Origin of the sequence: Allobosea robiniae (assembly GCF_900102525.1) — a bacterium.
GTDB lineage: Bacteria > Pseudomonadota > Alphaproteobacteria > Rhizobiales > Beijerinckiaceae > Allobosea > Allobosea robiniae.
The window spans coordinates 1-56,212 of the sequence record NZ_FNBZ01000010.1 but is presented as its reverse complement, the minus strand read 5'-3'; the positions used below and the strand labels follow the sequence as shown (position 1 = coordinate 56,212).

General features: G+C 67.4%; 54 protein-coding genes and 1 riboswitch (1 of these 55 cut by a window edge). Of the genes, 29 read left to right on the top strand and 25 right to left on the bottom strand.

Features of this window, described 5'->3' with window-relative positions; translation table 11 throughout:
- Positions 1-6: the 3' end of a flotillin family protein gene (locus BLQ70_RS23565; protein ID WP_091862190.1), read on the top strand. 1,689 nt of this gene lie to the left of the window's left edge; 6 of the gene's 1,695 nt are visible here — the last part of the coding sequence; its start codon lies off the left edge, out of view; the stop codon is at positions 4-6.
- Positions 7-81: 75 nt separating this feature from the next.
- Here the strand turns inward: BLQ70_RS23565 and BLQ70_RS23560 are convergent, their stop codons facing one another.
- From BLQ70_RS23560 to BLQ70_RS23530, 7 genes are all read right to left on the bottom strand, one after another.
- A complete protein-coding gene (locus BLQ70_RS23560; RefSeq protein ID WP_091862187.1) occupies positions 82-897 on the bottom strand; it encodes an ABC transporter permease in 816 nt (271 codons plus the stop codon).
- Position 898: 1 nt separating this feature from the next.
- Complete coding sequence (locus BLQ70_RS23555; RefSeq protein ID WP_244512136.1) at positions 899-1,813, bottom strand: ABC transporter permease; 915 nt, start codon at positions 1,811-1,813, stop codon at positions 899-901.
- The gene (locus BLQ70_RS23550; protein ID WP_244512135.1) at positions 1,810-2,913 is read right to left on the bottom strand and encodes an ABC transporter ATP-binding protein; all 1,104 of its coding nucleotides are present in this window, start codon (positions 2,911-2,913) and stop codon (positions 1,810-1,812) included. The genes BLQ70_RS23555 and BLQ70_RS23550 overlap by 4 nt, the downstream gene beginning before the upstream one ends.
- A gap of 32 nt (positions 2,914-2,945) precedes the next feature.
- Positions 2,946-4,007, bottom strand: a complete 1,062-nt coding sequence (locus BLQ70_RS23545; protein ID WP_170843514.1) for an ABC transporter substrate-binding protein — start codon at positions 4,005-4,007, stop codon at positions 2,946-2,948.
- 155 nt (positions 4,008-4,162) lie between these two features.
- Complete coding sequence (locus BLQ70_RS23540) at positions 4,163-5,461, bottom strand: NAD(P)/FAD-dependent oxidoreductase (RefSeq protein WP_091862181.1); 1,299 nt, start codon at positions 5,459-5,461, stop codon at positions 4,163-4,165.
- 20 nt (positions 5,462-5,481) lie between these two features.
- Positions 5,482-6,975, bottom strand: a complete 1,494-nt coding sequence (locus BLQ70_RS23535; RefSeq protein ID WP_210184344.1) for an aldehyde dehydrogenase family protein — start codon at positions 6,973-6,975, stop codon at positions 5,482-5,484.
- Complete coding sequence (locus tag BLQ70_RS23530; RefSeq protein ID WP_091862178.1) at positions 6,972-8,078, bottom strand: mandelate racemase/muconate lactonizing enzyme family protein; 1,107 nt, start codon at positions 8,076-8,078, stop codon at positions 6,972-6,974. Before BLQ70_RS23530 ends, BLQ70_RS23535 begins: the two co-directional genes overlap by 4 nt.
- Positions 8,079-8,211: 133 nt before the next feature.
- Here BLQ70_RS23530 and pdxR point away from each other — a divergent pair, with 133 nt between their 5' ends.
- From pdxR to BLQ70_RS23505, 5 genes are all read left to right on the top strand, one after another.
- Positions 8,212-9,753 carry a MocR-like pyridoxine biosynthesis transcription factor PdxR gene (gene pdxR / locus BLQ70_RS23525; protein ID WP_091862175.1) on the top strand — a complete coding sequence of 514 codons (1,542 nt, stop codon included), beginning with the start codon at positions 8,212-8,214 and terminating at the stop codon, positions 9,751-9,753.
- Positions 9,754-9,785: 32 nt separating this feature from the next.
- The gene (locus BLQ70_RS23520; protein WP_091862260.1) at positions 9,786-11,396 is read left to right on the top strand and encodes a GMC family oxidoreductase; all 1,611 of its coding nucleotides are present in this window, start codon (positions 9,786-9,788) and stop codon (positions 11,394-11,396) included.
- Between the two features lie 100 nt (positions 11,397-11,496).
- Positions 11,497-12,864 (top strand): glutamine synthetase family protein, encoded by a 1,368-nt coding sequence (locus BLQ70_RS23515; RefSeq protein ID WP_091862257.1) that lies wholly within the window; start codon positions 11,497-11,499, stop codon positions 12,862-12,864.
- Between the two features lie 48 nt (positions 12,865-12,912).
- The gene (locus tag BLQ70_RS23510; protein WP_091862172.1) at positions 12,913-14,295 is read left to right on the top strand and encodes an aldehyde dehydrogenase family protein; all 1,383 of its coding nucleotides are present in this window, start codon (positions 12,913-12,915) and stop codon (positions 14,293-14,295) included.
- Complete coding sequence (locus BLQ70_RS23505) at positions 14,295-15,440, top strand: iron-containing alcohol dehydrogenase (RefSeq protein ID WP_091862169.1); 1,146 nt, start codon at positions 14,295-14,297, stop codon at positions 15,438-15,440. Before BLQ70_RS23510 ends, BLQ70_RS23505 begins: the two co-directional genes overlap by 1 nt.
- A gap of 15 nt (positions 15,441-15,455) precedes the next feature.
- Here BLQ70_RS23505 and BLQ70_RS23500 read toward each other — a convergent pair whose 3' ends face one another.
- From BLQ70_RS23500 to BLQ70_RS23460, 9 genes are all read right to left on the bottom strand, one after another.
- Positions 15,456-16,097 (bottom strand): CDP-alcohol phosphatidyltransferase family protein, encoded by a 642-nt coding sequence (locus tag BLQ70_RS23500; RefSeq protein WP_091862165.1) that lies wholly within the window; start codon positions 16,095-16,097, stop codon positions 15,456-15,458.
- 3 nt (positions 16,098-16,100) lie between these two features.
- Positions 16,101-16,490 carry a hypothetical protein gene (locus tag BLQ70_RS23495; protein WP_091862162.1) on the bottom strand — a complete coding sequence of 130 codons (390 nt, stop codon included), beginning with the start codon at positions 16,488-16,490 and terminating at the stop codon, positions 16,101-16,103.
- A complete protein-coding gene (locus tag BLQ70_RS23490) occupies positions 16,487-17,437 on the bottom strand; it encodes a phosphatidate cytidylyltransferase (protein ID WP_091862159.1) in 951 nt (316 codons plus the stop codon). Before BLQ70_RS23490 ends, BLQ70_RS23495 begins: the two co-directional genes overlap by 4 nt.
- Positions 17,434-18,072: a lysophospholipid acyltransferase family protein gene (locus tag BLQ70_RS23485; RefSeq protein ID WP_091862156.1), complete on the bottom strand. Its 639-nt coding sequence runs from the start codon at positions 18,070-18,072 to the stop codon at positions 17,434-17,436. Before BLQ70_RS23485 ends, BLQ70_RS23490 begins: the two co-directional genes overlap by 4 nt.
- Before the next feature lie 73 nt (positions 18,073-18,145).
- Positions 18,146-18,934, bottom strand: coding sequence for an ABC transporter ATP-binding protein (locus BLQ70_RS23480; protein WP_091862153.1), 789 nt, complete (start codon positions 18,932-18,934; stop codon positions 18,146-18,148).
- A complete protein-coding gene (locus tag BLQ70_RS23475) occupies positions 18,934-19,947 on the bottom strand; it encodes a FecCD family ABC transporter permease (protein WP_091862150.1) in 1,014 nt (337 codons plus the stop codon). The genes BLQ70_RS23480 and BLQ70_RS23475 overlap by 1 nt, the downstream gene beginning before the upstream one ends.
- Positions 19,944-20,804 carry an ABC transporter substrate-binding protein gene (locus BLQ70_RS23470; RefSeq protein ID WP_091862145.1) on the bottom strand — a complete coding sequence of 287 codons (861 nt, stop codon included), beginning with the start codon at positions 20,802-20,804 and terminating at the stop codon, positions 19,944-19,946. Before BLQ70_RS23470 ends, BLQ70_RS23475 begins: the two co-directional genes overlap by 4 nt.
- Positions 20,801-22,747: a TonB-dependent receptor plug domain-containing protein gene (locus BLQ70_RS23465; protein ID WP_170843513.1), complete on the bottom strand. Its 1,947-nt coding sequence runs from the start codon at positions 22,745-22,747 to the stop codon at positions 20,801-20,803. Before BLQ70_RS23465 ends, BLQ70_RS23470 begins: the two co-directional genes overlap by 4 nt.
- A 122-nt stretch (positions 22,748-22,869) precedes the next feature.
- Positions 22,870-23,068: riboswitch (cobalamin riboswitch) on the bottom strand.
- Positions 23,064-23,801, bottom strand: coding sequence for a 5-formyltetrahydrofolate cyclo-ligase (locus BLQ70_RS23460; RefSeq protein WP_091862139.1), 738 nt, complete (start codon positions 23,799-23,801; stop codon positions 23,064-23,066). (Overlaps the previous riboswitch by 5 nt.)
- A 263-nt stretch (positions 23,802-24,064) precedes the next feature.
- On the opposite strand from BLQ70_RS23460, the gene BLQ70_RS23455 reads away from it, so the two are divergent.
- The gene (locus BLQ70_RS23455) at positions 24,065-24,781 is read left to right on the top strand and encodes a GntR family transcriptional regulator (protein ID WP_091862136.1); all 717 of its coding nucleotides are present in this window, start codon (positions 24,065-24,067) and stop codon (positions 24,779-24,781) included.
- On the opposite strand, the gene BLQ70_RS23450 is transcribed toward BLQ70_RS23455, so the two are convergent.
- The 5 genes from BLQ70_RS23450 to BLQ70_RS23430 form a co-directional block, all read right to left on the bottom strand.
- Positions 24,778-26,307, bottom strand: a complete 1,530-nt coding sequence (locus tag BLQ70_RS23450) for a tripartite tricarboxylate transporter permease (protein WP_091862133.1) — start codon at positions 26,305-26,307, stop codon at positions 24,778-24,780. The genes BLQ70_RS23455 and BLQ70_RS23450 overlap by 4 nt on opposite strands.
- Positions 26,308-26,310: 3 nt before the next feature.
- The gene (locus BLQ70_RS23445; RefSeq protein ID WP_244512134.1) at positions 26,311-26,802 is read right to left on the bottom strand and encodes a tripartite tricarboxylate transporter TctB family protein; all 492 of its coding nucleotides are present in this window, start codon (positions 26,800-26,802) and stop codon (positions 26,311-26,313) included.
- A 240-nt stretch (positions 26,803-27,042) separates the two neighbouring features.
- Positions 27,043-27,993, bottom strand: a complete 951-nt coding sequence (locus BLQ70_RS23440; RefSeq protein WP_061966426.1) for a Bug family tripartite tricarboxylate transporter substrate binding protein — start codon at positions 27,991-27,993, stop codon at positions 27,043-27,045.
- A gap of 104 nt (positions 27,994-28,097) precedes the next feature.
- Positions 28,098-29,030 (bottom strand): methylisocitrate lyase, encoded by a 933-nt coding sequence (prpB, locus tag BLQ70_RS23435; RefSeq protein WP_091862127.1) that lies wholly within the window; start codon positions 29,028-29,030, stop codon positions 28,098-28,100.
- 6 nt (positions 29,031-29,036) lie between these two features.
- Entirely contained in the window at positions 29,037-30,488 is a 1,452-nt protein-coding gene (locus tag BLQ70_RS23430) for a bifunctional 2-methylcitrate dehydratase/aconitate hydratase (protein WP_091862124.1), read from the bottom strand.
- 210 nt (positions 30,489-30,698) lie between these two features.
- Here BLQ70_RS23430 and BLQ70_RS23425 point away from each other — a divergent pair, with 210 nt between their 5' ends.
- Genes BLQ70_RS23425 through BLQ70_RS23415 form a run of 3 tightly spaced genes read left to right on the top strand, consistent with a single transcriptional unit; the run spans position 30,699 to position 33,657 of the window.
- Positions 30,699-31,670 (top strand): Bug family tripartite tricarboxylate transporter substrate binding protein, encoded by a 972-nt coding sequence (locus tag BLQ70_RS23425; RefSeq protein ID WP_091862120.1) that lies wholly within the window; start codon positions 30,699-30,701, stop codon positions 31,668-31,670.
- 42 nt (positions 31,671-31,712) lie between these two features.
- Positions 31,713-32,138, top strand: coding sequence for a tripartite tricarboxylate transporter TctB family protein (locus BLQ70_RS23420; RefSeq protein ID WP_091862117.1), 426 nt, complete (start codon positions 31,713-31,715; stop codon positions 32,136-32,138).
- 1 nt (position 32,139) lies between these two features.
- Entirely contained in the window at positions 32,140-33,657 is a 1,518-nt protein-coding gene (locus BLQ70_RS23415; RefSeq protein WP_091862114.1) for a tripartite tricarboxylate transporter permease, read from the top strand.
- A 20-nt stretch (positions 33,658-33,677) separates the two neighbouring features.
- Here BLQ70_RS23415 and BLQ70_RS23410 read toward each other — a convergent pair whose 3' ends face one another.
- Positions 33,678-34,382: an SDR family oxidoreductase gene (locus BLQ70_RS23410; RefSeq protein ID WP_091862111.1), complete on the bottom strand. Its 705-nt coding sequence runs from the start codon at positions 34,380-34,382 to the stop codon at positions 33,678-33,680.
- 182 nt (positions 34,383-34,564) lie between these two features.
- Here BLQ70_RS23410 and BLQ70_RS23405 point away from each other — a divergent pair, with 182 nt between their 5' ends.
- A complete protein-coding gene (locus BLQ70_RS23405) occupies positions 34,565-35,728 on the top strand; it encodes a M20 aminoacylase family protein (RefSeq protein ID WP_091862108.1) in 1,164 nt (387 codons plus the stop codon).
- A gap of 143 nt (positions 35,729-35,871) precedes the next feature.
- On the opposite strand, the gene BLQ70_RS23400 is transcribed toward BLQ70_RS23405, so the two are convergent.
- Together BLQ70_RS23400 and BLQ70_RS23395 are read right to left on the bottom strand one after the other, a co-directional pair.
- On the bottom strand, positions 35,872-36,510 hold the full coding sequence (locus BLQ70_RS23400; protein WP_091862106.1) for a Vgb family protein: 639 nt from the start codon (positions 36,508-36,510) through the stop codon (positions 35,872-35,874).
- A gap of 34 nt (positions 36,511-36,544) precedes the next feature.
- The gene (locus BLQ70_RS23395; protein WP_091862104.1) at positions 36,545-37,765 is read right to left on the bottom strand and encodes a helix-turn-helix domain-containing protein; all 1,221 of its coding nucleotides are present in this window, start codon (positions 37,763-37,765) and stop codon (positions 36,545-36,547) included.
- A gap of 116 nt (positions 37,766-37,881) precedes the next feature.
- Here BLQ70_RS23395 and BLQ70_RS23390 point away from each other — a divergent pair, with 116 nt between their 5' ends.
- The 18 genes from BLQ70_RS23390 to BLQ70_RS23305 all read left to right on the top strand — a co-directional run bounded on the left by BLQ70_RS23390 (position 37,882) and on the right by BLQ70_RS23305 (position 55,802).
- Positions 37,882-38,661 (top strand): DUF899 domain-containing protein, encoded by a 780-nt coding sequence (locus BLQ70_RS23390; RefSeq protein WP_091862102.1) that lies wholly within the window; start codon positions 37,882-37,884, stop codon positions 38,659-38,661.
- Positions 38,658-39,485, top strand: coding sequence for a DUF2182 domain-containing protein (locus tag BLQ70_RS23385; protein ID WP_139163626.1), 828 nt, complete (start codon positions 38,658-38,660; stop codon positions 39,483-39,485). Before BLQ70_RS23390 ends, BLQ70_RS23385 begins: the two co-directional genes overlap by 4 nt.
- A gap of 132 nt (positions 39,486-39,617) precedes the next feature.
- Positions 39,618-40,097 carry a hypothetical protein gene (locus BLQ70_RS23380; RefSeq protein ID WP_061966414.1) on the top strand — a complete coding sequence of 160 codons (480 nt, stop codon included), beginning with the start codon at positions 39,618-39,620 and terminating at the stop codon, positions 40,095-40,097.
- Positions 40,094-40,675, top strand: a complete 582-nt coding sequence (locus tag BLQ70_RS23375) for a peroxidase-related enzyme (protein WP_091862095.1) — start codon at positions 40,094-40,096, stop codon at positions 40,673-40,675. The genes BLQ70_RS23380 and BLQ70_RS23375 overlap by 4 nt, the downstream gene beginning before the upstream one ends.
- A 1-nt stretch (position 40,676) precedes the next feature.
- Complete coding sequence (locus BLQ70_RS23370; RefSeq protein ID WP_091862091.1) at positions 40,677-41,633, top strand: LysR family transcriptional regulator; 957 nt, start codon at positions 40,677-40,679, stop codon at positions 41,631-41,633.
- A complete protein-coding gene (locus BLQ70_RS23365) occupies positions 41,630-43,084 on the top strand; it encodes a flavin-containing monooxygenase (RefSeq protein WP_091862088.1) in 1,455 nt (484 codons plus the stop codon). Before BLQ70_RS23370 ends, BLQ70_RS23365 begins: the two co-directional genes overlap by 4 nt.
- The gene (locus BLQ70_RS23360; protein ID WP_091862254.1) at positions 43,084-44,058 is read left to right on the top strand and encodes an ABC transporter permease; all 975 of its coding nucleotides are present in this window, start codon (positions 43,084-43,086) and stop codon (positions 44,056-44,058) included. The genes BLQ70_RS23365 and BLQ70_RS23360 overlap by 1 nt, the downstream gene beginning before the upstream one ends.
- On the top strand, positions 44,055-44,957 hold the full coding sequence (locus BLQ70_RS23355) for an ABC transporter permease (RefSeq protein WP_082617301.1): 903 nt from the start codon (positions 44,055-44,057) through the stop codon (positions 44,955-44,957). The genes BLQ70_RS23360 and BLQ70_RS23355 overlap by 4 nt, the downstream gene beginning before the upstream one ends.
- Positions 44,954-45,943: an ABC transporter ATP-binding protein gene (locus BLQ70_RS23350; protein ID WP_091862085.1), complete on the top strand. Its 990-nt coding sequence runs from the start codon at positions 44,954-44,956 to the stop codon at positions 45,941-45,943. Before BLQ70_RS23355 ends, BLQ70_RS23350 begins: the two co-directional genes overlap by 4 nt.
- On the top strand, positions 45,940-46,962 hold the full coding sequence (locus tag BLQ70_RS23345) for an ABC transporter ATP-binding protein (protein ID WP_091862082.1): 1,023 nt from the start codon (positions 45,940-45,942) through the stop codon (positions 46,960-46,962). The genes BLQ70_RS23350 and BLQ70_RS23345 overlap by 4 nt, the downstream gene beginning before the upstream one ends.
- The gene (locus tag BLQ70_RS23340; RefSeq protein ID WP_091862079.1) at positions 46,959-48,530 is read left to right on the top strand and encodes an ABC transporter substrate-binding protein; all 1,572 of its coding nucleotides are present in this window, start codon (positions 46,959-46,961) and stop codon (positions 48,528-48,530) included. Before BLQ70_RS23345 ends, BLQ70_RS23340 begins: the two co-directional genes overlap by 4 nt.
- Before the next feature lie 22 nt (positions 48,531-48,552).
- Positions 48,553-49,839 (top strand): acyl-CoA thioester hydrolase/BAAT C-terminal domain-containing protein, encoded by a 1,287-nt coding sequence (locus tag BLQ70_RS23335; RefSeq protein WP_091862076.1) that lies wholly within the window; start codon positions 48,553-48,555, stop codon positions 49,837-49,839.
- A gap of 155 nt (positions 49,840-49,994) precedes the next feature.
- Complete coding sequence (locus BLQ70_RS23330) at positions 49,995-51,032, top strand: ABC transporter ATP-binding protein (RefSeq protein WP_091862073.1); 1,038 nt, start codon at positions 49,995-49,997, stop codon at positions 51,030-51,032.
- Between the two features lie 53 nt (positions 51,033-51,085).
- Positions 51,086-52,375: an ABC transporter substrate-binding protein gene (locus BLQ70_RS23325; protein WP_091862068.1), complete on the top strand. Its 1,290-nt coding sequence runs from the start codon at positions 51,086-51,088 to the stop codon at positions 52,373-52,375.
- 10 nt (positions 52,376-52,385) lie between these two features.
- Positions 52,386-53,264, top strand: a complete 879-nt coding sequence (locus BLQ70_RS23320) for a carbohydrate ABC transporter permease (RefSeq protein WP_091862065.1) — start codon at positions 52,386-52,388, stop codon at positions 53,262-53,264.
- Positions 53,261-54,124 carry a carbohydrate ABC transporter permease gene (locus BLQ70_RS23315; protein ID WP_091862062.1) on the top strand — a complete coding sequence of 288 codons (864 nt, stop codon included), beginning with the start codon at positions 53,261-53,263 and terminating at the stop codon, positions 54,122-54,124. Before BLQ70_RS23320 ends, BLQ70_RS23315 begins: the two co-directional genes overlap by 4 nt.
- Before the next feature lie 14 nt (positions 54,125-54,138).
- Positions 54,139-54,981, top strand: a complete 843-nt coding sequence (locus BLQ70_RS23310; protein ID WP_091862059.1) for an endonuclease/exonuclease/phosphatase family protein — start codon at positions 54,139-54,141, stop codon at positions 54,979-54,981.
- Positions 54,978-55,802, top strand: a complete 825-nt coding sequence (locus BLQ70_RS23305; protein ID WP_091862056.1) for an inositol monophosphatase family protein — start codon at positions 54,978-54,980, stop codon at positions 55,800-55,802. Before BLQ70_RS23310 ends, BLQ70_RS23305 begins: the two co-directional genes overlap by 4 nt.
- A gap of 17 nt (positions 55,803-55,819) precedes the next feature.
- Here the strand turns inward: BLQ70_RS23305 and BLQ70_RS23300 are convergent.
- A partial coding sequence (locus tag BLQ70_RS23300) for a DNA translocase FtsK (protein ID WP_280140840.1) occupies positions 55,820-56,212 on the bottom strand: 393 nt, incomplete at its 5' end.

Here is a 56,212-nt window from a genome sequence, read left to right as displayed (position 1 = left end):
ACGTAGAGCCAGGCTTCCATCAGGATATTCACGACGCCGGCCGCTCCCACGGCCGGCGTCTTGTTGATGGCCTGCGACCCCTCAGGTCTCGCTTTTGCCGAAGAGCTGCGACACCGCCAGCAGCAGCGACGTCATCACGATCATGATCGTCGAGATCGCGGCGATGGTGGGGTCGATCTGGTCGCGCAGCGCCAGGAACATCATCCGCGTCAGCGTGGCGTTATCGCCGCCGGAGACGAAAAGCGCGATCACGACCTCGTCGAAGGAGGTCAGGAAGGACAGCACCGCCGAGGTGACGAGGGCAAAGCCGATCTGCGGCGCCGTCACCTGCAGGAAGGCTTGGGTTCGCGTGGCGCCGAGGCTGCGCGCCACGCGCTCCTGATCGAGATCGAAGCTCTTCAGGGCCGAGCCGACGATCATCATCACGATCGGCACGGCCAGCATCGTATGCGCCAGAACGATGCCGAGGAAGGAATTGACCATCTTGAGCTGCACATAAGCGTAGAACAGCGCGATGCCGACGAGGATTACCGGCACAATCGTCGGCGTCAGCAGGGCGAGGATCGCGAGCCCCACGAAGCGCAGGCGCGCGGTGTGCAGGCCGTAGGCTGCGAGGGTGCCCATCGGTGTCGCCAGCAATGCCGTGCAGAAGCCTGCCTTGAACGAGGTCGCGGTCGCCGCCATCCAGCTCGACGAGGCAAAATAGGCCTCGTACCAGCGCAGCGACCATTCCCGCGGCGGGAACTCCAGATATTGCGACTGGGAGAAGGACATCGGGATGACGATCAGCGTCGGTATGGCCAGGAAGGCCAGCACCAGCGCGCCGACCGCATAGAGCCAGAGCCGCGCGCCATGGCTGATCTGCGTGTCGCTGGCGGGACGATCGAGCCAGCTCATCTCAGTGCCCCGCCCCGAACAGGCCGGCGCCGCGCGACAACCGCGCCGCCAGCACGAGCACGACCAGCGTGATTACCAGCAGCACGACGCCGAGCGCGCTCGCCGCGCCCCAGTTGAAGAACAGTTCGATATCGTTGGCGATGCGGTTCGAGACCATCGTCACCTTGCCGCCGCCGAGCATGGCCGGCGTCACATAGAAGCCGAGGCAGAGCACGAAGACGAGCGAAGCGCCGGCCGCGAGCCCGGGCAGCGAGAGCGGGAAGAACACAGTCCAGAAGCCGTGGACCGGCGTGGAGCCGAGGCTGGCGGCGGCGCGCAGCAGGTTCCGGTCGATCGCGCGCATCGTGCCGTAGAGCGGCAGCACCATGAAGGGCAGCATGATATGGACCATGCCGATCAGCGTGCCGCCCATGTTGTGAACGAGCTGCAAGGGCTCGCTCCAGAGGCCGAGCTTCATGCCCCATGTGTTGATCAGGCCGCTACGCTGGAGCAGCACGAGCCAGGCATAGGTGCGCACCAGAAGCGAGGTCCAGAACGGCAAGAGCACCGCGATCATGCAGAGATTGGCGGCCCGCCTTGGCAGTTGCGACAGGAAATAGGCCAGGGGATAGCCGAGCAGGATGCAGATCAGCGTGGTGACGAAGCTGATCTCGAAGGTGGTGCGGAAGGTCCGGCCATAAGAGGGCTCGGCCAGCATGCGCCGATAGTGTTCGAGGCTCAGCGCGCCGTTGTCGTCGAGGAAGGACAGGCCGAAGAGCCAGCCGACCGGAACCAGCATGGTGATCGTGACGAGCAGGAGCGCCGGTGCCGCGAGGCTGGCCAACCCCATGCGCTCGCGCCACTGGTCGCGCCGCAGGCCGGCGGCGTGGTCATCGCCGGCCGGGCCGGCGGAATCGAAGGCGCTCGCGGCCGTCACGGCGCGCCCCGCGCCTCGTCGGGCAGCAGCACGGTATCGGAGACGGCAATGCCGATGCGGACGGGCGTACCCGGTACGGGCGGCGGGCCTTCGCCGCCACGCGTCGTCAGGCGCAGCGCAACCGGGCTCCCGCCGTTCAGGACCGTCTGCAACAGCAGCGTGTCGCCTTGGTAGACCGCGCCCGTCACGCGGCCTTCGAAGCAATTCATTCCCTCCCCTTCGCCCGGTCCGAGCAGATGCAGGCGCTCCGGCCGCAGCACCATCGTGCAGCGGCCCTGCCGCGTCGGAAGGTTGTCGGCGCGGATGGTCGCACCGGCGGCGCGAGCGATGCCATTCGCGATCGCTACGTCGAGGAAGGAGGATTCGCCGATAAACTCGGCGACGAAACGGCTGCCGGGATCGTCATAGATCGCGCGCGGCGTGTCGATGCGGGCGATGCGGCCGCGATCGAGGATGGCGACGCGGTCCGACATGGTCAGCGCCTCGCGCTGGTCATGCGTGACATAGACGGTGGTGGTGCCCAAGCGCTCATGGAGCTGGCGCAATTCGATCTGCATGCGCTCGCGCAATTGCTTGTCCAGCGCCGAAAGCGGCTCGTCCATCAGGATGATGCGCGGCTCGAAGACGATGGCGCGGGCGAGCGCGACGCGCTGGCGCTGGCCGCCGGAAAGCTGGTCGATCCGGCGGGTACCGAAGCCGCCGAGCTGGAACATCTCCAGCGCCGACTCGACGCGCCGGGCGGTCTCGGCCGCCGGCACACGCCGCAACCGCAAGGGAAAGCCGACATTGCGGGCGACATCCATATGCGGAAACAGCGCGTAGTTCTGGAAGACCATGCCGATCTCGCGCTTGTGCGGCGCGAGGCGGACGACCTCGCGCTCGCCGAAGCGGATCGACCCCTTGTCGGGCCTAAGAAAACCGGCGATCGCCATCAAGAGCGTCGTCTTGCCCGAGCCGGACGGGCCGAGCAGCGTCAGGAACTCGCCGGGCCGGACATCAAGATCGATCTCGTCCAGCACCGGCACCGCGCCATAGGCCTTGCTCAGCCGCCGGACCGCGATGGGCAAGGCCGTCGCGGAGCCCGAGGCAGAAGCGGCCACATCGCGCGGCCGCTCGTGATCGCCGGCCAGTCTCATTCGGTCAGCATGTTCTGGTAGGCGGAGGAAGCCTGGGCTTCGAACTTGATGTACCAGTCCAGATCGATCGTCAGTTGCTTGCCGGCATTGTCGGGATGGGACGGCAGGGTCTTGGCATAGGCCGCATCGATCGCCCCGCCCTCATAGGCCTTCTTGTTGGTCGGGCCGTAGGTGATGTACTTCGTGAACTCGGCTTGGTATTGCGGCTTGCTGATCTCGGCGAGAAACTTCATCGCCAGATCCTTGTTCGGCGCGCCCTTGGCGATCGCGAAACAGTCATAGTCGAGCAGGCCCTGGTTGAAGGTATAGGCGACCTTGGCGCCGTCCTTGGCGGCGACATCGAAGCGGCCGTTCCAGCCGGTGATCATGTCGACCTCGCCGTCCTTCATCAGCTGGGCATGCTGCGCGCCCGAACTCCACCAGACCGCGATATGCGGCTTCAATTCGCGGATTTTCTTGATCGCGCGCTCGATACCGCCGGGCTGGGACAGGACCTCGTAGACCTTGTCGGCGGGAACGCCGTCGGCCATCAGGGCCGGCTCCAGCGCGCCGGCCACGCTCTTGCGATAGGAGCGCTTGCCGGGGAACTTCTTCACGTCCCAGAAATCGGCCCAGCTCTGCGGCCCGTTCTGGCCGTAGGTCTTGGTGTTCCAGGCGAGCACGGTCGAGAAAACGTCGCCGCCGACGCAATAATCCTGCTTGGTGCCGGGCAGGAAGTTCGAGGTGTCGATGACCTTGTAGTCGAGCTTCTCGAGGATGCCCTCTGCGCCGGCGCGGGCGGCGCTTCCGGAGCCGCTGGCGACCACGTCCCAGGTCACGGCACCGGCCTTCACCTTGAGGCGCAGGTCTGCGATGCTGGTATAGGTCTCCTCCTTGATCTTGATGCCCAGCGCCTTGGCGGCAGGCTGGAAGAGCGCCTTGCTCTGCCCCTCCTGGTAGGAGCCACCGAAGGAGACGACGGTCAGTTCCTGCGCCCAGGCGGGCGCAGCGCTCGACAGGCCCAGGCCCATGACGAGGGCAAGGGCCGTTTTCGTCGGCGTGATCGGCTGGCGCGGCATGTGTCTGTTCTCCCGTTTGAACGATGCGTTCCCCAAAGATGAGCGCGCGGTTGGCCTGCAAGCGGCGTCCGCACGTCTCGCCTCATGCAGGGTCCGGCGAAATTGGTCTGGCCATAAGGTCCACTCTGAGAATTCGGGGCGACCAATCCGATAAGTTAGCGCGCGAGACGATCACGCCAGCTGTAGTAGAGGACCGAAGGCGCGAGGAACCAGGGATTGCCGCTGTAGAAGGGCCGCGTCTGGAAGGGCAATCCGTCGAAGGCGGTCTTGCCTTCCGCAAGGCCGAGCACCTGCTGGCCCAGCCGCATGCCGAGATAGCTCGCCATGCCGACGCCGGAGCCGCAATAGCCCATGGCGTAATGCGTGCCGTCATGGCGGCCGATATGCATCAGCTCGTCGAAGCTGTAGGCCACGAAGCCGCACCAGGAATGGCTGATCTTGCGATTGGCGAGCTCCGGGAAAATCCGGCTCATCGCGCCATGCAGCAGCGGCCCGCTGCGGCGCGGATCGGTCTCGCTCAGCGAGACGCGGCCGCCGAACAGGATGCGCCGCCGATCCGGCGAAGCCCGGTAATAATAGACGACCTTGCGGGTGTCGCTGACGATGCGGTTCTTCGGGATCAGCCTGTCGACCAGTTCCGGCTCCAGCGCCTCGGTCGCGATGACATAGCTGCCGATCGGGATGACGCGACGACGCAGCCAGCCGGTCAGCGGGCCGGTATAGCCGTTGGTGGCGATGACGACGTCGCGGGTGCGGATCGTTCCGCGCGGCGTCTGGACGAGAAAGTCCTGCCCGATGCGCTCGATCCCCGTCGCCGGGCAATGCGGGACGAGTTCGGCGCCTGCGGCGACGACGCGCTGCAACAGGCCCTGATGGTAGCGGGCGGGATTGATCGAGGCATGGCTCTCGTAGACGACGCCGCCATGGTAGAGATCGGAGCCGATCTCGCAGCGCTGCTCGGAGCGCGGCACGACATGGCAGGCGACTTCCAGCCCTTTCGGCTGGGTGCCGACGCTGCGGGCCAGCTCCTCGTATCTGCCGGGCGCATGCGCGGCATGGAAGCGGCCGACGACGCCGAAATCGCAATCGATCCCCTCGTCACGGACGAAATCGCCGATATAGCGCAGCGAATTCCGGCCCTCCTGCATGATCGCGAAGGCGCGCTCCCGGCCATGGCGGCGGGCGAGTTCGTCGAAGCCCGGCTTCACGCTGGTCGAGATCTGGCCGCCATTGCGGGTGCTGCAGCCGAAGCCCGCCGCTTCGGCATCGAGGACGACGGTATGGCGCCCGCCCCGTGCCGTCTGGAGCGCAGCCTGCAAGCCGGTATAGCCGGAGCCGACGATGACGACTTCCGCTTGCTGCGGCGGCTCGGCGCGCGGCAGCTCGGGCCGAGGCACCTCGTCCCACCAATAGGGCGCGGCCTTGAAATCACTGGCGAACAGATCGCTCGACATTATCGCGTCATCCCCCCGGATCAGATTCGCGCCACCACACTCTTGAGCTTGCAATAGGAGCGCAAGCCCGCCATGCCCTTGGCGCGGCCGAAGCCGGATTTGCGGTTGCCGCCGAAGGGCATCGCGATGCCACCGGCGAAGAACTCGTTGATATAGACCTGCCCAGCATCGACGGCCCGTGCATAGCGCCAGGCCCTGGCGTGATCGCGCGTGTAGATGCCGGCGACCAGCGCATAGGAGGTGGCATTCGCAGCTGCGATCGCCGCCTCGAAATCGGGAATGACCTGCACCGTCAGCACCGGGCCGAAGATTTCCTCCTGCACCAGCGGATCGTCCGGACCATCAGCCAGCACGATGGTCGGCTGGTAGAACCAGCCGCCGCCGCATTCCTCGGGCGGTACGATCGCGCCACCAGTGAGAATGCGATTACCGGCGGCGCGGGCGCGGTCGACATGGCCGGCGACGCGCGCGAGCTGCGCCGGGGAATTGATCGGCCCGATCCCGGCATCGCCAAGGCCATGGCCCGGCCGCAAAGCCTGCGCGCTGGCGACGAGGCGTTCGAGCAAGGGGGCGGCAATCGCCTCCTCGACGATCAGGCGCGAGCCGGCCGAGCAGATCTGCCCGGCATTCTCGAAGATCGCTTCCATGATGCCGGCCACGGCCGCGTCGAGATCGCAATCGGCGAGCACGACGAGGGGAGATTTGCCGCCGAGCTCGAGCACGAGCCGGGTGACATGCTCGGCCGCGGCCCGCATCACGCGCTGTCCGGTCGCGACCGAGCCGGTGAAAGTGATGTGGTCGATGCCGGGATGGGCGACGAGGGCAGCGCCTGCATCAGTGCCGGTGCCGGCAACGACGTTGAGCACGCCTGCGGGCAGGCCGGCCTCGTCAAGCAATTCCGCCAGCATCAGCGTCGTGAAGGGCGTCTGCTCGGCCGGCTTCACTACGAGCGTGCAGCCGGCTGCAAGCGCGGGAGCTATGCCGCGCGCCGCCGTCGAGAGCGGATAGTTCCAGGGCACGACCTGGGCGGCGACGCCGACCGGCTCCTCGATCGTCAGCCCGACATGGTCAGGGCCGAGCGGCATGCTGTCGCCATGCAGCTTGTCGGCCGCGCCGGCATAATAGGCGAAGGCCTTCACGACGCCGCCGACATCGCCCTCGGCTTCCGCAAGGCGCTTGCCGGAATCGAGGGTCTCGACCACGGCGAAACGGGCCGCGCGCTCGGCGATCAGGCGGCTCGCCCGCATCAGGATCTCGCCGCGCGCAGCCGGGCTCAGACGCGACCATGGACCGGACAGGGCCGCGCGGGCGGCTGCGACCGCGCGATCGATATCCGCGCCGTCACCGGCCGCGACCGTGGCGAAGGCCTTGCCCCGGCCGGGATCGAAGCTCTCCATCCGTCGCCCTGAGACGGACTCGACGAAGCGCCCATCGATGAAATGCCCGCCCGGCAGACCGGCGAGCGTGCCCGACCTGATGGCCTCGGCGACGAGCTCGGCACGGTCCACGATCACGCGCCGATCTCCGTGACCTGATAGGCGGCCTTGGCGAGCCAGGACGGCTCGATCTCGACGCCCCAGCCTGGCCCGTCGGGGATCGCGACCATCCCGTCGCGCGCCTGCGGCGGATTGCGCAGCAGGCCCTGTTCCCAGGGGTAATAATCCGGCCCCTCGATCGAGAACTCGACATAGGGGCCGGCATTGGCGAGCGCACCCATGATGTGCAGGGTGAACACCGTCACCAGCGACTGGTTCGCGGAATGCGGCGTCACCGGCAGGCCGGCGGCTTCGGCCCAGCGGGCCACTTTCAGCATCCGCCCGACGCCGCCGATATAGCAGACGTCCGGCTGCACGACGTCGACCACCCGGCCATCGATCATCGCGCGCCAGACCGCGAGGTCGCAATCCTGCTCGCCGCCGGTCACATCGAGATCGAGCGCCTCGCGGACCTCGCGCGTCCAGGCATGCTCCCAATAGGGACAGGGCTCCTCGAAATGGACGATGCCGTGATCCTGCAGCATCTTGCCGACCGCAATGGCCTTTGCCGGCGAATAGGCGCTGTTGCCGTCGACGAGCAGCGTCGCCTCAGTGCCGAGCGCGCGCCTGATCTGCGGCACGATCGCGTCCGTCCGGCCCGGCCATTCGTCGATGTCGCGGCCGCATTCGCGCCCGACCCGGAACTTGAAAGCGCGGTAGCCATGGGCATCGCGCAGGCGCAGGAAGCGCTCGGCCTCGGCTTCGGGCGTGATCTCGCCGCGCTTCATGCTGGAGGCATAGACCGGGAAGGGTCGCGGCGCGCCGCCGAGCAGTTCGCAGACGCTTTTCCGCTCGATCCGCCCGCGCAGGTCCCACAACGCCGTGTCGAGTCCGGTCATGGCACGGCAGAGATAGGAGCCTGGGAACTTGTGTTCGCGCTCGCCGATGGTCGCGATCAATTCGTCGATGTCGAAGGCGTTCTCGCCGACCGCCCAGCGCGCGACCTGCCGATGGAAGACCGTCGCGGTGATGTCGGCATGATAGGGCGAGAACTGGCCCCAGCCCTGGCTGCCATCCTCGCATGTGGCGCGGACGAAGCCGACGTCCTGCGTCGAGAAGCTTTCGAGCCGGGTGATCTTCATTGCTGCCGCTATCCGTTTCGGGAGCGCCACCCGACAGAACCGCGGGCAGCTTCGGCGCAAGAAGGGGCTTGAATTGGCCTGATCCCAAGGTCCATTCTCGCCAAATCGACAGTCCACTATCCCTCAAGGCATCATGGTCAAACGCGAGGAAGGCGCCCTGCTCCAGTCGATCGTGCTGGATCGCGAGGGCGAGCATGGGCTCAGCGTCCAGATTTGTGCGGGCCTGCGCGAGCTGATCCTCGGGGGCACGCTCAAGGTCGGCGAGCGCCTGCCGGCGACGCGTACGCTGGCGCAGGAATTCAAGGTCGCCCGCACCACCATCGTCGAGAGCTTCGAGCGGCTTGCGGCGGAAGGGCTGATCGAGACGCGCGTCGGCTCCGGCACCTATGTCAGCCAGGCACTGGCGAACGAGCGCCCTGCCCCGGCCGCTACGGCGACCGCCGCGCCGACGGCGCGGGTCAAGCTGGCGCAGGCGATGAACACGGCGTCAAAGCTGTTCGGCACGCGCCTGCCGCACCAGCCTCGCGCCTTCACCACCGCGATGCCGGCCTTCGACGCCTTCCCGATGGCGCAATGGGCCAGGCTTTCGGGCAAGCACTGGCGCAAGCCGCGCCATCAGGTGCTCGGCTATCCCGATCCGCATGGCGAGCGCGGCTTGCGCCAGGCCATCGCCGCGCATCTCAGGCTCAATCGCGGCATCGCCTGCGAATGGCAGCAGGTCTTCGTGGTGGCCGGCGCGCAGCAGGCTTTCCAGCTCATCGCGGCGACGCTGCTCGACCCCGGCGACACGGTCTGGTTCGAGGACCCCGGCGCGATCGGCGCGCGCAACAGCATGATCCAGTCGGGCGTCGAGATCGTGCCCGTCCCGGTCGATGAAGCCGGGCTCGTGGTCGAGGAAGGCCTGCGCCGCGCGCCCGAATTCCGGCTCGCCTTCGTGACGCCGGCGCATCAGCAGCCGCTCGGCGCCAAGATGAGCCTGGAGCGGCGGCTCGCCCTGCTGGAAGCCGCCGAGGCCAGCGGCGCCTGGATCATCGAGGACGACTGGGACGGCGAGTTCTGCTTCCAGGGCGCGCCGATGGCGACACTGACCAGCATCGATCGCAGCGGTCGGGTCATCTATGTCGGGACCTTCTCGAAGACGCTGTTCCCGTCGCTGCGGCTCGGCTTCCTCGTCGCGCCGCCGCATCTGGTCGAGCAGATCGGCATCTGCCTGGAGGCCTTCTCGCCCGGCGTTCCGACGGCGTTGCAGGGGATCGTCGCCGATTTCATCGTCGAGGGACATTTCGCGACGCATGTGCGTCGCATGCGCAAGCTCTACCAGGAGCGCTATCAGGCTTTGGAAGATGCGGCGCGGGAGCATCTGGCGTCTGATCTGGAGGTGGTTCCGACCCAGACCGGCATGCACACCATCGCCTATCTCCGCGGCGGGCTCGACGCCGTCGCGCTGACGCAAGCAGCGGCCCGGCGCGGCGTGACGGTCGCGCCGATCAGCCGCTTCTGCCTCGAACCTGTGGCTCGGGACGGGCTCGTACTCGGCTTCAGCGGCTTCACGCCGGCCGAGATCAAGACCGGCGTGCTCGATCTGCGCCGCGCCATCGACGACCTCATGGCGGGCGGCGAATGGACTGGCGCTTCGGCGGGAATGGCCCTTAGCGGGAAGCCCAATTCTGCTTAGGAATCGTGTCGGGCTGGCTGGGTGAGAGCATCTTGACGGAATGGGACGTGATCATCGTCGGCGCGGGTTCGGCCGGCTGCGTGCTGGCCGGGCGGCTTGCCGAAGCCGGCCAAGGCTCGATCCTGGTGATCGAGGCCGGGCCGCGCGATCTCAGTCCCTGGGTCCATCTGCCGATCGGCTACGGCAAGACCTTCTACCATCGCCGCATAAACTGGATGTACCGGACCACGCCGCAAGCCGAGCTGGGCGGGCGGGAGATCTATCAGCCGCGCGGCAAGGTCGTCGGCGGCTCCAGCGCGATCAACGCGATGGTCTATGCCCGTGGCCAGGCCGAGGATTTCGACGAGTGGAAGCGGCTCGGCAATCCCGGCTGGGGCTGGGCCGAAGTGCTCGCCGCCTATAAGCGCATGGAGGACCACGCACTGGGCGCGTCCCTCTGGCATGGCGCTGGGGGGCCTCTCCATGTCGAGAACGTCGCCGCTGAAGTCCATCCGCTGACGCCGCTTTTCGTCCGGGCGGCCGGCGAAGCGGGCCTGCGCTTCAACCCCGACCTGAACGGCGCGACCAGCGAGGGCGCCGGCTTCTACCAGATCACCACGCGCGGCGGGCGACGCGAGTCAGCGGCCCGGGCCTTCCTGCATCCGGCCCGGCGGCGCGAACGCGTGAAGCTCGAAACCGGCATGCAGGTGACGCGCATCCTGTTCGACGGGCGGCGCGCCGTCGGCGTCGAGGCGCAACGCGGCGGCGAGACCCTGCGCTTCGGAGCCCGCAGGGAGGTCGTCCTCTCCGGCGGCGCGTTCAACTCGCCGCAATTGCTCCAGCTCTCGGGCATCGGCCCGGCAGAGCTCTTGAAGCAGCACGGCATCACGCCGTTGCTCGACCAGCCGGCGGTCGGCCGCAACCTGCAGGACCATCTCTGCTACGACCATGTCTATCGCTCGAAGCGGCCGAGCCTGAACGATGCGCTGCTCTCCTGGCCGGCCCGCATCGGCATGGCCGCAAACTATCTGCTGCGGCGGCGCGGGCCGCTCTCGCTCAGCGTCAACCAGGGCGGCGGCTTCTACCGCACAAAGCCGGAGCTGACGCGTCCGGATATGCAGCTCTATTTCTCGCCGCTGAGCTATGAGCGCGCTGAGCCCGGCGTGCGCGCCCTGATGAAGCCCGATCCGTTTCCGGGCTTCAGCCTGAGCGTCTCGCCCTGCCGGCCCTTGAGCCGCGGCCATGTCGCGATCCGCTCGCCCGATCCGCTTGTCGCGCCGGAGATCGCGCCGAACTACCTCTCAGAGCCCGAGGACCTCCGCATCCTGCTGGAGGGCGCGCGCTTCCTGCACCGCTTGGCCGCAACGCCGACGCTCTCCGCCGTGATCGATGCCGCAATCCGGCCGGGGCCGGAAGCCGTCAACGATGCGGCCAATGTCGCCGCCATCCGGGCAAATGCCTATTCCGTCTTCCACCCCTGCGGGACCTGCCGGATGGGGCCTGACGCCAGCGACGCCGTCGTCGACGCCACATTGCGGGTGCACGGGATCGAGCGCTTGCGCGTCGTCGATGCCTCGATCTTCCCGACGATACCCTCCGGCAACATCAACGCCCCGGCCATGATGGTCGGAGAGCGCGCCTCGGAATTGATGGCCGCCGGGTGAAGCCAAATCTCTTTGAATATTCAGGCGGCAGGATGCGAGCCGGCTATTCCGCCGGCCGCATTCCCGTGTGAAGATCGCGCATCGGAGATGGATGACCGGCATGACTGAAGCCTACACGTTCGACGCTCTGAAAGAGGATGTCGCGGCCGGCCGGATCGATACCGTGCTCGCCTGCCTCGTCGACATGCAGGGTCGCCTGATGGGCAAGCGCTTCCATGCCGCCTTCTTCCTCGAAAGCGGGCATCACGAGACACATAGCTGCAACTACCTGTTGGCCACCGACATGGAGATGGAAACCGTAGCCGGCTATGCGGCGACGAGCTGGGCCGCCGGCTATGGCGACTATACGATGAAGCCGGACCTCTCGACCTTGTGCCGCGTGCCCTGGCTCGAAGGCACGGCGCTCGTCCTCTGCGACGTGCTCGACCATCACGGCCATGACATCCCGCATTCGCCCCGCGCGGTGCTCAAGAAGCAGGTCAGGCGGCTCGAGGCGATGGGCCTCAAGGCCTATATGGCGACCGAACTGGAATTCTTCCTGTTCGACCAGAGCTACGAGAACGCCTGCGCCAGCGGCTATCGCGACCTCAAGACCGCGAGCAGCTACAACGAGGATTACCACATCTTCCAGACGACCAAGGAAGAGGCGGTGATGCGAGCGATCCGCAACGGCTTGCAGGGCGCCGGCATCCCGGTCGAGAACTCCAAGGGCGAGGCTTCGGCCGGGCAGGAGGAGATCAATGTCCGCTATGCCGATGCGCTGACGATGGCGGACCGGCACGCGATCATCAAGAACGCCTGCAAGGAGATTGCCTGGGCGCAGGGCAAGTCGATCACCTTCCTCGCCAAGTGGAGCAACGCGCATGCGGGCTCCTCCTCGCATATCCACCAGTCGCTCTGGAGCGCCGACGGCAAGACCCCGCATTTCCTCGATGCGCAGGCGCAGCACGGCATGTCGCCGCTGATGCGGAACTATGTGGCGGGGCTGCTGGCCCATGCCTCCGACATCACCGGCTTCCTCGCGCCCTATATCAACTCCTACAAGCGCTTCGTCGCCGGCACCTTCGCGCCAACCAAGGCGATCTGGAGTGCCGATAATCGCACCGCCGGCTACCGGCTCTGTGGCGCCGGCACCAAGGGCATTCGCATCGAATGCCGGGTCGGCGGCTCGGACCTCAACCCCTATCTCGCTATGGCGGCGCTGCTCGCGGCCGGTCTCGACGGCATCGAGAAGAAGATGGAGCTGGAAGAGGCCTTCGTCGGCGATGCCTATGGCGGCCGGGATATCCGCGAGATTCCGAAGACCCTGCGTGACGCGACCGTGGCGCTGAAGGGTTCGGCGATGCTGCGCAAGGCCTTCGGCGACGAGGTGATCGACCACTATGTCCGCGCCGCCGAATGGGAGCAGGAGGAATACGATCGCCGGATCACCGATTGGGAAGTGAAACGCGGCTTCGAACGCGCCTGATCCGGCTCTACCCTCCAGGAATCGACTTCAGCCAGACGGATAGTGACGATGACGATGATCCGATGCGTGTCGCCGGTGGACGGCTCGGTCTATGCCGAGCGGCCGGCCTTGAGCCTCGACGAGGCCAAGGCCGTGGTCGCCCGCGCCCGCAAGGCGCAGAAGACCTGGGCGAAGCGCCCGCTCGACGAGCGCATCGCGCTGGTGCTCAAGGGTGTCGCGCGGCTCAACGAGATGGGCGAGGCAGTCGTGACCGAGCTCGCCTGGCAGATGGGCCGGCCGGTGAAATACGGCGGCGAGTTCAAGGGCTTCAACGAGCGCTCGAATTACATGGCCTCGATCGCGGGCGAGGCGTTGGCGCCTGTTCTCATCGAGGACAGCGCCGCCTTCAAGCGCTTCATCGCGCGCGAGCCGCATGGCGTCGTCTTCGTGATCGCGCCGTGGAACTACCCCTATATGACCGCGATCAACTCGGTCGCGCCGGCGTTGATCGCCGGCAATGCGGTCATCCTCAAACATGCCAGCCAGACGCTGCTCACCGGCGAGCGATTGGCGCGAGCCTTCCACGAGGCCGGCGTGCCGGAAGAGGTCTTCGCCAATGTCTTCCTCGACCATGAGACCTCGTCGCGCCTGATCGCCGACAAGCAGTTCGACTTCATCAATTTCACCGGCTCGGTGGCGGGCGGGCAGGCGATCGAGCGCGCCGCCGCCGGCACCTTCACCGGGATCGGGCTGGAGCTCGGCGGCAAGGATCCCGGCTATGTCATGGAGGACGCCGATCTCGACAAGGCGGTCGATACGCTGATGGACGGCGCGACCTTCAATTCCGGGCAGTGCTGCTGCGGCATCGAGCGCATCTATGTGCATGAGAGCCTCTACGATTCCTTCGTCGAGAAATCGGTCGCCTGGGTCTCGAACTACCGGCTCGGCAACCCGCTCGATCCCGAGACCTCGCTCGGGCCGATGGCCCATAGGCGCTTCGCGCAGGTCGTCCGCGAGCAGATTGCCGAGGCAACCGCGAAGGGCGCAAGAGCTCTGGTCGATCCGAAGCTGTTCCCGCAGGACGATGGCGGCGCCTATCTCGCCCCGCAGGTCCTGGTCGATGTCGACCACTCCATGACGATCATGCGCGAGGAGACCTTCGGCCCGGCCGTCGGCATCATGAAGGTGCACGATGATGCGCAAGCCCTCGCGCTGATGAACGATTCCAAATACGGCCTCACCGTCTCGCTCTGGACCGGCGATGCCGAGCGCGCCGCGCGGCTGGGCGAGGGTCTCGAAACCGGCACGGTCTTCATGAACCGCGCCGATTATCTCGACCCGGCCCTGTGCTGGACGGGCGTCAAGGAGACCGGGCGGGGCGGCTCGCTCTCGGTCATCGGCTTCCACAACCTCACCCGTCCGAAATCCTACCATCTGAAGAGAGCTGGCTGATGCCGATCACCGCGAACTGGAGCTATCCGACCGCCGTCAAGCTGGGCGCCGGGCGGATCAGGGAACTGGCCGACCACTGCAAGGCGCTCGGCATGAAGCGGCCGCTGCTGGTGACCGACCGTGGGCTCGCGAGCATGGCGATCACCGCCAACGCGCTCGACATTCTCGAAGCCGGTGGCCTAGGCCGGGCGATCTTCGCCGATGTCGATCCCAATCCGAACGACCGCAATCTCGACGACGGCGTGCGCGCCTTCAAGGCGGGCGGGCATGACGGCGTCGTCGCCTTCGGCGGCGGCTCCGGCCTCGACCTCGGCAAATGCGTGGCCTTCATGGCCGGGCAGACGCGGCCGGTCTGGGATTTCGAGGATGTCGGCGACTGGTGGACGCGCGCCTCGATCGAGGGCATCGCGCCGATCGTCGCCGTGCCGACCACGGCCGGAACCGGCTCCGAAGTCGGGCGCGCCTCGGTCATCACCAATTCGCAGACCCATACCAAGAAGATCATCTTCCACCCGAAATTCCTGCCGGGCGTGACGATCTGCGACCCCGAGCTGACGGTCGGCATGCCCAGGGCGATTACCGCCGGCACCGGCATGGATGCCTTCGCGCATTGTCTGGAGGCTTATTCCTCGCCCTTCTTCCACCCGATGAGCCAGGGCATCGCGCTCGAAGGCATGCGGTTGGTGAAGACCTATCTGCCGCGCGCCTATGCCGACGGCAGCGATATCGAGGCGCGGACGCAGATGATGGCCGCCGCCGCGATGGGCGCGGTGGCCTTCCAGAAAGGGCTGGGCGCGATCCACTCGCTCTCCCATCCAGTCGGCGCGGTCTATCATACCCATCACGGCACCACGAATGCGGTGGTGATGCCGCCGGTGCTGCGCTTCAACCGCCCGGCGATCGAGGAGCGGATCGCGGCGGCTGCCGCCTATCTCGGCATTCCCGGCGGCTTCGACGGCTTCTACGATTTCGTGCTGAAGCTGCGCGCCGATCTCGGCATCCCCGACAAACTCGGCGCGCTCGGCGTCGGCACCGACCGGATCGACGAACTGGCCGAAGCCGCCGTGGCTGATCCGTCGACCGGCGGCAATCCGGTGGAGCTCACGGTCGACGCGGCGCGCAAGCTGCTGATCGAGTCGATCTGAGATCGGCGGGATACGTCAGCCGGCGCGCAGTTTGCGGACGATGTTCGCGGCGCGCCGGATCGCGGTGATCGCGGCGCCGATCGCGATCAGCCAGAGCGCGCCGACAAGAACCTGATTGTGGCCGCTCCAGAGCGGTTCCAGCAGCGAAAGCGCGGCCGCCGCCGTGATCACCGCCATGCGATGTTGCTTGGCCATTGGCCCTGAGAAATCGGCGGGCAATCCGCAATTGCGGCCGAGCTCGCGGGTATAGGCGGTCAGCACGGCGAAGGCCGCCGCTGCCCAGCCCAAGGCCGGCAACCCAACGCCATAGCCGACGCCGACGAGGATCAGGATATCGGCGACGCGGTCAGGGAATTCGTTCCAGAACGGCCCGTCCGGCGCCTGCTTGCCGCCCTCGATCGCGACCATCCCGTCGAACAGGTTGCAGAGCAGCCGGAACTGGCAGAACAGGGCGGCAACCAGCAGCAAGGCAATGCGGGAACCGCCCGTGGCCATGCCCGCCTGCCAGAAAGCCAAGCCGGCGACCGCCGCCATGACCATGCTCGCCATCGAGATCTGGTTCGGCGTCACCGAAGCCGTGCTCAAGCGACGGGCGATCGTGCGGGCCCAGCCGGAATCGCGGCTGGCGAGCGGGCGGCGGTTCTCGTCCTGCGCCATGGTTCAGGCCTTCCGGATGCGCCAGAGCGAATAATTGTAGAGCGCCGCATAGCTCGTCGCGACGGTCAGCGGCACGGCGATCGTCTTCGCGATCTCGGGCGTGCCACTGACCGTGTGCAGGATCGTCAGCAGGCTGGCGGAGACGAGGCCGGCGATCACGGGTGGCGCCAGCAGGGCGGCGAGGCCCGAGAAGCGGCTGGCGAGATATTCGATCGCGCGTTTCAGGACGAGCGTGATCGTCGCCGAGATCGCGCCCTGCAGCAGCCCGGCCTGGAGCGGCGCGGGCATCTGATGGGCGCGGTTGGCGAAGGCGGCCCAGCTGCCCATGGCGAGGAAGGCGAAGCCGACATGGACGATGCTGCTCCGCATCAGGCGCGCGAGCGGTCCGCTCATACAGCCGACCAGCCGTAGCGGACGAGATGGAAGAAGATCGGCGCGGAAAACACGACCGAGTCGAGCCGGTCGATGAAGCCGCCATGGCCGGCGATCAGATGGCCCCAGTCCTTGACGCCGCGGTCGCGCTTGATCGCCGACATGACGAGTCCGCCGAAGAAGCCCAGCAGGACGATGACCAGCGAGAGGAAGGCGGCCTGCAGGGCTGTGAACGGCGTCATCCAGGACAGGCCGGCGCCGACCGCGGTCGCGCTGAGCGCCCCACCGACGAAGCCTTCGACCGTCTTCGAGGGCGAGAGCTTCGGCGCGATCTTGGTGCGGCCGATGAGCTTGCCCCAGACATATTGCAGGACGTCGCTGATCTGCACGACGATGACGAGGAAGGCGATCAGAAGGACATTGCGCCCCTCATATCCAGCGATATCGAGGCTGAGCAGCGCCGGCACATGCGAGGTGGCGAAGACGCAGATCATCAGCGCCCATTGCACCTCGGCGATCCGCACGAGGAAATGGTCGGTGTCGCCGCGCGCCGCGGCGATGATCGGCATCAGCAGGAAGGCGTAGACGGGGATGAAGATCGAGTAGAGCCCGTACCACTCGATCCAGATCAGGTAGTACTGCACCGGCAGCACGACAAAGAAGGCCGCTGCCAGCGCCCAATGGTCGGCCCGCCGCGTATCGGTCAATGTGATGAATTCGCGCAAGGCCGCGAAGGAACAGAAGCCGAAGAGCAGCGTCACGCCGGTCTTGCCGCCGATGAGGGCGAGACCCATCAGCACGACCATGATCCACCAGGCCCGGATGCGGTCGTTCAGATTCTCGACCACGGCGTTCGAGCCATCGGGCGAGAGCTTGCGCTGCAGCACGAAGCCGATGGTCGAGGCGACGACGAGGACGCCGAGGATGCCGGCGAGGACGGCCACCAGATCGGGATGTGGCATGGTCATGACGCGTTCGCCTTCGGGGACAGGGCGAGCAAAGCGGCTTCGGCCCGCGCCAGGAAATCCTGCTTGGTCTCGCCCTCAGTGAGGCGCAGCGGCGCGCCGAAGGTGACGGTGCAGATCAGCGGGATCGGCACGAATTCGCCCTTGGGCATGACGCGGTTGAGATTGTCGATCCAGGCCGGCACGAGCGCCACGCCCGGCCGCGCCCGCGCCAGATGGAACAGGCCGCTCTTGAACGGCAGCAGGCGGGCATCGGTGGTGTTGCGCGTGCCTTCCGGGAAGACGATCAGCGAGGAGCCGGCGTCGAGCGCCTCGGTCATCTGCGCGACCGGGTCGCTCGTGCGGCTGCCGCGATCGCGATCGATCAGCACGGCATTGAAGACGTCGCACCCGATGAAGCGTCGCAACCTGCCTTTCAGCCAGTAGTCGCTCCCGGCGACCGGCCGGGTCGTGAAGCGCATGCGCCGCGGCAGCACGGTCCAGATCAGGACGAAATCGCCATGGCTGGCATGGTTGGCGAAGTAGATCCGCTGCTCGTCGGTGGGTTCGACGCCCGCCCAACGGCCGCGCACGGCCGTGATGAAGCGGGCGAAGAAGAGAATGAGCGCGCCAGCCAGTCCTGCCCCTGCCCCACGCATTCCCCGGTCCCGCCCCCGTTAGCCGTGCAGTGGAGGTAGCGCCTGTTTGGAGTCCTGTCGATATCGGCACCCTTCAGGGCGCATTTTCATTGTTGAGCGTCCGCCAGGGCAGCAGGAAGGACTCGCCGGCCTGGGAGCTGCGCAAGGCGTGAATGCCGAAGACCTGTGCGAGCCGATCATCGTCGAGGACGTCCGCCGGCGCTCCGTCGGCGACCCGGCGACCGTGATCGAGCAGCAGGAGCCGGTCGCAGAAGCGGCCCGCGAGCGTCAGATCGTGCAGCACGACGACCACTCCGGTGCCCTCACGGCTGATCCTGCGCAGCAGTTGCAAGGTGTCGAGCTGGTGCTGAGGGTCGAGCCCTGCCAGAGGCTCGTCCGCGAGGAGATAAGACGCCTCCACCGCGAGCGCCCGCGCCAGCAGGACGCGGCGGCGCTCGCCGCCCGAGAGCGTGCCGACCGCGCGAGCAGCGAAACCGGTGACGTCACAGAGCGCCAGCGCCCGCGTGACCGCCTGCCGGTCAACCTCGCCAGCTTCGGCGAAGGGGCGGCGATGCGGCAAACGGCCGAGCCCGACCAAGGCCTCGACGGAGAGCGCCCCCTGCGCCTCACCGCCTTGGGCCAGAAAAGCGATGCGCCGCGCCAGTGCCGCTCGTCCCAGCGCGCGCGCCGAGGCGCCGTCATAATCGACGCCGCCACAGTCTGGCGTGAGCAGCGCCGCCAGGACCCGCAGCAAGGTCGTCTTGCCGGCGCCGTTGGGACCGATCAGGCCAAGCACCTCTCCCGGCCGGATCTGGGCATCGACATCGTGCAGGATCGGCTTGCCGCCGAGTGAAACCGTGATGCGGGAAGCCGTGATCGCCATCACAAGGCCTCCCGGCGCAGGCGCTGGACCAGCGCGAAGAGGAAGGGCGCGCCGATCAGCGCGGTGACCACGCCGAGCTTCAATTCCGGCCGGACCGGCATGAGCCGGACGCCGATATCGGCAGCGAGCACGAGGATGGCGCCACCGAAACCGCTGGCGATGAGCAATCTGCCCGGCCGGTGCCCGACCAGCGGGCGCAATAGATGCGGCACGACGAGGCCGACGAAGCCGATCGCGCCCGTCACGGCGACCGCGCTGCCGACCGCGAGTGCCGCCCCGCCGATCAAGCGCGCGCGCAGCCAGGCAAGGTCGAAGCCGAGGCTCGCGGCTGTATCCTCGCCGAGGCTGAGCGCATCGAGGGCGGGCGCCGTCGAGACGATCAGGGCCCAGCCGAGCAACATCAGGGGCAGGACGAGGGCGACATGGTTCATGCTCCGGTCGACCAGCGAGCCCATCAACCAGAACACGATCTCCAGCGCTGCATAAGGGTTCGGTGCGAGATTGAGCGCGAGCGCCGTCGCCGCGCCAGCGAAGCTGTTGAGCGCCACGCCGGCCAGGATCAGCGTGGTCGTGCTGGCGCCACGGCCGAGCAGGATGAAGAGGATCACGGTTGCCAGCAGCGCGCCCGCGATCCCTCCGAGCGGCAGAGCGAGCGCAAGGCTGGCGGAGAGCCCGCTATAGAAGACGAGGACGGCACCGAAGGCCGCCGCACTGGAGATGCCGATCACGCCCGGCTCGGCCAGCGGATTGCGCAACAACCCCTGCATCGCCGCGCCGGCCATGCCGAGGCTGAAACCGACGAGGGCGCCAAGCAGGGCGCGCGGCAGGCGCAGTTCATAGAGCACGAGCGCCGGCAGGCTCTTTTGCCCCGCGAGGAGGTCCGTCACCGCCAGGCCGAGCGCCAATGGCGCGTAGCCGACGGCCATGGAGATCGCGGTCATCGCCAGAGTAGCGAAGGCAAGCAATCCCAGCAGCGGGGCCGGCCTGATGCCGGGCGAAGCGTCCGGCGTCATGGCTTCTCCTCCACGGCACGCACCAGCAATTCGATCGCGTCGAGCACGCTCGGGCCGGCGCAAGTCCAGAGCCGCGACGGCAGGGCGACGAGCTTCAGCCGGTCGCCAAGCCGGTCGATCACCGGATGGTGCAGGATCTCGTGCGCCAGAGACGGCGGGCCGTCCGGCGTCTCGTTCAGGATCAGGATTTCGGCACCGCCGAGCGCCACGGTTTCGAGCGCGATCTGGCCATAGCTCTCGACGCCCAGCTCGGCTGCGATATTGACGAGGCCCGCGCGGGTCAGGATCTCGTCGACGAGCGAGCCGCGACCGACCGTGAAGCCGCTGGGACGGAGCACGATCGCCCGCAATGGCCTGTCGACGCGACGGGCGGCCAGAGCTTCGAGGCGCCGCTCGATCTCGGCGAGCAAGGCCTGCCCGCGGGCGGGCTCGCCGAGAACATCGGCCATCTCGGTGATCTGCGCCTTCATCTCCGCGAGATTGCGGGGAACGCCGAATTCCCGCGCGGCGATGCCGACCCGCCCGAGCAGCGAAACCGTGGCGCGCGTCGTATAGGCGCCGGCGACGACGAGATCGGGGTGAAAGCCCAAGACTTCCTCGGCAAGCCCGTGATTGGCCGGTATCAGGCGGGCGGCATCCGCCATGTTGGCGTTGCGCGGGTCCTGCGACAGCCATGTCACCGAAGCGATGCGATCGGGATCGGCCAGGCGCAGGACGAGCTCGTCCGTGCACATATTGAGCGAAACGATGCGGGCCGGGCGCTCGACCGCAGATGCGGCCGATACCACCGCGCCCCAGAGCGCGATGGACAGGAGGCACACGCCGCATAGACGACGCAGGACGAGAGGCCGGTTCATCCGCCGATGGCCACCTTGATACCGCCGAAGACGCCGAGGCCCGGCACGAGGAAGCCGACCGGATTCTCCCAACGCTTGTCGAAGAGGTTATCGACCCGCCCGAACACCGTCACCTTGTCGGTCGCCTTGTACTCAGCGGCGAGGTTGACCAGCGTCGCCCCCTTCGCGCGCATGCGCGGGACCGAGAAGTCGCGGTTGCCGTCGACCCAGGAGCCGATATGGATCAGCGTCGCCGAGAGGCTGAGCCTGTCGGTCGGCGTCCAGGTCGCGGTCGCGCTCGCCTTGTGGCGCGGCCGGCGCAACAGTTCCTGCCGGGCGATCTCGTCCCTGGCGAGGGTGAAGGTATAGTCGGCGCGAATGCGGAACTGGGGCGAGATTTCCAGCGCGGCGAAGGCCTCGACGCCCTTCGTTCTGGCCTTGCCGATATTGGCGTAGGAATCGCGCGTGACATTGGTAACGATCAGGTTGTCGATGTCGTTCTGGAACCAGCTCGCGCCGAATTGCAGGCACTTGTCGAAGAGCGGCTGCTCGAAGCCGATATCCCAGCCGCGGCTTTCCTCCGGCTTCAGGTTCGGATTGCCGAAGAAGTTGTAGCCGGGGCGGTAATCGATGAAGAGCTCGCTCAGCGTCGGCGCCTTGAAGCCGGTGCCGTAGCTCGCCTTCAGCTTGGTTTCCGTGCCGGGAATGATGACAGCCGGCGCGATGCGGTACGTCGTATGGCCGCCATAGCTGTCGTCATGGTCGCGGCGGATATTGGCCGCCAGGAAATAGCGATCCTCGATATTGCCCTGGTATTCGAGCCAGGCGGCCTTGTTGCCGTTCGAGGCGATGAGGCTCGTCGTGTCCAGACGCTCGCGCTCATATTGCAGGCCCATGATCAGGTTGTGCCCCTTGGTGATCTCGAGATTGCCGCGCCAGTCGAGCTTGGTGCGCTCGCCGAGGCTCTGATTGGGCAGGCCGAGCAGGCCGGTTACCGCAGAAGCCGTGCGCGTCCCCCTATCCTGCCGTGAGTAGGAGACGCCGAAGGTGTTGACGAAGCGCCCGCCCAACGGGTCCCAGACCACCTCGCCGCGGGTGAAGGCCTGCGCGTAATTCTGCAGGGAACGATAGGGCGAGGGCTTGCTCGGGAAGCCAGTATCGCCGGTATAGCGCAACTGGCCGTCCTGATAGCGGCCGACCCAGTTCAGCGTCAGCGTGTCGGTGAGCGCGAAGCCGAGGCGGCCGGAATAGCTGTAATTGTCGAAGATGTTCGGATTGGTCCGGCGGCCGGGCGGCATGAGGTTCGGCGGCGTCGCCTCGGTGCCATCGGCCCGGAAATGGCTGGCATTGAAGGCGTAGTTGAAGCGCGCATCGCCCCCGCTGAAGCCGAGGGACTGGTTGAAGCTGCCATGCGAGCCGCCTTCCACGCGCGCCGTCATCTTCGGTGGTCCCTCGCCGCGCTTCGTGGTGACGGAGATCACGCCGCCCAGCGCATTCGCGCCATAGAGACCGCTCTGGGGGCCGCGCAAAACTTCGATGCGCTCGATATCCTCGGTCAGCATCGAGCCGAAATCGAAGGAGCGGTTCGGGGCTGAAGGGTCGTTGGCCTCGATGCCGTCGATCAGCACCTTGACGTGGTTCGAGTTGGTGCCGCGCATGAAAACCGAGGTCAGGCCGCCCGGCCCACCGGTCTGCACGATATTGAGGCCGGGCACCGCGGCCAGCGCCTGCGGCAAGGTGCGGCGCTGCTGCTGTTCGATATCCCTGGCGGTGATGACGGTGACGGCGCTCGCGACTTCGCGGGCAGGCGTCGGCGTTCCCGTGGCGCTGACGACGATCTCGTCGAGCGCCATCGTGGCGGGAGCGTTCTGGGCGAAAGCCGGGGCTGCAGCACCAGCAATGGTCAGATAGGACACGGAGAGCAGCAGGCGGCCGCGTCCGGCGGCCGGAAGGAAGAATTTCACGATGGAGACCTCGGGCGTTGACGTCAGTGGCACGTCACCGCGAACGCGATCTCCCATCTGCCGTGCGAAAGACGGCGAACGGTCGAATCAGCGATCGGCGCACCCCGGCCGAACGTGTCCGCGTGTGACCACGGCTGACGGCAGGTCTCCTGGCTCGCGGGTCGTTGCCTTTCGCCGCCTTCCCAGGTCCGAGGCCCCAGTGGCGTATGGCGAAAGGCTCGCCGCTTACAGTTGCGGGGGCAGCCGCGGCATGGGGTGGCTCGCCACCCGCACCGCGTTCCCTTTTGATCCCGTGAGGGAACCGTCGCGCTCAGGCTTATGGGGAGATCGGGCCGGCGTCAAACGGACGCTCTCGATCCCGCTTTCCGCCGTGGGACCTGATGCCGTTTTCCGTCACGATATGGCGCATCGGGATGTCGAAGCCATGCGGGTGGATCGTCGGCATCTCCGCCATCTCGTAGCCGACCCCGACCGCGATCGTGGAGGACGGCAGCGCCGCCAGCGTGCGGTCGAAGAAGCCGCCGCCATAGCCCAGCCGGTAGCCCTGCGCATCGAAGCCGACCAGGGGCGCGATCACGATCCGCGGGAAGACCGGTTCGCCCGCGGCCGGCACCGGGATGTTCCAGACGCCGCGCTCCAGACGCTCGCCCTTGCGCCAGAGCCGGAACAGCAGCGGCTTGCCGCGCTCGACCACGACCGGCAAGGCGGCCAGACCGCGGCGCTCGCGCAGATCGCGGAACCAGTCGCGCAGGTCCGGCTCGCCGCGAAACGGCCAGTAACCGCTGACGAGGACGCCGGCGGGATCGCCGATCAGCGCGTCGAGATGACCGGCGATCCGACGCGCAAGCGCGTTTCGCGTGCGCGCCGACATCGCCAGGCGGGCTGCAATCATGCGCGCTCGCTCGGACCGCCGCCATTCCATCAGGCTCGGCTCGGGCAGGTTCTGCCCGACATTTCGCGACGGCGGCGTCAGCCCGGAATAGGCCGGATCGACCTCATGCAGCAGGCAGGCCGGCGAGGCATAGTCATTCAGATCGTCGTCGCCCTTGCCCATCGGTTTCCGGCCTCCGTCGCCACGACGCGCCAGCCACCCTCGGCGCGAGCGAGGCGACGCGCGAAGGTCCGGACATCGGAGCCGCGGCGCATGAGCATTCTGCGCAGACAGGTCATGCAATCAACCGAATTCAGGGTTGATGGAATACGGCAACCTTCGATGAAGGCCGCGCATGACCACCGAATTCGCCGGCACCTCCGGTACCCATCGGAAACGGAAATGCTCTATGCTGCCGTGATCAGAAGCAGATAGGCACCCGCTCGATGCTGGCCGAGACACCGCCCCCCGCGAGCGTGGGCGTCACCGTAAAACTCTACGACGATCTCTCCTCGGCCATCATTTCCGGGGAGATCGCGCCCGGCGAGAAACTGAGCGAACCGGCCATCGCCCGCCGCTTCGGTGTCAGCCGCGCACCGGTCCGCGAAGCCATCCGGCGGCTGCAGGAACGCGGGCTCGTCACCTATGTCGCCAACCAGGGCGCGCGCGTCGCCGAGCCGAGCGCCGCCGAGTTCCTCGCCCTGCTCGACGTGCGCGAGGCGACAGAGGGCATGGCCGCCCGCCTCGCGGCCGAGAGCATGAGCGAAACCGAGATCGCGGCGCTCGATGCCCTGGTCCGGGGGCATCGCGACGGTATCGAGCGCAACCCGATGGGCGCCTATCTCCAGGACGAGCCGGAGGCCGATTTCCACCGCCGGATCGCGAAGGGCAGCGGCAACCCGATCCTGGCCGAACTGCTCTGCGAGCAGTTCTATCCGCGCCTGCGCCTGTGCCGGCGCCTGCATTCGACCGTGCCGGGCCGCGGCCGCGAGGCCTGGCGCGAGCACATGCGGATCACCGAGGCGATCAGCCATCGCGACGGCGAGCTCGCGGAAATCCTGATGCGGCGCCATATCCGCGCCGCGCGCATGGCGCTTCAGGCCGCGCTGGCCACGAATGTCGGTACCAAACCGGGCAAGCGCCGGACCGGAGCGAAGCGCTAACCTGCTCGGCCCGCAGAGGTCGCCGGCTCTTCTTCGGCACTGGCGCGTCGGCGCAGGCGCGCGAGCAAGGGCGGCACGATCAGAACCAGCGCCGCGATCCCAAGCAGCGTCGCCGCGATCGGGGTGCCGACCAGCACGCTCCAATCGTTCTGACTGACGGCGAGTGCGCGCCGGAGCTGGATTTCCGCCTGCGGGCCGAGGATCAGCCCGATCAGGGTCGGCGCGATCGGGAAATCATGGACGCGCGCGACATAGCCGACGAGGCCGAGGCCGCACATCAACGCCAGGTCCATCCAGGAGGTCGACAGGCCCCAGACGCCGACCATCGCGAAGACGACGATGCCGCCATAGATGTATTGCCGGGGGATCAGCAGCAGCCGGACCCAGATGCCGACCAGCGGCAGGTTCAGGATCAGCAGGATGACGTTGCCGATATAGAGCGAGGCGATCAGGCCCCAGAGCAGGTCCGGGTTGGTCGCGAAGAGCAGCGGGCCGGGCTGAAGCCCGTAGTTCTGGAAGGCCGCGAGCAACACGGCCGCCGTCGCGGTGGAGGGCAGGCCGAGCGTCAGGAGCGGCACGAGGATGCCGGCCGCCGCCGCGTTGTTGGCGGCCTCGGGCCCGGCGACGCCTTCGATCGCGCCCTGACCGAACTCCTCCGGATGCGGGGTCAGGCGGCGCTCCAGCGCATAGGAGAGGAAGGTCGGGATTTCCGTCCCGCCCGCCGGCAGCGCACCGATCGGAAAGCCGATGACGCTGCCGCGCAGCCAGGGCTTCCAGGAGCGCTTCCAGTCCTGCTTCGTCATCCAGCTGCCGCCGGAGAGCGGGTTGATCGCGGCCGGTGCAGCGCCGCTGCGGCTCGCGACATAGAGCGTCTCGCCGATCGCGAAGAGCGAGACCAGCACGACGGTGAAGGGGATGCCGTCGAGCAGCTCGAGCGTGCCGAAGACCATGCGGGTCTGGCCGGTCTGGGTGTCGATGCCGATCGTCCCGAGCGCGAGCCCGAAGAACAGCGCGGCGAAACCCCGCACCATCGAACGCCCCATCACCACGGCGACCGAGGTGAAGGACAGTATCATCAGGGCGAAGTAATCCTCCGGCCCGAAGACGAAGGCGAGCTCGGCGATGGCCGGCGCGAGGAAGGTGAGCGCCAGCGTGCCGATCGTCCCCGCGACGAAGGAGCCGATCGCCGCCGTCGCCAAGGCCGCCGCGCCACGGCCGCGCCTTGCCATGCGGTTGCCTTCGAGCGCCGTCATCACCGAGCCGCTCTCGCCCGGCGTGTTCAGCAGGATCGAGGTGGTCGAGCCGCCATAGAGCGCGCCGTAGAGAATGCCGGCAAACATGATGAAGGCCGAGGCCGGATTGACCTGCGCGGTAACCGGCAGGAGTAGCGCGATGGTCAGCGCCGGCCCAATGCCCGGCAGGACGCCGACCGCCGTGCCGAGGCCGCAACCGACGAAGGCCCAGAACAGGTTCATCGGCTGCAAGGCAACCGCGAACCCGCCGAGCAACTGGTTCAGGATATCCATGGCTCAGCCCAAGAGCGGAAAGAACGGGCCAAGGCTGATGCCGAGGCGGGAGAAGCCGAGCCAGGCGAGACTGGCGATCAGCGCGCCGATGCCAAGATCGAGCAAGGTGCGGCGCGAGCCGAAGGCATGGGTCACCAGCGTGAAGGCCAGCATCGCGCTGAACGGAAAGCCGAGCCAGCGGATCGTCAGCAGCGGCACGCCGACGCCGGCCAGCGCCATCAGGAAAGCGGGGCGCGAGAACGGCGCCTCCTCCTCGTCCTCACTGGGCGGCGCCAACTGTCCTTTCAGCGCCTGCACGATCAGCAGGAAGCCGAGCAGGACGAGGCCGAGCCCGACCGCGAGCACGATCGCAGACGGCCCGAGGCCGACATAGTTGGTCGTCGAGGCGATGCTGCGCGCACCGTTGAGCCAAACCGCGCCCATCACGAGGATGGCGAGCCCCAGCCACCAGGCCGCCCGCCGCCCGCCGCCGGCCGTAGCCGAACCGTTCTTCATCGACGACATTTGCCTTGCCCTTCGCGTCTGTTCGGCAACTCCCTGAGCCCTCATCCTGAGGAGCCATTCCTCTGGGAATGGCGTCTCGAAGGATGCTTCAGGAGGTTCGGATGCCCGCTGGAACATCCTTCGAGACGCCGCTATCGCGGCTCCTCAGGATGAGGGCTTTGTTTCCAAACGGGCTCTGAGCGATAGATGCCGGGCGGCGCGCTCATGCACGCCGCCTGGCTTCGTCGAAGGCTATTTCAGGATACCGACTTCCTTGAGCGCGCTCGTCCAGTTGGCGTCCTCGCTCTTGAGGAAGGCGTCGAAAGCGTCGCCCGGCAGATAGGCGTCCTCCCAGCCCTGGGTCTTGAGCGTCTCCTTCCACTCCTTGGTGGCGTGGAGCTTGGCGAAACGGTCGAGCCAGGTCTTCTTGGCGGCGTCGCTCATGCCGGGCGCGCCGACGAAGCCGCGCCAGTTGCCGACCTCGACCGGGATACCGGCTTCCTTCAGCGTCGGGGCGTTGAGGCCTTCGACCCGCGTCGGGCCGGAGGTCGCGATGATGCGGATGCGGCCGGATTCGGCGAAGGCGCGGAACTCCGAGGCGCCCGAGATCGCGGCCTTGATCTTGCCGCCGCCGAGCGCAGCCAGGATCTCGCCGCCGGAGAAGGCGACGAAGTTGATCTTGCCGACAGGCGCGCCGGCATGTTTGGCGAGCAGCGCCAGCATGACGTGATCGGCACCGCCGGCCGAGCCGCCGCCGACGGAGAGCGCGCCGGGATCGGCCTTGAGCGCGGCGATGAAGTCCGCTGGGGTCTTGATCGGCGAGTTCGCGGGCACGGCGATGGCGTTGTACTCGTTGGTCAGGCGCAAGAGCGGCGTCGTGTCCTTGAGCGAGACCGGCGTCTGGTTGGTGATGACGCCGCCGACCATGATGACGCCGGTGACCAGCAGGGCGTTGTCATCGCCCTTCGCGGTGCGGACGAATTCGGCGAGGCCGATCGTGCCGGCAGCGCCGCCCTTGTTGGTGAAGGACGCCCCGTCCGTGAAGACCTTGGACTGGGCAAAGGCCGCCATGGTGTGGCGCCCGGCCCCGTCCCAGCCACCGCCGGGATTGGCCGGGATCATCACTTTCGCCGGTTCAGCCAGGGCCGTACCAGCGCCGAGCCCCAAAGCCAGAACGCCGGCCATCGTCAAACGCTTCAGCATTTCCATTTCCTCCCGTGGTCGTTACGCCGCCGTTTTCGGCTGGTCGTTCTCTTGCCGCGTCATCCGCGGTTCGGATGCCGGATCATTCCGGCGCCCTGGTATCCTCATGCACTGCGCTCGCGCTGCGGCATGCCTTCCGGCGCGATGGTCGCGACGATCGAGGCGTCCAGCGCTTCGTAATCGGCGAGGCCGATCGTCTTGTAGAGCTCGACCCGCGTCTGCATCTGCTCGACCATGGCATGGGTGCTGCCGTCGCGGGCAAGCGCGGCGTAGAGCTTCTCCTGCGCCTTGTTGGCGACGCGCAGCGAGGAAACCGGCCAGATCACCATGCGATAGCCCATCGCTTCGAACTCCGAGGCGGTGAAGAAGGGCGTGCGGCCGAACTCGGTCATGTTGGCGAGCAGCGGCACACCGGGCACGCGGCTGGCGAACTCGCGGAACATCTCGGCCGTTGTCAGCGCCTCCGGGAAGATCGCGTCCGCACCGGCCTCGAGATAGAGCTTCGCACGGGCGACCGCGCCGTCGATGCCCTCGCTCGCCGCGGCATCGGTGCGCGCGATGACGTAGAGATGGCGGCGCGCCCTGGCGGCGGCAGCGACCTTTGCCGCCATGTCATGGGCGTCGGCGAGCTTCTTGTCGTTGAGATGGCCGCATTTCTTCGGCAGGAGCTGGTCCTCGATATGGACCGCGCCGGCGCCCGCATCCTCGAAGACACGCACCATGTGCATCACGTTGAGCGCCTCGCCATAGCCGGTATCGCCATCGACCAGCAGCGGCAGGCCGGAGGCCCGCGCGATCTGGCGGATGAAGAAGGCGACCTCGTCGACGGTGATCATGCCGAGATCGGGGATGCCCATCGAGGCAGTCATCGCCGCACCCGACAGATACAAGCCCTCGAAGCCGGCGTTCCTGGCCTGAATCGCGGCCATGCCGTTATGGGCGCCGGGGAGGCGCGCGATGCCGCCGCGCTCGACCAGTGCCCGGAAGCGCTGGCCGGCCGGCTCGGACGGAAGATCGGAGGCGACGAGATAGGGCATGGGCACTCAGCTGCAGTAGAGATCGACGTAATCGTTGACCGAGATCGCTTCGAGCCTGGCCTGATCCAGGGAGACGTCGAGGATCTGGCGCTGGCGCTTCTCGACGAAGCGGCGGGCGAGATTGGTGCGGAACTTGGCTTCCAGCAGCGGGATGCCATCGGCGCGGCGGCGCTTGTGGCCGATCGGGTATTCGACCACGAGCTCGGGCAGCACCGTGCCGTCCTTCAGGGTTACCGTCATACCATTGGCGATCGAGCGTTTCTCGGGGTCGTGATAGTCCCTGGTGAAGGCCGGGTCCTCGACGCATTCGATCTTGTCGCGGAGCGCATCGATGCGCGGATCCGCGGCGATGTCGTCCTCGTAATCGGCGGCGGTAAGACGCCCGAAGATGAAGGGCACGGCGACCATGTACTGGATGGTGTGGTCGCGATCGGCGGGGTTATGCAGCGGGCCGCGCTTGTCGATGATGCGGATGCAGGCTTCGTGCGTCCTGATCCTGATCGAGGCGATGTCGTCGCTGGTGCGACCCATCGCCTTGAGCTGATCATGCAGCGTCATCGCCGCCTCGACCGCGGTCTGCGAGTGGAACTCGGCCGGGTAGGAAATCTTGAACAGCACGTGCTCCATCACATAGGAGCCGCAGGGGCGCTGGAACTTGAAGCTCTGGCCGCGGAACGAGGCATCGTAGAAGCCCCAGGTCTTGGCGGTGAGAACCGAGGGATAACCCATCTCGCCGGTGCGGGCGATCAGGGCGAGCCTGACAGCGCGGCTGGTGGCATCGCCCGCCGCCCAGCTCTTGCGCGAGCCGGCATTGGGAGCGTGGCGATAGGTGCGCAGCGCCTGGCCGTCGACGAAGGCGAGCGAGAGCGCGTTGACGATCTCGTCGCGGCTAAGCCCGAGCATGCCGGCGACCACCGCGGTCGAGGCGACCTTGACCAGGATGACATGGTCGATGCCGACCTTGTTGAAGGCGTTCTCCAGCGCCAGGCAGCCCTGGATTTCGTGCGCCTTGATCATCGCGGTGAGCACGTCGCGCATCGTCAATGGCGCCTTGCCGGCCGCGACCGCGGTCCGCGACAGCCAGTCGGCGACGGCGAGGATGCCGCCGAGATTATCGGATGGATGGCCCCATTCGGCGGCGAGCCAGCAATCGTTGAAGTCGAGCCAGCGGATCATCGTGCCGAAATTGAAGGCCGCCTGGATCGGATCGAGCTGGTAGGGCGTGCCGGGTACGCGGGCGCCGTTCGGCACGACCGTGCCCGGCACGACGGGGCCGAGCAGCTTGGTGCAGGCGGGGTATTCGAGTGCCTCCATGCCGCAGCCCATCGTGTCGATCAGGCAGTTGCGGGCGGTCTCGTAGGCGAGGCTGCTCTCGACACGATAGTTCAGCACATAGTCGGCGATATCGACCAGCACGCCGTCCGGAGCCGGACGCTCATTGTTGTTGAATGTCGCCATTTTCGGCCGTTCCTCGCATCGATCGCCCGCCTTTTCCGTTCTGGCCAGCGTTTATTGTCGACACAAGTTACATTGACCCGCCCGTTTGACAAGCGGTTCCGGTTCGCTAATCTAAAAATTGTCGACAATCGAACAGGGCTGGCAAGAGCCCGGATAGCGACGCCAACCCGCCACCGCAGGCGGAAACGACAAGAATTTGGGAGGAACGCCATGAGAACAACGATCGCCACCTGCTGCGCGCTGCTGCTCTCGGCAACCGTCCACGCGCAGGACTTCCAGCCGCAGAACCCGGAATGCATCGCCCCTGCCGCGCCCGGCGGCGGCTTCGACCTGACCTGCCGTTTGACCAGCCGCGTGCTCAACGAGACCGGGCTGGTCGGCCCGTCGATCCGCACCACCAACATGCCGGGCGGCATCGGCGCCGTCGCCTACAACAACATCCAGGCGCAGCGCGCCGCCGATCCCAATGTCATCGTCGCGGTCTCGACCGGCTCATGGGTCAACCTCGCCCAGGGCAAGTTCGGCCGCTTCAGCGAATCCGATGTGCGCTGGCTCGGCGCGATCGGCGCCGACTATGGCGTGCTCGCCGTGCGCAAGGATAGCCGCTTCAAGACGCTGGCCGACGTGGTCGAGGCCCTGAAAAAGGACCCGACTTCGGTCAAGGTCGGTGCCGGCGGCACCGTCGGCAGCCAGGACTGGATGAAGCCGGCGCTCGTCCTGAAGGCGGCCGGCGTCGATCCGCGCAAGATGCGCTATCTCGCCTATGAGGGCGGTGGCGAAGCGATCGGCGCCTTGATCGGCGGCCATATCGACCTCTTCCCCGGCGACGCCTCCGAGGTGCGCGGCCAGCTCGAGGCCGGCGAGATTCGGCTGCTCGCGACCTTCTCGGAGAAGCGCCTGCCCGGCGCCTTCGCGCAGGTGCCGACGGCCAAGGAGCAGGGCTACGACGTGCAATGGCCGATCGTGCGCGGCTTCTATGCCCCGCCGAAGGCACCGGAAGCGTCCTATGCCTACTGGACCGGCATTCTGACCAAGCTCAACGCCGATCCGCGCTGGCAGAAGGCGCGCGGCGAGCAGGGGCTGTTCGAATTCAGCATGGTCGGCGCTGATTTCGACGCCTTCGCCAAGAAGCGGACCGCCGATTTCCGGACGCTGGCGGCCGAGGTCGGCCTCGCCAAGTAGCGGCAGAAGCCTTTCGCCAAGGTAACAGGACGGGAGGAGATCATGATCGATCGCCTGGTCGGGTTGATCTGTGCGTTGCTCGGCGCGGGCGCGATCTGGCACGCGCAGACCCTGCATGTGCCCTTCGCGGCCGACCCGGTCGGGCCGCGCATGTTCCCGACGATCACCGGCGCCGTCCTGATCCTGGGCGGAGCCATCCTGTTGCTGCGCCCCGGAACGGTCGCGCTGGAGTTCGGGACATGGCCGCGCGCGCTCGCCGTGCTCGTGGCAAGCCTGATCTACCCGCTGCTCCTGCTACCGATCGGCTTCATCGCGGCCACGGCTCTGCTCTGCTTCGTGGCCGCGCTGGCCTTCCACGCGCGGCCATTGCCGGCGGCGGCCTCGGCCGTCGCCACGGCCATCGTCTTCTTCGTGCTGCTCGACAAGGTGCTCGACCTGCCATTGCCGCGCGGGCCGCTGGGGATCTGAGATGGACGCATTCGCCGCCCTCATCACCGGCTTCGAGGTCGCGCTCACCCCGCTCAACCTTGCCGTCGCCTTTGCCGGCGTGGCGCTCGGCACCGCGATCGGCGCACTGCCCGGCATCGGTCCGATCAATGCCGTCGCCCTGCTGCTGCCGCTCTGCTTCGCGCTGAAATTGCCCCCGGAAACCGCGCTGATCCTGCTTGCCGGACTCTATTACGGCAGCGGCTATGGCGGCCGCATCTCCTCGATCCTGCTCAACATCCCCGGCGATCCCGGGCTGGTGATGACGACGCTCGACGGCTATCCGCTGGCCAAATCCGGGCGCGGCGCGGCGGCGCTCGCGATCAGCGGCATCGGCAGCTTCGTCGGCGGCACCAGCGCCGTCGTCCTGATGACCTTCCTCGCCGTGCCGCTGGCGCGGCTCGCGTTGTCCTTCGGCCCGGCCGATTATGTCGCGCTGATGGTTCTGTCCTTCGCGCTGCTCGGCACGATGAGCGAGGGCAAGGCGGTCAAGACCTGGATCGCGGTCGCGCTCGGGCTCCTGCTCGCCATGGTCGGCATCGATGGCGGCACCGGCGTCGAGCGTTTCACCTTCGGCTCGCTCGAACTCCTGGGCGGCATCGACTTCACCAGCCTGACCATCGGCCTCTTCGCGGTCGCCGAAATCCTGATGCTGGCGGAGGGGATGGTCAGCGGCACCGTCTCGCGCACCGGAGACGGCGCGCGCCTGACGTTCCGGGAAATCCTGTTCTGCACGCCGGCGATGCTGCGCGCGACCGGCATCGGCTTCTTCCTCGGCGTGCTGCCCGGCACCGGCGCCTCGGTCGCCTCCGCCATGGCCTATACCGCCGAGAAGCGCGTCTCCGACAAAGGCAGCTTCGGCAAGGGCGACATGCGCGGCCTGGCAGCGCCCGAAACCGCGGATAACGCGGCGCAGACCGCCTCGATGGTGCCGATGCTGGCGCTCGGCATTCCAGGCTCCGGCACGACCGCCGTGATGCTCGGCGCCTTCATGATGTATTCGATCACGCCCGGCCCGCTGCTCTTCACCCAGCGGCCTGAGGTCGCCTGGGGCCTGATCGCCTCGATGTATATCGGCAACCTGATGCTGCTGGTGCTCAACCTGCCGCTGGTCGGGCTGTTCGCGCGATTGCTGCTGGTGCCGGCCTGGATTCTCTATCCCGGCATCCTCGCCCTGTCCTATGCCGGGGTCTATGCCGTCTCGAATTCCGCTTTCGAGCTGCTCATCACCACCGGGATCGGCATCCTCGCCTATGCCTTGCGCAAGGTCGGCATTCCGCTGATCCCGCTGATGCTGGCCTTCGTGCTGGCGCGATTGCTGGAGGACAATTTCCGCCGGGCGCTGTCCTTGTCAGATGGCGGCTACGAGATCCTGTTCTCGACGCCGACCAGCATCATTCTCTGGCTCCTGGCAATCGTCGCGATCGGCCTGCCATTGGTCCGCAAGCCGAAGCTTCACCCGGTGGTGCCGGTGGCCGAAGCCGGAAAGCCGGGCGCCTGAACGGCGCCCGGGAATAAGGCTCAGATCGAGCGGGTGACGCCGCCGTCGACGCGCAGGTTCTGGCCGGTGATATAGGCCGCGTCCTTCGAGGCCAGGAAGGCGATGGTGCCGGCGATCTCGGCGCTGGTGCCGTAACGCTGCATCGGCACGCCCTGCCGCCGCTCCTCGGTCGCCGGCAGGCTGTCGATCCAGCCGGGCAGCACGTTGTTCATGCGGATATTGTCGGCCGCATAGGCATCGACGAAGATCTTGGTGAAGGAGGCCAGTCCCGCCCGGAACACCGCCGAGGTCGGGAACATCGCGCTCGGCTCAAAGGCCCAGGCTGTCGAGATATTGACGATGGAGCCGGCCTTCTGGCGCTGCATGATCGGCGTCACCAGCCGGACCGGCCGGATGACGTTGAGCAGATAGGTATCCATGCCACGGTGCCAGTCCTCGTCGGTGATGTCGAGGATCGGCGCACGCGGCCCATGGCCGGCGCTGTTGACCAGGACGTCGACGCGCCCCCAGCGCTCCATGGCGAGATCGACGAGGCGCTTCAGATCGTCGTTCGACTGGTTCGAGCCGGTGACGCCGATGCCGCCGAGCTCTGCCGCCAATGCCTCGCCCTTGCCGGAGGAGGAGAGGATGGCGACGGCGAAACCGTCCTCCGCCAGGCGCCTTGCCGCCGCAGCGCCCATGCCGCTGCCGCCCGCCGTGATCAGGGCTACTTTGTCCACTGCCATTCCATCCTCCTGCATCGACCGACTCGAAATCCTGCGACGTTCCTAGCATTCCGGCCAGGTCGTGACGAACGCGTCTCCTGCCACTCGGTGAAAGAAATTTGCATCCGGCCGACAGGATTGCAGCGCTTCTTTCGGCCCATCTGCATTATCCCTTCGCATCCCTGTGAAGCGAGGCTGCTCCGATGCCCAAGCTCGATCTCGACGATCTCCAGTCGCAGATGACAGCGTGGCGCCGCCACCTGCATACCCATCCCGAATTCGGCTTCGAGGAGAAGCGGACGGCCGCCTTTGTCGCCGGGAAGCTGCGTGAGTTCGGCCTGGACGAGGTCGTCGAGGGCGTCGGCGGCACCGGCGTCGTCGGCACGCTCAAGCGCGGGAGCGGCAACCGCGCCATCGCGCTCCGCGCCGACATGGATGCATTGCGGATCACCGAACAGGGCGGACAGCCCTATCGCTCGCAAACACCCGGCGTGATGCATGCCTGCGGCCACGACGGCCATACAGCGATGCTGCTCGGCGCGGCCAGGCTGCTGGCGGAGGAAGGCGGCTTCGACGGCACCGTGCGCTTCCTGTTCCAGCCGGCGGAGGAATGGGGCCGCGGCGCGCTCGCCATGCTCGATGACGGACTGATGGAGCGTTTCCCCTTCGAGGAAATCTACGGCCTGCACAACATGCCCGGCCTCGCCGTCGGGCAGTTCCAGACGCGCGCCGGCGCGTTCATGTCGGCCGAGGATAATTTCGAGATCGTGCTGAAGGGCGTCGGCGGGCACGCCGCGAAGCCCCATGCCGGCAGCGAGGTTCTGGTCGCCGCCTGCGCGCTCGTGATGCAGCTCCAGACCATCGTCTCGCGCCGCCTGAGCCCGGCCGACATCGCGGTGGTCTCGGTGACCGAGCTGCTGACCGACGGCACCCGCAATGTGCTGCCGGGGACCGCGCGCATCCTCGGCGACGCCCGCAGCTTCCGCCCCGAGGTCAGCGCCGCGATCGAGCGCCAGATGGGCATCATCGCGCGCGGCACGGCTGATAGCTACAACCTCAGCCACGAGCTGACCTATACGCGCGAATTCGTGCCGCTGGTGAATGACGAAGCGCTCTCTCAGGAAGCGCTGGCCGCCGCCCGGACCGTGCTCGGCGAAACCAATGTCGCGACGGCGTCGGAACCGATGACGGGCTCGGAGGATTTCGCCCGCTTCCTCGACCATGTGCCCGGCTGTTTCGCCTATGTCGGCAACGGCGAGGCTTCGGCGCCGCTGCACAACCCGTCCTATGATTTCGATGATCGCGGCCTGATCCATGGCGCGCGGTTCCATGCCGGGATCATCAGGCACAGGCTGCCTGAGGGCTGAGCTTCGGCTGCACAAGGAGAAATCTTTTCCGCGGCCGCACTCCCGGGGAAGAGCCTTGCAAACATCCCCTAATCTATGGAGCCAAACCCTATTCCGGCCGGCGTAGACATGAGCCTGTGTCAAACAGGCTCATGTCCCAATACTCAGGCGCGCTTCGGCCGCCGTACGGCCCGCAGCGTGCTCTTGTCGCCGTCGCCGCAATAGAACAGCCCGGCGCCATCCGATTCCAGCCCGGAGAGGCCGCCCCCGGGCGGCATGGCGAGCGCGTCAAGGACCTTGCCGGTCGCGGGGTCGATCCGGCGCAATTCGCTTTCGCCCTCTTCCCAGGTGCCGTGCCACAACTCCCCGTCGACCCAGGTCACGCCAGTGACGAAGCGGTTGGTCTCGATGCTGCGCAGCACCTTGCCCGTGGCCGGGTCGATCTGGTGGATCTTCCGCTCGCGGTAATGGCCGACCCAGAGCGAGCCCTCGGCCCAGGCGAGCCCGGAATCGCCGCCCTTGCCGGGTGCGGGGATCGTGCCGAGCACGGAGCCCGTCTGCGGATCGATCTTCTGGATACGGTCCTCGGCGATCTGGAAGAGATGCGTGCCGTCGAAGGCCGTGCCGGCATGGGCGGGCACGTCGATGGTGCGAATGATCTCACCCTTGACGGTATCGAGCGCATTCAGCCGGTCGCCGGAGGCGAACCAGACATTGGCGCCGTCGAAACTGACGCCATGAACCTTCTCGACACCTGGAAACGGGCCGTAGGTTCGGGTGATATCAGCGTTTGTGATCGTCATAGCCTGGCTCCTGCGTCTGTTGCGATGCTGGACCCTAGCCAGCCGGCCAGGACGCTGTGAGTAACAAACTCGTCGCGAAACCCGGCATCGGCGGCATCACCCAGCGCCGCGCCCGTGCCTGCCCGAAAGACTGGATCTTGCCGGCCTCGGCGAGGGCATCGAGCGCGCGCTGGACGCTGCGCTGGCTCGATCCAAGCGCCAGCGCCAAGGCGGAGCTCGACCATGCCTCGCCGTCAGTCATGAGGGCGAGCACCGTGGCATGCTTCTCCTCGACCGGGCGCGCCAGCACCACGATCCCGACCGCGCGACGCGGTGCTATGACGAAGCCGGCTTCCGTCGCGCTGATCCGTGCCAGCGGCCGCAACGCCGTGCGCAGGCGGCCGATCTCGACGCGCAGCCTTGCCCGGTGCGATTCATCGGTGAAGCGCGAGCCGAAAGCGCTGGCGATCAATGCATCGCGCGGCGCATCCTTGGGCCAGGCCTCGGCCAGCGTCCGCAACAGGGCGAAGAGCACGGGGCGCGTCGCCAGCGACACGAAGCTGGCCCGGTCGCGCGCCCCATGGCGGCAGGCATCGACGATCAGCGCCTGCGACGCCTGCAAATCCTCGACCTCGTCGAGCAGCAAGGAGCACTCGACACCATCCGCGATCAGGCGCGCGGCCGGCTCTTCGAGCAGGCGGCTTGCAGTTTCGACTTCGGCGATCAGCGCCGGGATTCCGGCGCGACCGGCGGCCTCGCGCGCTTCCACCAGCGCGGCCCGTGCGTTTCGTGCTTCCATCCGGCGCAAAGCGATGCCGGCGCTTGCCAATCCGTGGACAGCCCGCAACGGTGCCGGCAACTGCGCGGGATCGATACCGGCGAGCCGTTCGCCCGCATGGCCAAGCCGGCCGATCAGCAACAGGCGGCGGATGTCGAGCAGGCGTGCATGGTCGGCGTTCGCGCGATCGCCATGGGCTTCGAGCACCGCACCGGCTTCATCGAGCCTGCCGGGAGCCCAACCGAGATCGCGCGCCGCGAGGGCGACCTCCGCCTCGGCGACCGTGCAGCGGGCACGCGCGACCGCTTCCTTCGCCCCGAAGGCGCGGCCGGCACGGCGCAGCAAAAGCTTGGCACGGGCGAAATCGCCAAGCTGCGCCATCGCGATACCGCGCAGCGCCAGCGCAGGCGCGTCATCCCGCAAGGCGACGCGGTTCAGCGCCCCCAGCGGGTCGCCCTTCGCCAGGGCCTGCGCCGCCGCCGTGATCAGCGAGTCCATCGGAATCCCGCCAAACTTGTCACTCCCACCGTCTGCCGCCCCCGCCTTACCACCGATCGTGACGCCGCATCGAGTGTCGAGGCGGCGCGGACATCTGGCGACAGGAGTGAGACATCATGACCAGTCATGCGATCGGAACGCGCGAAGAATGGCTCGCCGCAAGGCTCAAACTGCTCGAGGCCGAGAAGGCGTATACGCGGCAGGGCGATGCGCTCGCCGAGCGGCGGCAGGCGCTGCCCTGGGTCAAGGTCGAGAAAGACTACGTCTTCCAGACCGAGCAGGGCGACGCCTCGCTGGCCGAGCTCTTCCAGGGGCGCTCGCAGCTCCTCGTCTACCATTTCATGTTCGGACCGGACTACAAGGCCGGCTGCCCGTCCTGCTCGGCGATCGCCGACGGGTTCAACGGCTCGGCGACGCATCTCGCCAATCACGACGTGATGCTCTGGGCGGTCTCGCGGGCGCCGATCGACAAGCTCCTCGCCTTCCGCGAGCGCATGGGTTGGAGCTTCCCCTGGGCCTCGTCCGGCGAGAGCGACTTCAATTTCGACTACAACGTCTCCTTCACCGAGATGCAGGAGCGGACGCAGGGCATCGACTACAATTTCCGCCACCAGCCGAAATTCGAGTGGCGGACCGACGGCAACGCGATCGAGCGCTCGCTTGCCGGGATGTCCGGGGTCGACGTCCCCACCTATCACCGCGACCGGCCGGGCCTGAGCGCCTTCATCCGCGAGGACGGCGCGATCTACCACACCTATTCCAGCTATTCGCGCGGCGTGGACGGAGTCTGGGGCATGTATGCCTGGCTCGATCGGGCGCCGAAGGGCCGCAACGAGGCGGAAGGCCCGTGGTGGCTCCATCGCGACCGCTACGCGGCCCGCCAAGCCGTGTCGTGAGCGCGACCCGGACAGATTGCGAGACGAGCCCCGCGTCCGGTCGAGAGGCCGGGCGCGGGGCTCCGCTCGTCTTCGTTGGAAGCGCAGCCCTGCTCTTCGCCGCCGCGCTCGTCGCCACAGCCCTGTCCTGCGCAGCGATGGAGACAATGGGCGCGGTGCCGATGGCCGGCGGCTGGCTGCTCTCGGGAATCTGGCTGCCGCTCTGCGGCCAGTCCTGGTTTGAGACCGCCGCCTGCTTCCTCGGCATGTGGCTCGTGATGACGATCGCGATGATGCTGCCGTCGCTGACACCAGTGCTGTGGCGCTATCGGAAGGCGGTGCTCGCGGCTGGAGCCACCCGGCCCGGCGGGCTCGCCGCGCTGATCGGCGCCAGCTATTTCACTGTCTGGATCGGCTTCGGCCTGCTCTCCTTCCTGCTCGGCGCGAGCCTGGCCCAGGCAGCGCTCCACTCTCCCTCGCTCGGGCGCCTCGGCCCGCCAGCGGGTGCCCTGGTGATCCTGATCGCCGGGCTTGCGCAAGCCTCGCGCTGGAAGGCCCGGCTTCTGGCTGATTGCCATGGGGCCACCCGCGCATCGCGGACCCATCCCAACCCGATGGCGGCCGTAGAGGCCGGCGCCATTCTCGGCCTGCGCTGCTGCCTGTCCTGTCTCGGCCCGATGGCGGCGCTGATTGCGGGCGGCCTCATGGATCTGCGCCTGATGGCCGGCGTGACGATCGCCATCACGGCCGAGCGCCTCTTGCCGGCGGAAACACGCATCGCGGACGCCATCGGCGTCATCATGAGCGCCGCCGGACTGCTTCTGCTCGTGCAGGTGCTCGGATGAACGGCTCCCCGCAAACCACCCATGGTGGCCAGTTTAGCATGGCGCCGGCAAAGCTCATTGACGGGGCGCAAATTCGCTGCTTCATTCACAGAAAGCATCAAGCAGCGAAGTTGATGCATGAAAGGGATTGCCATGGCTCAACCCGCCAACCCTGAGGCCTCTCCCTGGATCGGCGCCGCCGCATCGGCCGCCGCGCAATCGCGCAGCGCCATTTTCGAGATGAGCCGGCAGGCCGAAAGCGCCGTCATCGATCCGCGTGATGCCGGCGGCTTTCCCTCCGGCTGGCGCCGCGCCGTTGCCGCCCGGATCGCGACCCTGAACGCGCTGCCGGAGCTGGCCGCGCATTATCTCGGCAGCGTGACCGATCCGGCCTTGCGTGGTCTCGCCGACCCCGCTGAGACCGGGCGCGAGCCCCGTGAGCGCAGCGTCATCAGCTTCATGGACCGGGTCGCGACGCAGCCGCGCGCCGTGCAGGCCGAAGAGATCGAGGGGCTCAAGGCGGCCGGCGTGGCCGAGGCCGATATCGTGCGGCTCTGCGAACTCAACGCCTTCATGAGCTATCAGTGTCGCGTTCTCGCCGGGCTCGCCGTTCTCAAGGGAGCCTCCGCATGAGCCGGGTCGTGCATCGCTTCACCCGCAATGTGCCGGACTGGCAGCCGCGGGTGACACCCGTCGACCTCGCCAAGGCGAGCCCCGAACAGCTCGACGCGCTGAAGGTCACGCCGTCCAACACCAAGGTCTCGGATTACGTGCTGGTGCTGGCGCATGATCCGGAGACGCTCAACGTGCGCTCGCCGCTGTTCAACGGCATCATGTACGATCCGGGCGGCCTGAGCCGGGCCGAGCGCGAGCTTGGTGCAATCGGCGCCTCGGTGGTCAACCGCTGCATCTACTGCGCCGCCGTGCATGCCGCGCGCCATGCCCAGCTCAGCAAGGACACCGCCGTCACCGATGAACTCTTCGCCAATGGCGAGAAGGCCAGGCTCGGCCCGCGCGACCAGGCGATCTTCGACTATTCGGTGAAGCTCTCGCAATCGCCGCCGGCCGTGACCGAGGCCGACACCGCCCGCTTGCGCGAAGCGGGGCTGGACGAGGCCGAGATCGTCGACCTCATCCTGTCCACGGCCCTGTTCGGCTGGGCCAACCGGCTGATGCACATCCTCGGCGACCCGGTCCGTAAAGACGGGTGAGATGAGCCGTCTCAAGATCCTCGAGGCCTATCTGCAGGTCGCCTCGCTCGGCAGCGTCACGGCTGCCGCGAAGCATCTGGGTGTGTCCCAGCCTTCAGTCAGCCGCATGATCCAGGAGCTGGAGCGCGATCTCGGCCAGCCGCTGTTCGAGCGCGTCGGCCAGCGGCTCGTGCTGACGCAGAAGGGCATGGTGCTGCGCGACGATGTCGAGCGGGCGCTGGCCGGCTTCGTCAATCTGTGGGAGCGCGCCCGCGAGGTGATCGGCGAGGCCGAGCCGCCGATCCGGATATCCGCTGTGTCCTCGCTTGCCTTCGGCTTGCTCACCGATGCCTGGAACGGGGCGGATGCGCCAAGGCTCGCGATCGAGGTCGAGAATCCCGATCGCGTGCAGAACGCGGTGATCTCCGGCAACGCGCAGCTCGGCGCCACCAGCGCGCCGCTGCTGCATCGCGACCTCTCGCTGGAATGGCTGGGCACAGCGCCTTGCGTGCTCGCCGTGCCCGAGACCGACCCGCTCGCCCAGATCGAAGGACCGATCGATCTTCATGCCCTCGCCGGGCGCGACCTCGTCGGCATGTCGCTGCGCCGCGGCTTTCCGGCGCGCATCCGCGCGGCGCTCCACGCGGCCGGCGTTGATGTCCGGGTGAGAATCCGCACGACCTCGACCATGAACGTGCTGTCCTTCATCCGGGCCGGTGCCGGCATCGCCATCGTCGAGCCGCTGACGCTGACCGGCAATCCGACGCCCGGCATCCGTGTCCTGCCGCTGGCGACTTCGATCCCCTATTGCTTCGGCGTCGTCACCGCGCGCGGCGTCACCCTCTCCGACAAGGCCCGCGACCTGATCGCCGCGCTCAAAGCGAGCGCGCAGAAGCGGATTGCCGATTTCGCCCTGATCCCCCCCGAAGAGCATCAGGCGCTGCTCGCCTCGCTGACCAAACAGGAGACGCGGCTGTGACGACAAACCAGGCCGCCGCACCTGAAGGGCTGGAAGCGCTGAACCGCTGCGTCGCCCGCGAGCTCGAACTGCTGACCCTGCCGGCCGCCCCTTGGGTGCCGGAACGCAGCGTCGATGGCGAGCCTGTGCTCGATGTCGCGATCATCGGCGCCGGCATGGCCGGGCTCGCCGCGGCTGCAGCGTTCCAGAATATCGGCCTGCGTGCCGTCAATTTCGACCGCCGGCCGCAGGGCTTCGAAGGCCCTTGGGCGACCACGGCGCGGATGGAGACGCTGCGCTCGCCGAAAACCCTGACGGGGCCGGCGCTCGGCATCCCCTCGCTGACCTTCCGCGCCTGGTACGAGGCGCAGTTCGGTGCCGCTGACTGGGAGGCGCTCGACAAGATCCCGCGGCTGATGTGGATGGACTATCTGCGCTGGTTCCGCGAGGTTCTCGCTCTCGATGTCCGCAACGGCCATGAGATCGCGATGATCCATCCCGGCCCCGAGCATGCGACGCTGGAGATCGACGCCGCTGGCACCCGCCGGCGCGTGCTCGCCCGCCATGTCGTGCTCGCGACCGGCCGCGACGGGCTCGGCGGCCCGACCGTGCCGGAGATCGCCGAGAGCCTGCCGCGCGAGCGCTGGGCGCATTCCTCGGATGAGAACGACTATGCGCAGCTCCGCGGCAAGCGCGTCGCGGTGATCGGGGCCGGCGCGTCGGCGATGGACAGCGCCGGCACGGCGCTCGAAGCCGGCGCGGCCAGCGTCGACCTGCTGATCCGCCGCCGCGACATCCCCCGCATCAACCGCGGCAAGGGCATGGGCCATCCCGGCTCGATCGCCGGCTATCGCCATCTGCCCGATGCCTGGAAATGGCGGATCAACAGCTATATCGCCCGCGAGCAGGTGCCGCCGCCGCGCGCCAGCGTGCTGCGCGTCTCGCGCCATCCGAACGCCTTCTTCCGGCAGGGCACGGCATTGATCTCCGCCCGGATGGAGGGCGAAGAGATCGTCGTCGAGACCAGCGCCGGCACGATGCGCTTCGACTTCATGATCTTCTCGACAGGCTTCAAGGTCGACTGGGGCAGCCGGCCCTTCCTCAGGGAGATCGCGGCCAACGCCCGCAACTGGGTCGATCGCGGCATGCCGGATGATGCCGAGCCAAGTCTCGGCGCCATGCCCGATCTCGGCCCGGCCTTCGAGTTCCAGCCGAAAGTACCCGGCACCTGCCCCGGACTCGAGCGCATCCACTGCTTCTGCTACCCGGCGATGATGTCTCACGGCACGGTCTCCGGCGACATCCCAGCGATCAGCGACGGTGCCGAGCGATTGTCGCAGGCGATCGCGTCGAGCCTGTTCCGCGAGGATATCGAGGTGCATTTCCAGCGCGGCCAGGCGTATTCGGAGCCGGAGATCTTCGGCGACGAATGGGTACCGATCCTGCCCGAACCGGCGAAGGTATCGGCCTGATGCTCGGGTGGCTGCTCCAGCGCGTCGCGCAGGCGCTTCTCGTGATCTTCGCGATGTCGCTCGTGGTCTTCCTCGGGCTGCACGCCGTCGGCAACCCCGCCGACCTCCTGCTGGCGCCGGACGCCACGCAGATCGACCGGGCCGAACTCGTGGCGCGGCTCGGCCTCGACCGGCCGCTCTGGCAGCAGTACCTCAACTTTGCGAGCAGCGCCCTGCAGGGCGATCTCGGCCGCAGCTTCGTCTACAACGTGCCGGCGGTGACGCTGATCCTGCAGCGCCTGCCGGCGACGCTGGAGCTTGCCTTCGCCGCGATGGTCTTCGCGGTCATCATCGGCGTGCCGCTCGGGCTCTATGCCGGGCTCTATCCCGAGCGCGTGCTGTCGAAACTGATCCAGACCGGCAGCATCCTCGGCTTCTCGCTGCCGACCTTCTGGGTCGGGCTCCTGCTGATCATGACCTTCAGCGTCTCGCTCGGCTGGCTGCCGGCGAGCGGGCGCGGCGAGACCGTGCGCGTCTTCGGCGTCGAATGGTCGTTCCTGACGCTCAACGGCTTGCGCCACCTGTTGCTGCCGGCAATCAACCTGTCGCTGTTCAAGGTCTCGCTGGTGATCCGCCTGACGCGGGCCGGCGTGCGCGAGGTGCTGCCGCTCGACTATGTCCGCTTCGCACGGGCCAAGGGCCTGCGCCGCGGCCGGATCGTGATGATGCATATCCTGCGCAACATCATGATCCCGCTGGTGACGGTGCTCGGGCTGGAGCTCGGCTCGACCATCGCTTTTGCGGTGGTGACCGAGAGCATCTTCGCCTGGCCGGGCTCGGGCAAGCTCATCCTCGACAGCATCAACGCGCTCGATCGGCCGGTGGTGATGGCCTATCTGCTGGTCGTGGTGACGCTCTTCGTCATCATCAACCTCGTCGTCGACATCCTCTACCGCTTCCTCGATCCGCGCGTCCGCGAGGAGGCCTCGGCATGACCACGGTTCCAGCCGCCGCTTCCGCCCGTCGCCCGTCGAGCAGCGCGCTCCGCCGCTTCCTGCGCGCGCCCTCCGCCTGGATCGGGCTCGGCCTGATGACGCTGCTCGTCATCGGTGCGGTGTTCGCGCCGCAGATCGCGCCGCAAAACCCGTTCGACCTCGCGGCCATCGACGTGCTCGACGCCCGGATGACGCCAGGCTCCGTCTCGTCGACCGGCGACATCACCTATCTGCTCGGCACCGACGGCCAGGGCCGCGACCTGTTCTCGGCGATCCTCTACGGGCTCCGGACGAGCCTGACCGTCGGCGTCGGCTCGGCCGTGCTCGCCGGCATCATCGGCATCCTGCTCGGATTGATCGCGGCCTGGAGCGGCGGCTTCATCGATGCGCTGATCATGCGGCTCGTCGACCTCCTGATGTCGCTGCCCTCGATCCTGATCGCGCTCCTGATGCTGGCGCTGCTCGGCAAGGGCATCGGCAATGTCGTGCTGACCCTGGTGCTGCTGGAATGGGCCTATTATGCCCGCACCGCCCGCGCCCAGGCGCTGGTCGAGCGCAAGCGCGATTATTTCGAGGCCGCCCGCGGCCTCGGCCTGCCGACCTCGCGCATCCTCTTGCGCCATGTCCTGCCGAATTGTCTGCCGCCACTGCTCGTCATCGGAGCGCTTCAGGTCGCGCGCGCCATCACGCTGGAGGCGACGCTGTCCTTCCTCGGGCTCGGCGCGCCGGTGACGCAGCCCTCGCTCGGCCTGCTGATCGCCAACGGCTTCCAGTTCATGCTGTCGGGCGAATACTGGATCAGCTTCTTCCCCGGCCTGACGCTGCTGACGGCCATCGTCGCGATCAACCTCGTCGGCGACCGCCTGCGCGAAGTGCTCGATCCGAGGGCGCTGAAATGACCGCGCCGCTGCTCGAACTCCGCAACCTGCGCACCCGCTTCCGCACCGATCGCGGCGATCTCGACGCCGTGCGCGACGTCTCCTTCACCCTGCGGGCCGGCGAGACGCTCGGCCTCGTCGGCGAGAGCGGCTCGGGCAAGTCGGTCACCGGCTTCTCGATCATGGGGCTGATCGACCCGCCCGGCCAGGTCGTCGGCGGCGAGATCCTGTTCCGCGGCCAGGACCTGACCAGGCTCGACGAGGAGGCTATGCGTTGCCTGCGCGGCAACCGCATCGCCATGGTCTTCCAGGACCCGATGATGACGCTGAACCCGGTGCTCCGGATCAGCACGCAGATGATCGAGACGATCCGGGCGCATGAGGTGATCGACGACGCTTCGGCGCGCATCCGTGCCCGCGACCTGCTCGGCACCATGGGCATCCCGAGCCCGGAGGCACGGCTCGACGCCTATCCGCACCAGCTCTCCGGCGGCATGCGGCAGCGCGTCGCCATCGCCATCGCGCTGATCAACAAGCCCGACCTGATCATCGCGGACGAACCGACCACCGCGCTCGACGTCTCGATCCAGGCGCAGATCCTGGCCGAGGTGCAGCAGCTCACCCGCGAAAGCGGCACCGCCCTGCTCTGGATCACGCATGACCTCTCGGTGATCGCCGGCATCGCCGACGAGATCGCGGTGATGTATGCTGGGCGCATCGTCGAGCAGGGCAGCGTTGATGCCGTGCTCGACCATCCCAGCCATCCCTATACGGCCGGGCTGATCGGCAGCCTGCCGGGGGCGAGCGCGCCGGGCTCGATGCTGGTGCAGATTCCCGGCACGACGCCGGACATGGTCGACCCGCCCCAGGGCTGCGCCTTCGGTCCGCGCTGCTCGCGCCGCGACGACGCCTGCGAGCGTCAGCCAGCCTTCACCGAAGGCGCGCATCGCCTGCGCTGCTTCCATCCCCTGTCCGGCCCCGCTTCATCGGCCGAGGTGGCGGCATGACGACGAAACCCGCCTCCGTTCCGGCGCTGGAGACGCACGATCTGAGCCGCCGCTTCGGCCGTGCGGACGGGCTCGCGGTCAAGCTGCATCTCGCCAGGCGGCAGCCCGTTATCCACGCGCTCGACGGCATCGACCTGACAATTCCGACCGGCGAATTCGTCGGGCTCGTCGGCGAATCCGGCTCAGGCAAGTCGACGCTTGGGCGCATTGCCGCAGGCCTCCTGCCGCCGAGCAGCGGCACGGTCGAGGTCTTCGGGCGCTCGCCGCAGGGCGACCGCTCGGTCCATCGCGACGTGCAACTGATCTTCCAGGATCCGCAGGCGAGCCTCAACCCGCGCATGCGCGTCGCGGAAGCGATCGGCGAGGCGCCGCTGGTCCATGGCATCGCCTCGCGGTCCGAGATCGACGAGTATGTCTGCGCGCAGATGCGCCGGGCCGGGCTCGACCCGGCCTATCGCCAACGCTTCCCGCACCAGTTCTCCGGTGGCCAGCGCCAGCGCATCTCGATTGCGCGGGCTCTCGCCTTGCAACCGCGTTTCCTGGTCTGCGACGAATCCGTCGCCTCGCTCGACGTCTCGATCCAGGCGCAGATTCTCAACCTGTTCATGGAGCTGCGCCGCGATCTCGACCTGACCTATCTGTTCATCAGCCACGATCTGCGCGTGGTCCAGCACATCGCCGACCGCGTCGTGATCATGTATCTCGGCCGCATCGTCGAGGATGCGCCGGCCGCCCGGTTCTTCGCCCATCCGAACCACCCCTATACGCAGGGCCTGCTGGCGGAGATCCCCGATCTCAAGCAGCGGCGGCGCGTCTATGCGCCGGTGAAGGGCGAGATCCCGAGTCCGGCCGCCCCGCCGCCCGGCTGCCATTTCCACCCGCGCTGCCCGTCCGCCTTCGACCGCTGCCGCGTCGAAAGACCCGCCCTGCGCGAGATCGTGCCGGGCCACCGTTCTGCCTGCCACCTCAACGACGTCGCAGCGGCCCCGGCCCGCGCGCAAACAGGAGAGATCGCATGACGACCAGACTGAGCACCTTCGCCCTTTCGGCGGCACTGATCGTCGCCGCAGGCGCCGCCAACGCGGAAGACCTGCGCATCGCCTTCGGCGACCCGGTCTCGGCGATCGACCCGCAGCTCAACAACCATGCCGGCGATCATTCGGTCTCGCAGCATTTCTGGTCGCGCCTCGTCGCGCAGAAGACCGAGGGCGGCGTGGTCCCCGACCTCGCGGCCTCCTGGAAGAACCTCGCGCCCAATACCTGGGAGTTCAAGCTGCGCGAGAACGCGGTCTGGACCGACGGCAAGCCGGTCACGGCCGAGGACGTCGCCTTCTCCTATGAGCGCGCCCAGGCCGTGCCGGGCAGCGTGGCGAGCTACAAGGGCTTCCTGCGCAATGTCGCCAAGGTCGAGATCAAGGACCCGCACACGCTGGTGATCACCAGCCGCGCGCCCGATCCGCTGCTGCCGATCAACATCTCCAGCATCTATGTCGTCAGCAAGCATGTCGGCCAGACCGCGACGACGGACGACTACAACAGCGGCAAGGCGATGGTGACCGACGGCCCCTATGCCTTCGTCAGCTACACGCCGGGCGACCGCATCGAGATGAAGCGCAATGACAGCTTCTGGGGGCCCAAGCCCGAGTGGGAGAAGGTCAACTACCGCTATATCGCCAACCCGGCGGCGCGCACGGCCGCCCTGCTCTCGGGCGATGTCGACGTCATCGACAAGGTCTCGTTCTCCGACATCGAGAAGCTCGAGAAGAACCCCAAGGTCAAGGTCTGGTCCTATCCGGGCCTGCGCGCCCTGATCATGCAGCCGAGCTTCAACCCGAACCCGTCGAAATTCATCAGCGACAAGGCCGGCAAGCCGCTCGACAAGAACCCGCTGCTCGATGTCCGTGTCCGCAAGGCGCTCACCATCGCGATCAACCGCGAGGCGATCGCGGATCGCGTCGCCCGCGGTGGCGTGACCGTGGCATCGCAGTGGATGCCGGCCGGGAGCTTCGGCTACGATCCGGACCGCGCCAAGATCGACCTTGACCCCAACAAGGCCAAGGCCCTGCTCACCGAGGCCGGCTATCCCGATGGCTTCAAGCTGACCATGCATGTGCCGGGCGAGCGCTATCCGCTGGCGCCCGAGACCGCGCAGGCGATCGCGCAGTTCTGGACCCGCATCGGCGTCGAGACGCAGGTCGAGGTCGTGCCCTTCTCGGTCTATTCCGGCGCAGCCAACAAGAACGAATATGCGATGAGCATGATCGGCTGGGGCAACGGCACCGGCGAAGGCACCTATGCGATGACCGCGATCCTCGCGACCGCCAACGCCTCGAAGGGCCTCGGTGCCTCGAACTGGGGTCGTTACAGCAATCCGAAGCTGGACGAGGCCCTCGCCAAGGCCAGCGCGGAATTCGACGACGCCAAGCGCGAGGCGATCATCAAGGACGCGGTCAAGGTCGTGATGGACGATGTCGGGATCATGCCGCTCTACCATTACAAGAACATCTGGGCGAGCCGGCCGGACCTGAAGGTCGTGCCCTGGCACAGCGACCGCACCGTCGCGATGCAGGTCAGCAAGGCCAAGTAGGGCCAGATTTAAGGACGCCGCCATGGCTGCCGCCTTCTCGATCAGCCCGACCGTCGACCTGATCGATGTACCCCGCCGGATTGCCCTGACAGGGCTGCCGGCGGGCGCAGAGGTGACCATTGCCGCGGAAACCCCGCGCGACGGTCATCTCTGGCGGGCTCAGGCGGTGTTCAAGGTCGGGGCCGACGGCAGCATCGACCTCGAACGTGATGCGCCCCTGCGCGGCGACTACGCGGGCGTCGCGGCGATGGGGCTGGTCTGGGCGCAGACCGGCCAAGGCGAGCTGTTCCCGGCCGACCTGTCCCGCCCGCTCGAAACCACGCTCACCGCCCATGTCGGCGGTGAGCCCATCGCTTCCGGATGCTTCAGCCAGACACTGATGGCGGACGGCGTGACGCGGCATCCCCTCGCCGAGGATGGGCTCGTCGGAACGCTGTTCCTGCCGGCCGGCGAAGGTCCGTACCCGGCGATCATGATTCTGAACGGCTCGGGCGGCGGTATCAACGAGCCGCGCGCAGCGCTCTGGGCCTCGCGCGGTGTGGCTGCGCTGGCGCTCGGCTATTTCGGCGCGCCCGGCCTGCCGAAATACATCTCGAACACGCCGCTTGAATATTTCGCCCGTGGCCTCGACTGGCTGCGTGCCCGCGTTCGCCCGAAGAACGATTTCGTCGCCGTCGCCGGGCAATCGCGCGGCGGCGAACTGGCGCTCCTGCTCGGTGCAACCTTCCCCGACAAGGTCTCAGGCGTGCTGGGCTATGTGCCGAGCGCCTTCGTTCATGGCGGGCAGGCCGCCGCCGATCCGGCTCCAGGCCTCGGTCGTGATGGTCCCTGCTGGACGCTCGACGGCAAGCCGCTCGTCCATCAATGGCAGGACAACGCCAGCGCGAGCTGGAAGCCCTATGACGAGGCGACCGAAATGCGTCGCAATGCCGATGCGATGCGGACCGCGCTCAGTGATCCCGCCGCAATGGCCCGCGCCCGCATCCCGGTGGAGCGGATCGCCGGGCCGGTGCTACTGCTGTCCGGCGGTGATGACGGGGCGTGGCCTTCCGATCTCTATTCGCTGATCGTGCAGTCGAGCCTGCTCGCGGCGGGGCATTCGCATGAGGTTCTCTGGAAAAACTGGCCCGCGGCCGGCCATTCCATCCTGTTTCCTCATGTGCCCGCGACGCGCATCGCCCATCGTCACCCGGTCAGCGGCATCGCGACCACGATGGGCGGCACGCCGGCGGCAAATGCCGCGGCTAATGCCGGTGCCTGGGAGGCAGCGCTTGCCTTCCTCAGGCGCCATGGCGGGCAAGCCGGCTGACAGTCCCCGCACGGCACGAGCGAACCTGTGCACCACCCCATCGGCGGGCCACGACCTCTTGTGCGGGGAAGCATTTTCACGTCATCTCCGCTGACGCCATGCCGGCGCAGCGCTGCTGTGCCGGCTCAACATGACCTCGGCCCACCGGATCACGAATGGTTTCTGTAGCGCTGAAGACGGTTTCGAAGAGCTGGGGTGGTGCTGCCGCCGTCGATGCCATCAGCTTCACCGTCGAGGGCGGCAATCTCGTCGCATTGCTCGGCCCGTCCGGCTGCGGAAAGTCGACCACGCTCAGGCTGATCGCCGGGCTCGAGGAGACCAGCAGCGGCACGATCGCGATCGGCGGGCGCGACGTCACCCATGCCTCGCCCTCGCAGCGCGGCATCGCCATGGTCTTCCAGAACTACGCGCTGTTCCCGCATCTGAGCGTCGCGGAGAACATCATGTTCGGCCTCAAGGTCCGCAAGGTCGGGCGTGCCGAGCGCGACGAACGCCTCGCCCGCGCCGCCTCGATCCTCGGCCTTTCCGCCCTGCTCGAGCGCAAGCCCTCGCAGCTCTCCGGCGGCCAGCAGCAGCGCGTCGCGCTCGGCCGCGCCATCGTCGCCGAGGCGCCGGTCTGCCTGATGGACGAGCCACTTTCGAACCTCGACGCCCAGTTGCGCGTCGAGATGCGCCGCGAGATCCGCGAATTGCAGCAGCGGCTCGGCATGACCATGGTCTATGTCACCCACGATCAGGTCGAGGCGATGACCATGGCCGACCAGGTCGTGCTGATGCGCAACGGCCGGATCGAGCAGGATGCTCCGCCGGACGTGCTCTACGAGAACCCGGCGACGATCTTCGCGGCCCGCTTCGTCGGCACGCCGCCGATGAACGTGCTGCCGCTCGCGACCGTGCAGGCGCGCGGCGGCGCGATCACCGCCCTCGATGACCTCGACCCCGAGAGCCTCGCGGTCGGCATCCGCCCCGAGATGGTCGAGATCACCGAGCGCGGCATTGCCGCCGATGTCGTCGCGGTCGAGTATCTCGGCTCGGATACGCTGCTCGAAACCCGCATCGACGGGCATTCCTTCATCGTCAAGCGGCCCGGCAAAGTGCGGGCCACAGCCGGCGAACCGGTCTACATCACGTTGTCACAATCGGCGCTGCACTGGTTCGACCAGGCGTCGGAACGGAAGGTGGTTCGCAACTGAACCGGCCGGAGCGTCGGACGTGCGGACCATCCCAACAAGGGAGAGAGGACATCATGGACAGGCGTGAATTTCTTGGCGGCACCGCTGCCCTTGCGGGCGCGACCGCTCTTCCCGGCATCGCCCGGGCGCAGAGCACCGAGCTCTCGTTCTTCTATCCGGTCGCCGTCGGCGGGCCGATCACCAAGCTGATCGACAACTACGCCGCCGGCTTCGAGAAGGACAATCCGTCGATCAAGCTGAAGCCGATCTATGCCGGCACCTATCAGGAGACCATCGTCAAGGCGCTGACCGCACACAAGAGCGGCACGCCGCCGGTGCTCTCGGTCCTGCTGTCGACCGACATGTTCACACTGATCGACGAAGAGGCGATCGTGCCCTTCGACGACTTCATCAAGACCGACGAGGACAAGAAGTGGCTCGCCGGCTTCTATCCGGGCTTCATGGAAAACAGCCAGACCGGCGGCAAGACCTGGGGCATCCCGTTCCAGCGCTCCACCGTGGTGCTCTACTGGAACAAGGAGCTGTTCAAGGAAGCCGGGCTCGACCCCGAGAAGCCGCCGAAGACCTGGGCCGAGCAGGTCGAGTTCGCGCAGAAGCTGACCAAGCGCGACGCCTCCGGCAACACCACGCAATGGGGCATCCAGATCCCCTCCTCCGGCTTCCCCTACTGGCTGTTCCAGGGCCTGACCACGCAGGCCGGCGCGATCCTCGCCAACAGTGCGGGCGACAAGACCGATTACGCCAATCCGGGCGTGGTCGAGGCGCTGCAATACTGGGTCGACCTCGCGCAGAAGCACAAGGTTCACCCGCCCGGCATCGTCGAATGGGGCACCACGCCGCGCGACTTCTTCGAGAAGAAGGTCGCGATGATGTGGACCACCACCGGCAACCTGACCAATGTCCGCGCCAACGCCAAGTTCCCCTTCGGCGTCGGGGTACTGCCTGCCGGAAAGAAGCCGGGCAGCCCGACCGGCGGCGGCAATTTCTACCTCTCCAAGAAGGCGACGAAGGCCGAGCAGGAAGCCGCCTTCAAGTTCGTGCGCTGGATCACCACGCCCGAGCGCGCCGCGCAGTGGAGCATCGATACCGGCTATGTCGGCGTGACGCCGGCCGCCTACGAGACCGAGGCGATGAAGAAATACGTCGCCGACTTCCCGCCGGCGATCGTCGCGCGCGACCAGCTGTCGAGCGCGGTGGCCGAACTCTCGACCCATGAGAACCAGCGCGTCACCAAGGCGCTGAACGACGGGTTGCAGGCGGCTCTGACCGGCACCAAGGCGCCGCAGAAGGCGATGGAGGACGCGCAGGCCGAGGCCGAGCGCATCCTCAAGGCCTATCGCTGATCCCGCCCAGATGACGAACCGCGCGACCGCGACGATCCATGGCTGGCTGCTCCTGCTGCCGGCCATGGCTTGCCTGGCCCTGTTCACACATTGGCCCGCGGTCGCGAGCTTCATCGAGAGCTTCCATTCGACACCGAAGGCGCGCCGCCCGGCGCGTTTCATCGGGCTCGAGAACTACCAGCAGATGCTCGCCGACCCGATCTTCTGGAAGGCGATGAGCAACAATCTCTGGTTCGCGCTCGGCACGATCCCGACATCGATCGCGCTGGCGCTCTTGATGGCGGTCTGGGTCAACGACAGGATCGCGGGGCGCACGCTCGTGCGCATGGCCTTCTTCACGCCGACGATCCTGCCGATGATCGCGGTCGCCAATATCTGGCTGTTCTTCTACACGCCGCAATACGGGCTGCTGGAGCAGATCACCGGCCTGTTCGGCGCGCGTTCGACCAACTGGCTGGGCTCGCAGGACACCGCGCTCTACGCGATCACCATCGTCGCGATCTGGAAGGAAGCCGGCTTCTTCATGATCTTCTATCTCGCGGCGCTGCAGGCGATTCCGCCCAGCCTCGGCGAGGCGGCGGCGATCGAGGGCGCCTCGCGCTGGACCTTCTTCCGGCGCATCCAGTTCCCGCTCTTGATGCCGACGACGCTGTTCGTGCTGATCAATGCCGTGATCAACGCCTTCCGCATGGTCGACCATGTCTTCGTGATGACGCGCGGCGGCCCGGATAACGCGACGACACTGCTGCTGTTCTACATCTATCAGGTCGGCTTCGGCTTCTGGGACACGGCCTATGCGGCGACGCTGACCTGCGTGCTGCTGGCGCTGCTCGCGCTCGTCGCCTTCGTCCAGTACGGCTGGCTCGAACGCAGGACGCACTACCAATGAGCGCTGCGACGCAACCCGCCCCGGCCGCGACGCGGACTGACCCCTATGCGCCCAAGGGCCTCGCGCTCACGCTGGAATCGACCGGGGCGATCCTGCTCGCCCTGCTCTGGGTGCTGCCGCTCGCCTATGCCGTCTGGGCGGCGTTCCACCCGGCCGAATACACCACCCGCTTCGTGCTGACCGCGCCGCTGACGCTGGACAATTTCACCCGCGCCTGGGCAGCCGCGCCCTTCGCCCGCTATTTCCTCAACACCTTCATCCTGGTCACCCTGATCCTCGTTTTCCAGATCGTGCTGGGCACGCTCGCCGCCTATGCGCTGGCACGGCAGGATTTCTGGGGCCGCGACATCGCCTTCGTGCTGATCCTGGCGCAGCTGATGATCATGCCGGACGCGCTGATCGTCGAGAACTACCGCACGCTCGCCAAGCTCAACCTGATCGACACGATTCCGGCGATCGCCCTGCCCTATATCGCCTCGGCCTTCGGCATCTTCCTGCTGCGCCAGACCTTCAAGACCGTGCCGAAGGAACTCGACGACGCCGCGCGCGTCGAGGGCGCGAGCCCGCTGCAGGTGCTGATGCGGGTCTATGTCCCGCTGGCGAAGCCGACCTACATCGCCTACGGCCTCGTTTCGGTCAGCTATCACTGGAACAACTTCCTCTGGCCGCTGCTCGTCACAAACTCCGTGGAATCGCGGCCGCTGACCGTCGGCCTGCAGGTCTTCTCCTCGGCCGACCAGGGCATCGACTGGGCTGTGATCTGCGCGGCGACATTGATGACCTCGGCGCCGCTGCTCGTCGGCTTCCTGCTGTTCCAGCGCCAGTTCGTGCAGAGCTTCATGCGCGCGGGTATCAAGTAACGACCGATACGCCGATGAAACTGATCACCTGGAACATCCAATGGGCCCGCGGCGTCGACCACAAGGTCGACCCGCATCGCATCATCGACCACGCCCGGCAGATGGCGGATTTCGACGTGCTCTGCCTGCAGGAGGTCGCGGCCAATTTCCCCGATCTCGACGGCAATGACCGCACCGACCAGTTCGCCCTGTTCAGCGAGTTGCTGCCGGGCTTCACCCCGATCGAGGCGATCGGCGTCGATATCCCGGACGGCGCAGGCGGCCGCAAGCGCTTCGGCAATCTCGTCCTGTCGCGGCTACCCGTGGCGCAGGCGCTGCGCCATGTCCTGCCCTGGGAAGCGGCAGCGACGCGCAACATGCCACGCGTGCTGGTCGAGGCGATGGTCGAGACGCCCTTCGGCCCGATCCGGGTGATGACGACCCATCTGGAATACTCTTCGCCCATATTGCGGGCCGCCCAGGTCGAAGGCATCCGGCAGATCCACCGCATGGCCGCCGCGCGGCAGGTAACGCCGCGTGCAGCCGGCCCACACACCTATGCGCCGACCCCAAATGCCGCGAGCGCGATCCTGACTGGCGACTTCAACATGCGCCCGGACGATGCCGGGCTGACGCAGTTGCTCGCTCCGTTCGAGGGCGATGTGCCGCCGCTGATCGATCTCTGGCCGGTGCTGAAGGGCTCGGAACCGCATCCGCCCTCCGCCTTCATCTGCGACCAGACCTACGGCCCGCCGGGCTGTCTCGACTTCGTGCTGGCGACGCCGGACCTCGCCCAGCGGGCGCGTTCGATCACCTACGACATCGAGACGCGAGCCTCGGATCACCAGCCGATCCTGGTCGAGTTCGACCTCGGATGATCTTCACCCGGCAGGATCACGAGCAGCTCGACGCGATCCTGCGCGAGGCGGCGCGGCGCGAGGTAATGCCGCGTTTCCGCCGGTTGGCGGATGGCGATATCCGCGCCAAGCAGAACCCGGTCGACCTCGTCACGGAAGCCGACGAAGCGGCCGAGCGCTTCATCTGCGCCGAGCTGGCCAAGGCCTTTCCCGGCGCCGCGCTGATCTGCGAGGAAGGGGTCACGAAAGATCCCTCGCTGCTCGAAAAGCTGGCACAAGCCGATCTCGCCTTCGTCATCGACCCGATCGACGGCACGCTGAACTACGCCAGCGATTTGTCTCTCTTCGCGGTGATGGCAGCCGTCATCATCAAGGGCGAGATCGCCGCCGCCGTGATCCATGACCCCGCCGCCGAGGACAGCGCCATGGCACTGCGCGGCGGCGGCGCATGGCTCAGCCGCGCGGATGGCGCGAGCCGCGACCTGCGTGTCGCAGCGCCCGTCGCGATACGGCATATGAACGGGATGGCGAGCTGGCAATATTTCCCCGAGCCGCTGCGCAGCACGCTTCCCGGCCGCTTCCCCGCCTTCCTCGAAGTCGGCTCGCTGCGCTGCTGCGGGCAGGAATATCGTTTGGCTGCGGCGGGGCGCCTGCAATTCCTGCTCTATGGCGTCCTCAATCCCTGGGACCATGCGCCGGGCGTGCTGCTCTACAGCGAAGCCGGCGGCCATGCGCGCCTGCTCGACGGCCGGCTCTATACACCGACCGAGCGCTCGGCCGGGCTGCTCTGCGCGCCTGATGAGGCGAGCTGGCAGGAAATTCGATCGACCCTATTGGACTGAGCGGCAGCCGCCGCCGCTCAGTCGTCGTCTTCGTCGCGCGGGCGAGCGCTTTCCCCGAGGATTTCGCGTTTTCCGGCGTGGTTAGCGGGTCCGACGATGCCCTCGTTCTCCATGCGCTCCATGATGGAGGCGGCGCGGTTGTAGCCGATCTGGAGGCGGCGCTGGATGTAGGAGGTCGAGGCCTTCTTGTCCCGCAGCACGACCGCGACCGCCTGCTCGTAGGGGTCGTCGCTCTCGACTGAACCCATGCCGGTCTTGTCGAAGACGGCGCCGTCCTCGTCCTCAGCGCCCTCGTCCTCCTCGGAGGTGACGGCATCGAGATATTGCGGCCGGCCTTGGGTCTTGAGATGGGCCACGACCTTCTCGACCTCGCTGTCCGAGACGAAGGGGCCGTGGACGCGGGTGATGCG

Coding starts and splice junctions, on each gene's coding strand:
- BLQ70_RS23560 (WP_091862187.1), bottom strand. CDS start 897: ATGAGCTGGCTCGATCGTCCCGCCAGCGACACGCAGATCAGCCATGGC.
- BLQ70_RS23545 (WP_170843514.1), bottom strand. CDS start 4,007: ATGCCGCGCCAGCCGATCACGCCGACGAAAACGGCCCTTGCCCTCGTC.
- BLQ70_RS23540 (WP_091862181.1), bottom strand. CDS start 5,461: ATGTCGAGCGATCTGTTCGCCAGTGATTTCAAGGCCGCGCCCTATTGG.
- BLQ70_RS23530 (WP_091862178.1), bottom strand. CDS start 8,078: ATGAAGATCACCCGGCTCGAAAGCTTCTCGACGCAGGACGTCGGCTTC.
- pdxR (WP_091862175.1), top strand. CDS start 8,212: ATGGTCAAACGCGAGGAAGGCGCCCTGCTCCAGTCGATCGTGCTGGAT.
- BLQ70_RS23515 (WP_091862257.1), top strand. CDS start 11,497: ATGACTGAAGCCTACACGTTCGACGCTCTGAAAGAGGATGTCGCGGCC.
- BLQ70_RS23510 (WP_091862172.1), top strand. CDS start 12,913: ATGACGATGATCCGATGCGTGTCGCCGGTGGACGGCTCGGTCTATGCC.
- BLQ70_RS23505 (WP_091862169.1), top strand. CDS start 14,295: ATGCCGATCACCGCGAACTGGAGCTATCCGACCGCCGTCAAGCTGGGC.
- BLQ70_RS23500 (WP_091862165.1), bottom strand. CDS start 16,097: ATGGCGCAGGACGAGAACCGCCGCCCGCTCGCCAGCCGCGATTCCGGC.
- BLQ70_RS23495 (WP_091862162.1), bottom strand. CDS start 16,490: ATGAGCGGACCGCTCGCGCGCCTGATGCGGAGCAGCATCGTCCATGTC.
- BLQ70_RS23490 (WP_091862159.1), bottom strand. CDS start 17,437: ATGACCATGCCACATCCCGATCTGGTGGCCGTCCTCGCCGGCATCCTC.
- BLQ70_RS23485 (WP_091862156.1), bottom strand. CDS start 18,072: ATGCGTGGGGCAGGGGCAGGACTGGCTGGCGCGCTCATTCTCTTCTTC.
- BLQ70_RS23480 (WP_091862153.1), bottom strand. CDS start 18,934: ATGGCGATCACGGCTTCCCGCATCACGGTTTCACTCGGCGGCAAGCCG.
- BLQ70_RS23475 (WP_091862150.1), bottom strand. CDS start 19,947: ATGACGCCGGACGCTTCGCCCGGCATCAGGCCGGCCCCGCTGCTGGGA.
- BLQ70_RS23470 (WP_091862145.1), bottom strand. CDS start 20,804: ATGAACCGGCCTCTCGTCCTGCGTCGTCTATGCGGCGTGTGCCTCCTG.
- BLQ70_RS23460 (WP_091862139.1), bottom strand. CDS start 23,801: ATGGGCAAGGGCGACGACGATCTGAATGACTATGCCTCGCCGGCCTGC.
- BLQ70_RS23455 (WP_091862136.1), top strand. CDS start 24,065: ATGCTGGCCGAGACACCGCCCCCCGCGAGCGTGGGCGTCACCGTAAAA.
- BLQ70_RS23450 (WP_091862133.1), bottom strand. CDS start 26,307: ATGGATATCCTGAACCAGTTGCTCGGCGGGTTCGCGGTTGCCTTGCAG.
- BLQ70_RS23445 (WP_244512134.1), bottom strand. CDS start 26,802: ATGAAGAACGGTTCGGCTACGGCCGGCGGCGGGCGGCGGGCGGCCTGG.
- BLQ70_RS23440 (WP_061966426.1), bottom strand. CDS start 27,993: ATGCTGAAGCGTTTGACGATGGCCGGCGTTCTGGCTTTGGGGCTCGGC.
- prpB (WP_091862127.1), bottom strand. CDS start 29,030: ATGCCCTATCTCGTCGCCTCCGATCTTCCGTCCGAGCCGGCCGGCCAG.
- BLQ70_RS23430 (WP_091862124.1), bottom strand. CDS start 30,488: ATGGCGACATTCAACAACAATGAGCGTCCGGCTCCGGACGGCGTGCTG.
- BLQ70_RS23425 (WP_091862120.1), top strand. CDS start 30,699: ATGAGAACAACGATCGCCACCTGCTGCGCGCTGCTGCTCTCGGCAACC.
- BLQ70_RS23420 (WP_091862117.1), top strand. CDS start 31,713: ATGATCGATCGCCTGGTCGGGTTGATCTGTGCGTTGCTCGGCGCGGGC.
- BLQ70_RS23415 (WP_091862114.1), top strand. CDS start 32,140: ATGGACGCATTCGCCGCCCTCATCACCGGCTTCGAGGTCGCGCTCACC.
- BLQ70_RS23410 (WP_091862111.1), bottom strand. CDS start 34,382: ATGGCAGTGGACAAAGTAGCCCTGATCACGGCGGGCGGCAGCGGCATG.
- BLQ70_RS23405 (WP_091862108.1), top strand. CDS start 34,565: ATGCCCAAGCTCGATCTCGACGATCTCCAGTCGCAGATGACAGCGTGG.
- BLQ70_RS23400 (WP_091862106.1), bottom strand. CDS start 36,510: ATGACGATCACAAACGCTGATATCACCCGAACCTACGGCCCGTTTCCA.
- BLQ70_RS23395 (WP_091862104.1), bottom strand. CDS start 37,765: ATGGACTCGCTGATCACGGCGGCGGCGCAGGCCCTGGCGAAGGGCGAC.
- BLQ70_RS23390 (WP_091862102.1), top strand. CDS start 37,882: ATGACCAGTCATGCGATCGGAACGCGCGAAGAATGGCTCGCCGCAAGG.
- BLQ70_RS23380 (WP_061966414.1), top strand. CDS start 39,618: ATGGCTCAACCCGCCAACCCTGAGGCCTCTCCCTGGATCGGCGCCGCC.
- BLQ70_RS23375 (WP_091862095.1), top strand. CDS start 40,094: ATGAGCCGGGTCGTGCATCGCTTCACCCGCAATGTGCCGGACTGGCAG.
- BLQ70_RS23370 (WP_091862091.1), top strand. CDS start 40,677: ATGAGCCGTCTCAAGATCCTCGAGGCCTATCTGCAGGTCGCCTCGCTC.
- BLQ70_RS23360 (WP_091862254.1), top strand. CDS start 43,084: ATGCTCGGGTGGCTGCTCCAGCGCGTCGCGCAGGCGCTTCTCGTGATC.
- BLQ70_RS23355 (WP_082617301.1), top strand. CDS start 44,055: ATGACCACGGTTCCAGCCGCCGCTTCCGCCCGTCGCCCGTCGAGCAGC.
- BLQ70_RS23350 (WP_091862085.1), top strand. CDS start 44,954: ATGACCGCGCCGCTGCTCGAACTCCGCAACCTGCGCACCCGCTTCCGC.
- BLQ70_RS23345 (WP_091862082.1), top strand. CDS start 45,940: ATGACGACGAAACCCGCCTCCGTTCCGGCGCTGGAGACGCACGATCTG.
- BLQ70_RS23340 (WP_091862079.1), top strand. CDS start 46,959: ATGACGACCAGACTGAGCACCTTCGCCCTTTCGGCGGCACTGATCGTC.
- BLQ70_RS23335 (WP_091862076.1), top strand. CDS start 48,553: ATGGCTGCCGCCTTCTCGATCAGCCCGACCGTCGACCTGATCGATGTA.
- BLQ70_RS23330 (WP_091862073.1), top strand. CDS start 49,995: ATGGTTTCTGTAGCGCTGAAGACGGTTTCGAAGAGCTGGGGTGGTGCT.
- BLQ70_RS23325 (WP_091862068.1), top strand. CDS start 51,086: ATGGACAGGCGTGAATTTCTTGGCGGCACCGCTGCCCTTGCGGGCGCG.
- BLQ70_RS23320 (WP_091862065.1), top strand. CDS start 52,386: ATGACGAACCGCGCGACCGCGACGATCCATGGCTGGCTGCTCCTGCTG.
- BLQ70_RS23315 (WP_091862062.1), top strand. CDS start 53,261: ATGAGCGCTGCGACGCAACCCGCCCCGGCCGCGACGCGGACTGACCCC.
- BLQ70_RS23310 (WP_091862059.1), top strand. CDS start 54,139: ATGAAACTGATCACCTGGAACATCCAATGGGCCCGCGGCGTCGACCAC.
- BLQ70_RS23305 (WP_091862056.1), top strand. CDS start 54,978: ATGATCTTCACCCGGCAGGATCACGAGCAGCTCGACGCGATCCTGCGC.